Origin of the sequence: Williamsia sp. D3 (genome assembly GCF_000506245.1) — a bacterium.
In the GTDB taxonomy this organism is placed as follows: Bacteria; Actinomycetota; Actinomycetes; order Mycobacteriales; family Mycobacteriaceae; genus Williamsia; species Williamsia muralis.
In genome coordinates this window covers 57,672-115,116 of sequence record NZ_AYTE01000047.1, presented here as the reverse complement: position 1 = coordinate 115,116, position 57,445 = coordinate 57,672, and the positions used below count along the sequence as shown (strand labels likewise).

Here is a 57,445-nt window from a genome sequence, read left to right as displayed (position 1 = left end):
ATGCCGTACGGATGGGGCGCATGAGCCCGGGCCCCTCGGCCGACGAATTGACGTGAACCCACAGCACCGCGGCGACCGCGGCAACCGGCAAAATCAGCAGCGATTTCTCGAAGAACGCCAGCGCCACCACGAACACCACCAGCGATCGGATGATGACCCGGCGGCGATCGGCAACCTGCCCGCGACAGAGCTGCACCACGTCGGTCACCACCACCGCCATCGCGAATTGCAGTGGCAGTGTGTTGAGACCCGCCGCCCACCACGTGTAGGCCGGCACGGTCATCGGGGTGAACAGGAAGAACACCAGCGGCACCAACAGAATCGGGCGGACGCGACCTGCGATCACCACCACCATCCGCAGCACGGCCAGCGACACCGCGAGCTGACCGACCACCAGGGTGATCGCAGGCATCGCCCAGTTCAGCGGGCTCAGTTCGGTGATCACCCCGGCCACGAGGAATGCCCCGGGCATGAGATGCCCGTCGTGATCCTGCATCAGGTAGGACCATGACCAGATCGACTCGGTCGATGCGCGGCCGATCAGGATCAGGTCATCCCAGTAGAAGTATCCGCGCGCGACGAGCCATGTCCGGATCACGGTCTGGACGGCGATCAGAGCGAGGGCAACCCACACGACCGTCCGCGCAGAAGGCTTGACGGTCAGCACCTGGTGGGCCGTCCGATACCTGAGGTCCCCAGTCGTCGATTCACCGGACCACTCTTACCAGCGCCCCGATACTGCGTGGCACACTTGGCTGCGTGACTGCTGACCAGCCGATTGATTTGTCCGGCTTCGATTTGGGCTCTGACGTGGGCGACCTTCCGGAGAGCATCGACGACCTGCGCGCCGAGATCGATCGTGTCGACGCCATCATCCTGGCCGCGATCAAGCGGCGTACCGCGGTGTCCAAGCGTATCGGCCAGGCGCGGATGGCGTCCGGCGGCACCCGTCTGGTGCACAGCCGCGAGATGAAGGTGCTCGAACGCTTCAGCGAGCTGGGCCAAGAGGGTCACACGCTGGCGATGATGCTGCTCCGGCTGGGCCGGGGACCACTCGGCCGATAGCCCTACCCTGCCCGTCACCCGGGTGGCGGAGTTTTACCCACGCCGATCAAAAGTGTGGCCCGGCCTCCGGGTTGCTTGCAGGATTGGCGACTTGATCCAAACGCGCACGCACATGGTGGGATGAATATGCCTGAGAACGTTCTGTTGATCCATTGGCATGACCTCGGTCGCCATCTCGCCTGCTACGGAGCCGAGGGTGTCGAGAGCCCGACGATGGACGCGCTGGCAGAGGACGGCATCCGGTTCACCAACGCCCATTCCACCGCGCCGCTGTGCTCCCCTGCCCGGGGCTCGTTGTTCACCGGCCGGTACCCACATTCCAACGGCCTCGCCGGGTTGGCGCACCATGGCTTCGAGTATCACGACGACGTGCAGACCCTCCCACAGGTGCTGGGCGACAAAGGCTGGCGCACAGTGTTGTTCGGCATGCAGCACGAGTCGAGCGACCCCACCCGGCTCGGCTTCGACGAACTCGACGTCTCCGATTCCGAATGCGACTACGTGGTGGCGCAGTCTCAGGAGTGGTTACGTGACCTCGCCGGCGACCCCGAACGTGCGTCGGCTCCGTTCCTGCTGACGGCCGGTTTCTTCGAGACCCACCGGCCTTATCCGCCGGACGAGTACAAGCACGCCGACCCCAAGAGCATCGTGGTCCCCGATTTCCTGCCCGATGCGCGGCCGGTACGCGAAGATCTGGCAGGCCTGCACGGCTCGATCACCAAGGCGGATGCGGCGGTGGGCCGGCTTCTCGACACGGTGGCCGAATTGGGGCTCGACCGCACCACATGGATCGTGTTCATCACCGACCACGGACTGGCGTTCCCGCGGGCAAAATCCACCCTCTATTCCGAGGGCACCGGCGTTGCGCTGATCATCCGTCCGCCGTCGGCTCGGGGCATCGAGCCGTTCGTGTACGACGATCTCTTCAGCGGTGTCGATCTCACGCCGACCGTGCTCGAACTCGTCGGTGTCGACGTTCCCGAGGCCGTCGAGGGGTTCTCTCACGCCGCCCCGATCGCTGCGGGTGAGATCGCCTCGGTACGGACCGAGGTGTTCACCGAGAAGACCTACCACGACAATTTCGACCCGATCCGGGCCGTTCGCACCGACCGGTTCTCCTACATCGAGAACTATGCGAGTCGCCCTGCGCTGAGCCTCCCACTCGACATCCGCGACAGCCCGTCGGCACGGGCTCTCGACGGGTCGCAGGACCTGCCCCGCGCGCCGAGGGAACTGTACGACCTGACCACCGACCCTCTCGAGCTGAACAACCTGATCGACGATCCCGAATTGTCCGATGTTGTGGCCGACCTGTCCGGGCGGTTGACCAGGTGGCGCACCGAAACCGGTGACGATCTCCCGTCAGAGACCGACGGGAACTCGATCGCACACGACTTCATGACCCGCTACCAGCGCCAGCTCGACAAGGTCGACGTCGACCACGCCGACCGCTCGTTGCCGTCGCGTCGCACCCGGGCCGAAGAGCGCGAGCTCCGCAACGTCCCGACCCGGCACACCCAACACAGTCACTGACGAAGTTCCCGGCACCTGCCGGGAACAATCCACCACGGCCCCGTCTCTTATCTCCGAATGCAGCAAACGAGCTGCAGCACCGGAAGATTCACTCCCCCGAGAAAAGAGACCGCCATGGAAAGCCAGTACTTCGACACCGACTACAACGGCATCGTCGACACCATCGTCACCGACACGAACGGCGACGGTTACGTCGACGTCCAGGAGTGGGACACCAACGCCGACGGCTGGGCCGATGAGGCCGAGTACGACTACAACTACGACGGCTATGTCGACGAGTACGCCTCCGACACCGACTACGACGGTTTCTACGACGTGGTGATCGCGGCCTGACCGCCATCACGCAGGCCGGGTCACTTCAGCAGTGAGGTGACCCGGTTTCGTCGTTTGCACAGCTCAGACGTCCTGATCGTCAGGTTGCTCATCGTCGGTTCACAGCCGCTTACCAGGTTCGGCGCGCAAAATTGTCTTCACCAGCGCCACACCGACCAGAGCAGGTACGACGATGATTGCCTCCGCAACCCTCTTCGGTCTCGACACCGATATAGCGGTGTCGGTCACCGACCCCAACTGTCTCGACCGCGCCGTGCGGCACACCCGGTCGCTCGCTCGGCGACTCGACGAGACGATCAACCGCGGGTTCGCGAGCGCCGAGATCATCGCACTCGACCTGGCCGACGGAGAACCGGTGATGGTCTCGTCGCTGCTCGATCAGGTCATCATCGAAGCCCTGTTCTACGACGACCTCACCGACGGCGCCACGCAAGCGGTCCTGGGACCGGCGACGGGTTCACCCGTCCCGCCATGGCATCGGGTGAACATCGGCGGCGCGGCGACCACAATTCCTGCCGGCCTGAGACTGGACCTGATGGCGACCGGCCGGGCTTTCCTGGCTGATCATGCCGCCGAGGTGCTCGCCCGGGAGCTCGGCTGCGGTGTCCTCATCCGGGTCGGCGCTGTCGCCGCCACGGCCGGCGAGGCACCATCCGGCGGACGGGGCACCGACGAACCCTGGACCGTCGACATCGACGGCGTGCGCATCCCGCTCTGTGCCGGGCAGGCAACGGCAAGATTCGGTGACAGACGTGGCGCCGCCGGGCAGATGACGATCGTCGCCGGCAGTGCGGCCATGGCCCACGCCGCAGGGCTCTACGTTGTACAGGCACCCGCCGACCCTTCGCCATGGCTTCGTGATCATGCCGCAGCGATCATCGGCGATGAAGACGGAAACGCACACGCGCGCCCGTACGGCGGACTTCCGGTGGCCGCAGCGTGATCGGTGACGGCCCGCGTCCCTGAGGGACACCTGGCGGCGTCTGGCTGCCGCCAATCATCTGACGACAGTCATCTCCCCGACGGTGCGGAATCCGGCGTTGCCCATCGACGATTCCGGGGTGTTGTGCGACCGCGCCGAGTTCCGGTAGCGATTGCAGTACGAGTCGTGACAGAGGTAGGAACCCCCGCGCAGCACACGCGCGCGTCCCCGCTGGGGGCCGACGGGGTCGACCACATCGCCACTGCGGTAGTACCGGGGATCGAATCGGTCCTCGCACCACTCCCAGACATTGCCGGCCATCTGCCACAACCCGAAACCGTTGGGCGCGAATGCTGTCACCGGTGCAGTACCGACGAATCCGTCATCCCCGGTGTTGTTCGAGGGGAACTCGCCCTGCCAGATGTTGCATTGCCAGGTCCCATCGGCCGCCAGCAACTCGTCTCCCCACGGATAGCGGGCGCCCGCGATCCCACCTCGCGCTGCGTACTCCCACTGGGCCTCGGTGGGTAGCCTGCGCCCCGACCACTCGCAATATGCCTGTGCATCATGCCAACTGATGTGCACGACAGGATGGTCGCCGAGGTCGTCCAGATCGGACGAAGGGCCGAACGGGTGCGCCCAGTCCGCACCGGCGACCGCGAGCCACCACGGCGCGGTTGGAGACCGGCCCACCACATTGCTGCCCTCGGCCACCAGTGAATGGAAGACGGCCGAGGATCCCTGTTGCTCTGCCACCGTGGTGTAACCGGTGGTTGTCACGAACTCCGCGAAGTCGTTGTTGCTCACCGTGACGGCGTCGATGTCGAATGCGCTGACCGCGACGTCGTGCAGCGGCGACTCCCCGTCTGCGGCAAACCCGTCGCCCGTCGAATCACCCATGGTGAATGTCCCGGCCTGAATGCTCACCTGCGAAACCCGGTGCGTACCTCGACGCTCGACGGAGGTCGCCGCCAACTCCGGTATTCCTTCGGACCGTGGGGTGCAGCAGGACATGGGCCCATCGTATTCGGCGGCCGATACCACCGGAGTGTTCGCCGACGTATCGCGAACAGTTCGACCGCTCGCTGCGAGCCGAGCGCTCGATCTGGATAGGCTGACGGTCGAGGTCATCCTCAGTGCAGATGTGCAGTTCGTAACCGACGAAGGGGTCTGTCGAAAAATGAGTAGCGTCCCGAGCGAGTCCGCCCGCGAGTTCGACCTGACCGGGTCACATGCCTGGCAACAGCTGTCGGCCCACCAGTCGCACGTGTACGCGATGCACCTGCGGGAGGTCTTCGCGGTGGACCCCAAGCGCGGTGCCGAGCTGACCATCGACGTCGGCGACCTCCACATCGACTACTCCAAGCATCGCGTCCTGCGCGAGACCCTCGATCTGCTGCTCGACCTCGCCCGGGAGGTCGGGCTGGAAGAGAAGCGCGACGCCATGTTCTGGGGCGAGCACATCAACACCTCGGAAGACCGTGCGGTACTGCACACAGCACTGCGGTTGCCACGCGACGCCACGCTCAAGGTGGACGGCCAGGACGTGGTGCACGACGTCCACGAGGTGCTCGACGCCATGGGTGAGTTCACCGACAAGCTGCGTTCGGGTGAGTGGAAGGGACACACCGGTAAATCGATCGAGACCGTGGTGAACATCGGCATCGGTGGCTCCGATCTCGGGCCGGTTATGGTCTATCAGGCTTTGCGTCACTACGTCGACACCGCGATCCGCTGCCGGTTCGTCTCGAACGTCGATCCCGCCGACCTGGTTGCCACCCTCGCCGATCTCGATCCGGAGACCACCCTCTTCGTGATCGCATCCAAGACCTTCACCACGCTGGAAACGCTGACCAACGCGGCGGCGGCGCGTACCTGGCTGCTCGAGAAGCTGGGTGCCGGACCCGAGGCCGTCGCCAAACACTTTGTCGCCGTGAGCACCAACGCCGAGAAGGTGTCCGAGTTCGGCATCGACACGGCGAACATGTTCGGCTTCTGGGATTGGGTCGGTGGGCGCTACTCGGTGGACTCCGCGATCGGCCTGTCGGTGATGGCGGCGATCGGCAAGGAGGCCTTCGCCGATTTCCTCGCCGGTTTCAATCTGATCGATCGGCATTTCCGCACTGCGCCGCTGCACCAGAACGCGCCGGTCATCCTGGGCCTGATCGGCCTCTGGTATTCGAACTTCTGGGACGCCGGAGCCCGTGTGGTGCTGCCCTATTCGAACGATCTCTCCCGGTTCGCCGCGTACCTGCAGCAGCTCACGATGGAGTCGAACGGCAAATCTGTCGACGCGCACGGGCACCACGTCACCACGGACACCGGCGAGATCTTCTGGGGCGAGCCGGGAACCAACGGGCAGCACGCGTTCTACCAACTGCTCCATCAGGGCACCAGGATGGTGCCGGCAGACTTCATCGGTTTCGCCGAGCCCACCGACGATCTGCCGACGGCCGACGGCACGGGCAGCATGCACGACCTGTTGATGAGCAACTTCTTGGCTCAGACAAAGGTTCTCGCGTTCGGCAAGACCGCCGACGAGGTCGCCGCCGAAGGCGTCGACCCGCATGTGGTGGCGCACAAGGTCATGCCGGGCAATCGGCCCTCCACTTCCATCCTGGCCCCGAAGCTGACGCCGTCGGTGGTCGGTCAGTTGATCGCCCTGTACGAGCACCAGGTGTTCGTCGAAGGTGCGATCTGGGGTATCAACAGCTTCGATCAATGGGGCGTCGAACTCGGCAAGACGCAGGCAAAAGAACTGCTCAAGATCATCACCGATGACGATTCCCCTGCGCCGCAGGATGATTCGTCCACCGACTCACTGGCCCGCTGGTACCGGACCCACCGGGGCCGCACCGCGTGAGAGCACAGGGGCGCCGCATCGGCGTACCCCGGCGCATCGATCGGCTCGGGGTGACCGATGACATCTTCTGGCGAACCCACCACGGGATGGGTATCCCCACCTCGATGCAGGGACTGTGGCGCTTCGACGCCGTCCTGACCCCCGCGGATCTCGAGCCGATGTACCAGGCACTGGCCGCGGGCCCGCTGACGCGACGCGTGGTGCGCGGGCGGGTGTGGCCGGCGCGGAGCAGCTTTGTCCACGGCGCAGACCTTGCCCCGATCCATTCGGAGAGCGGGCCCTTGCCTCCCGGTGGGATCACGGAGTGGGCCGACTCTCGAGGCGACACCACCCTGAACATCGACACCGGTCCGGTGTGGGAACTCTCGGTCGCCAGACTTTCCGAGGGCGGCAGCGTGGTGTCGCTGCTCTGTTCACATGTGGTCGCCGATGCCCTGTCTCTGGTGCGTGCCGTGCAGATCGCCTCAGGTGCAGCGCCTCCCGTGGATCAGGTAAACGATCTGCCCACCGTGTCCGACGACATGCGTGATGCGGCCAGACAGCTGCGGACGGTCGTCGGGGGTGTCGCACGAAGTCTGTGGAAGGCGATGATCGACTCGCGTCGGCGAGCCGAATTGTTCGCGGCGGCAACTCGATCGGAGCCGATGCCCGCGAAAACCGAAGGTGCTCCCACCTGGCGTGAACCGACAGCCATCTTCTCGATCGATCTCCGCGCCTGGCGCGAGGTGGCAGATGCACACGGCGGTACCGCCAACACGTTGTTCACGGCGCTGATAGCCGAACTGGTGTTGGAGGTCCGGGGTTCGGGCCCTGTCGAGTTGATCATTCCGATCTCACTGGGTGGTGCTGCCGGGAACTCACTGACGGCGGCGACGGTGTCGGTGTCCACGATCGACGAGTGCCGAGACCTGGCCGGTCTGCGCACCCGCGCACGTCTCGCGTTTCGAGCCGCAGGGACGGGTGTGGGCATCGGTCCGCCGGCAGGAATGCCCGAAGAACTGGTGCAGGTGATCGGTCATCGGGCTGCCCACAGGCTGATGCCCGACCCAGGGTCACGAGATGGTCTGGCGTCGAATCTCGGGGCGCTCGACGGCATGTTGACGATGCTTGCCGGTCATCGCGGCCGTGCCATCGCCGCACGGTCGGTTCACGGCGGACTCACCGGGCGGCAATGCGGGCACACCCGGACATCAGTTGCCGGATGGGCCGCCACCACGGGCAACTGCCTCACGTTCTGTATCGGAACGCCCGACCCCGCAGTTGCGCGCAGCGAGGATCTGCGCCTTCTGATCGACCAGATCCTTGCTCGATGGGATCTGACACCGACGTACTGGTAGTCGAGGTCAGTTCGGCGCCCAGTCCGGGTTCCGGCCGATGAAACCGAGCAATCTGGTCTGCACATCGGCGTCGTCGGACACCGGCACGCGGGCACCGTATTGCCCCGATGACCGCATCATCTCTTCAGCCGGCTCCATTCCGGTCAGCAGTGCGGCACAGAAGGCCGGGTCCAACCGGTCCTCCTGGCCGGTGGCACGGGCGATGTCCCAGGTGTGCATGAACACGTCGGCGGTGTAGAACTGGTCGATCGCGCGGCCGAGCGGTACGTCGCCGATGTGCGGATTGCTCAGGACCAAGTCCTCGGTCGCCGGGTCGTCGAGCACCGCCTGCACGGCGTCACACTGGGTGAGCCACGCCCCGACCGGGTCGTCGTCGACCCTCGGCCCGGACGGCAACCGAACACCGCTGCCGCCGGCGAGGAACGGTGGGAACCACTCTGTCAGGTGGCGCACCACATCTCGGGCCGTCCAGTCGGCGACCGGTGACGGCACATCCCAGGACTGCGTGCCACGGACGCGATCGCTGAAGATCCGGCAGACCTCACGGTGCCGTTCGGCTGGTTGATCAGACAGCGTCACTGGTCAGCATCTCCTCGAGTTTGGCGTATCCCTCGTTGACCCCGACCTCCATACCGCTCCGAAGCCAGGCGTCCCGGCCCTCGAAACTGTCCACCAGCGATTGCGTGCGCAGCCGGGTACGTCCGTCGCCGAGGTCGTCGAACCACAGGGTTTCCAGGGCCACCCCATCGGGGTCACCTTCATACGTGAATGTCTGCACGATGCGGTCCGGCCGGATGTCGTGGAAGCAGCCGCGAAAAGCGTATTCCTCTCCATCGCGGGTGGATACGAACCGCCAGCTGCCGCCGGAGCGCGCGTCCCATTCGTCGATGCGTGTGTCCAGTGTGCTGGGTCCGATCCACTGCGCAAACAGCTCGGGATCGGTGTGCGCCCGCAACAGTTGCTCGGGCGTGCCCGCGAACTCACGGGTGATGCGAATGATCGGCACGTTCGGATCGGCCTCGATCTTCGCCTCGGTGGTGGTGCTCATGCCGTGTTTCCTTTCTGCTCATCGTTGCCTGACTCGGTGTCGTTCACACGTGCAAGAACCGCGTCCAGACGGCGGTATCGCTCCTCGGCGCGCCGCCGGTACCGCTCGATCCAGTGGTCCATCAGGTCAAAGACCTCCGCTTCGAGTCGAACGGGCCGGGGCTGGGGCCCCGGCGGCCGTGTCACCACTCCGGCGTTTTTCCAGGACCTTGAGATGCTTGTAGACCGCCTGAAGCGAAATCGGGTAAGGGTCGGCGAGCTCATTCACCGTCGAATCACCGGCCGAGAGCCTGGTCACCATGTCGCGCCTTGTCGGATCCGCAAGCGCGGCAAAGATCCGCGATAGCTCGTCCACCACGCGCCCCCTTCCTGGGCTTTCAACCTTTCGGTTTAAACTACGATAGATCGCCCCGGACGCGCGAGTCAACCACCAGGTTCAAAGAGTCGGACTCGGCGCTGCGGGTTGACCCACGACAACAAGCACGTACCGTCGGACCAATGAGTTTTTCCGCCTCCGAGGTCCACTCGGCGTTCGAATGGACTGATACCAACCGACTTTGGCTGATCGAGAACCCCATCCGGATTGTGATCTATGTCCTGGCGGGCCTGGCCGTCAGGTATGTCGCACACCGAGTGATCGACCGTGCCACCCGGCGGCCACGGGCCACCGGTGACGGTGATGCACACCAGAAGCCCGCGATCGTGCGCCATCTGCGCGAACGAACTCCCAAGGCGCTGCGTGATCCCCAGGTGATCGAACGGCGACAACAACGGGCCGAGACAATCGGTTCGGTTCTCAAATCCACAGCCTCGATCCTCATCCTGGTGTGGGTGGTGCTCACCTGCCTGAGCGTGGTGCAGGTGAACATCGCACCGTTTCTTGCCTCCGCCGGACTTGTGGGTCTGGCCATCGGTTTCGGTGCCCAGAATCTGGTCCGGGATTTCGTCTCGGGCGTCTTCATGCTGCTCGAAGATCAGTACGGAGTCGGCGACATCGTCGACCTCGGTGAAGCCATCGGCGAGGTGGAAACCGTGGGGCTGCGTGTCACCACCGTCCGGGACATCGATGGAACCCTCTGGTACGTCCGCAACGGCGAGATCATCCGGGTCGGCAACATGAGCCAGGACTACGCCGTGGCCCGGGTCGAGGTGCCCATCGCCCACAACGTCGATCTCGAACGCGCCGAACAGGTCACACTCGACGCCGCACACGAGGCAGTGGCTGACGAATCCACCGCCCGGGACGTCCTCGGCGCACCCGAAATGCTCGGTGTGCAGCAGATCTCGGCTGACATGGTGACCTTGCGAGTGCTCATCAAGACCCGACCGAACGCACAGTGGTCGCTGCAGCGTCGCGTCCGCAAGCAGATCTTGGAAGCCTACGAGGCGAACGGCATTCGTCTGCCGTACCCCAATGGCCGGGAGCTGGGCCCGTCGGCACTCGTCAGAGCCGGCGAGGCTCCGGGCTCCTAGCCGTCACTCCCAGCGAGCCTGATCGAACAGCTCGTCTGGAATGGGGTCGCCTGGTTGCACGTCGAGGGCTTCCAGGCGACCCATGATGACGGCGGCCAGCGCCACGTGGGTGACCACGTCACGGGGTTCGGTCACCCGTTCGTCGGCAGACCCGCCGATGAACTCGAGCTCTACTGTCGGCGCGCAGGTTCCCATCGGTATCTCTCGGTGTCCCGTCTCGGCGAGCCATGCCGAGAAAGCTTCGCCGTCAACAGCTTCGGTGATGTCGCCGCGGTCGATGGACGCCATCAGCTCGGGAAGCGTTGCGAGCTCGCCGCTGTCGCCGGTCGACGGGTCGAAGCCGAAGACCTGATCGGGGGCCACGTCCGGTTCTTCGTCGAGGGTGAAGTAGAGGATGCCCCGCCAATCGCCCGCGTAGCAGGTGATGTCGTCGCGACCGAAGACATCGCAGAGCAGATCACTCATGCGTACCTGGCGTTCGCTGCCGTAGAGCTGGAATGCGCCGCGCCCGTAGACCTCGCCCTTTCGTTTACCCATACCGCTCACCCTACGTCGCCCGTCATCTGCGTCCAGCACTTACGATCACCGCATGAGTGTGCGTTCCACTGTGGTCATTGCAGCCCTCAGCGCAGTCGCCATCGCCCTGGCCGGTTGTTCGAGCAGTGGTGACGACAAAGATCCGGCGCCCGCGAGTCCGCGCGTCACCGTGCCGGTCTCGGCCGATGTCACCCTGCCTGCCGGACCTCCGGAGCGGACCGAACCCGGCGACTCACTGCAGTGGTCGCAGACAGCAGTTCTACCGGCCGATGCGTTTCGCCCCGAGCAGCAGTTGGCCGGGTTCACGGTCACCGGCATCGAGCCCGGAGCCGACGGCGATCTGCCGGAGTCGTTCACTCATGGCGGCACACCCTTCTACGTGCGCCTCACCATCACCCAAGCCGTCGACCGTCAGCGCAACACGATGTCGACGGCGGGGTTCGCGGGCAGCGCCGACGGGGTGACGCCGGCACTCACCCTCACACCTCCGGACGGGTTCGCCAAATGTCAGGCGGCCGAACGGCCACAGACGTTGACCAAGGGGCAGTCGTTCGCCACGTGCCTTGTGGCGCTTGCCGATCCGGGCACACAGTTGAGCAGGGTGATCTATTGGGCCGACACCGGAGAGGGACCATTCGACTACAAGTCCGCACCCGTGGTGTGGTCGGACGGATCCCCGGCGCCCCCCTCGGGTTCGGCCGTTCCGACCAGCTGATCGACCGTCGCGACCGAGCTCCGGGGTATCTGCCGACGCGTGTGGGCTGTTCGCCTGAAGATCCGCTGAAAGCTCCCGCTGGCCTGCGATGAACGGCCCACCTACCATCGAGGCAGCCCTCAGCAAGGAGTTCGGTACAGGTGTCAGCCGACAGGACACGCGGTGTCCGTGCGATGTTCCGCCGCGATCAGGGAGTGCGCATGCGCTCCACCGTCGTCGCGACCATCATCGTCGCGCTTGCGCTGATGACCGGCGGCGCCCTGATGCTGTACATGCTGCACCGCCACCAGGACCGCACGATGTACGAGGCGACGGGTTCACGGTCGTACGAAATAGCCCGTCAGATCGACGAAGGTGGCATCGGCAACATCGCTCCCCGGTTGCTCGCCCCCACCACGGGCGTGGACATCATCCAGGTGGTGAACGCGAACGGCGTCGTGGTGTTCAGCTCGCCCGACTCCGACGAAGATCCCATCTACCCCGTCTCTCCTGGGTGGTGGAAGACCGAGCGTTTCGACGTCGAGGTTCCCGGTCGATCCGGGACGTACTGCGGACAGGTGACCGGTGCCCAGTGGCAGGGTGTTGATTACAACGTGATCACCGCGGTCTCGAAGCAGCCCTACCTGTCCGGGTTGCGCGGCACCGCAGTGATTCTCGCGATCGAGTTCCCGCTGATCATCCTGATCGCGGGTGCGGCGGTGTACTACTTCGTCGGCCGCGCGCTTCGGCCGGTCACCCGCATCACCGAGCAGGTCGAGGCCATCACGAGTTCGGATCTGAGCCGGCGGGTTCCGGTGCCCACCACCGACGACCAGGTGACCCGGCTGGCCTCCACCATGAACACGATGCTCCAACGGCTCGAGCAGAGCCGGGACAGTCAGCTGCAGTTCGTGGGCGACGCCTCACACGAATTGCGTTCGCCGCTGACCACATTGGTGGGCATCCTCGACCTCGCCGATGACACCGACTCAGCCGTGGACGTCGACACCGTTCGCACGATCCTGCTTCCCGAGGCCTTGCGAATGAAGACCATGGTCGCAGATCTGCTGCTCCTGGCACGTGCGGATGAGCGCGGTATCCCGTTGATCGTCGACGAGGTGGACCTCGACGACATCGTCGGCGCGGAGGCTCAACGGCTCCGCTCACTCGGGTTGGCAACAGTGGTCGCGGAGGTGACGCCCATTCGGGTGATCGGCGATTCGGAGAAATTGACCCGCGCGGTTCGCAACGTGACCGACAACGCTTCTCACCACGCGAACACCACGATCACGCTGTCGATGAGCGAGGACGTCGGGTCGGGCACCGCCACGATCGAGGTGGCCGACGACGGCCCCGGTGTACCGGCGGACGCTCGCGGGAAGATCTTCGATCGCTTCTACCGCCACGGCAATGATCGCGGCCGGCACTCCGGCGGATCGGGGCTCGGTCTGCCCATCGCCGCCGAGATCGCGCGGGCGCACGGCGGATTCATCGCCGTGTCGAACACGCCAGGCGGCGGGGCCACCTTCAGCATCACGATCCGGACCGAGACCACCATCGCGGCCGAGACCGGCAAGGCCGCCGCCGGCAGCCCCGAGCCGTCACTGGTCGTCGGACAAGCAGTATCCGGATCCGCGCACAGTGCGGATTGAATCCAGTCCGAAAGGGACGTCGATGCGCTTGCGGAGGTAACGCACGTACACCTCTACGATGTTCACGTCCCCGCCGTAGTTGTCGTCCCAGATCGCTTGCATGATCTGCGTTTTGGTGACAACACGACCCTTGTTGCGCATCAGGAACTCGAGCACCGAGTATTCGCGCGGTGTGAGTTTGATCGGCTCGCCGTCACGGGTCACCCCGTGGTCGGAGGGATCGAGCCGCAGGGTCCCGGCGGAGAGAACAGCCGGCCGCTCCTTGCCTCCGCGGCGCAGCAGAGCACGCAGACGCGCCTTGAGGACCACCACGGAAAAGGGCTTCACCAGGTAGTCGTCGGCGCCGTAATCCAACGCCTCTGCCTGGTCGTATTCACCATCCTTGGCGGACAGCATGAGCACCGGTGTCCAGATCTCCCGCGCACGCAGTGCTTTGATCACCTGGTAGCCGTTCATCTCCGGCAGCATGATGTCGAGCACCATGACGTCGAACTCGTTCTCGGTCGCCTGCCACAAGCCGTCGGCCCCGTCGCGGGCGATCACCACACTCCACCCGTCACTGACCAGCATGCGGCGAACTGTCTCTGCCGCGCGGACGTCGTCCTCGACCACCAGAACGCGCACCTAGCCGACCTCCGACCCCGATTGTGTCCCACAGGCCACTGCCTGCGGCGAGCATAAACGAGTCAGAGCAACCTGCGGGTGATCCCGGCCGGGAGATGACGCAGCGCCAGATCGATCCCGGTCCACGGCCACCGCGGCACCACGGCACGAGCGCGTTCTGACTCGATCGCGGCGACCAGAGCCTGCACGCCGCTGTCTCTGTCGGCCATCAGCTTGGTCTTCACCCCCGCATTGATGTCTGTGGAAATGTACCCGGGCAAGATCACACTGACCTTGATCGGCGAACCCGCGAGCTCGGCCTGTAAGCCCTCACCCAGAGCCGACAGACCCGCCTTCGATGCCGAGTACGCGGTTTGCGCCTTGGGCAGACCTCGAACCGCACTCATCGAACTGATCAGGACGAGGTGGCCCGCATTCTGCGCCCGGAAGATCTCCATCGCGGCCTCGATCTGTGCCAGCGCACCGATCAGGTTGGTCTGTACGGTCTCGATGTTGGCGTGTGCCTTGCCGGTGCCCAGTGGGGCGCCCTTGCCCAGGCCTGCGTTGACGATGACACGGTCGAGCCCGCCGAGGTCGTCGCGCAACCGCCGGAACGCGATGGGCACCGAAGCGGTGTCTGTCACGTCCAGCTGGGCCACCGCAACACGGCCACCCCGCCCGGAGAGCTCGGTCTGCAGGTCTTCGAGGCGGTCGATGCGGCGGGCGCACAACGCCAGGTCACGACCCTGCGCTGCATAGGCTTTGGCCATTCCCTCGCCCAATCCCGAACTGGCGCCCGTGATCAGGATCTTGTTGCGTGTCATGGCCGTGAACTTACCTGGCCCCGTCCTACGCCGGTGACGACGGACGGGTTGACCCGAACCGACACACCACCGGGAAGCTGCGCTCTGAACTCGCCGTCACCCCAGCGAAAAGCCAGACCGGGTTGCGGGAAGTCGGTGCTGATCATGTGCGCGCCCGAGTCCAGTGCGGCAGCCACCCGGTTGTGCTGGTTCGCCTTCGCAGTCGAGACCGGGTCGTCGGACCGGGTGCGCACCAGGTATCCGCGGCGCACGAGGTCGGTGATGTGAGCACCGTTCGCGCCTCGTGGATCGTTCACCATGATGAACGCCGAATCTGTCTCGGCAGGATGCGGAGTGGTGAATGCCACCCGCCCCTCCAGGTTGGGCCGGCCCGCTCGATAGTTGTCCCGGACGTAGGTGTTGTCGCCGTAGTCGAGGAAGAACATCACGTGCCCCCGGACATCGTCGAGTAGTGGCCAGCCGCTTGTGAGCACGGCATGTTCCAGTGTCTCGGCGTCACCGCGCACCCGGTCCGGAGTGATGATCCGGTGGTCGGCGAACACAGCCCGGATCTCCCGGTCGAGGTCATCGAGAACCGTTGTCGTCCATCGTGGTACCCGGGCGCCACCGGTCAGCCGTGCCCATGGCCACGACCCTTTCAGTTCGAGTTGAACAACGATGGGCACATGGCCGGGGTTCGACGTGGACCATGCACTGATGGTCTGCAGGGCGCCGGTCAGCGTCGGGCAACTGGTGCGGTAGTCGGCGTCGGGGCCGTGCATCACCTTGAAACCCGGCTCATTCCAGAGACTCTCGGGGCGTGGACCACGGCGGCGCCACCGTCTGGCCAGCGGGTGGCGGTACAAGCCGCCCTGTGGGTCGGGATACAGATCCAGCTCGAGGCCCCGTACCGCCTGCTCGCCGAGCTGACGGTCCAACGGCAGGTGTTCATATCGGTAGGAGTCGAGGTTCGATCCCATCAACCAGGTGAACCGTTCGTCCGGCGGCATCAGCTGATGACTCGAGTTGTGCGTCGCCATGAACTGGATCTCGTTGAGTCGCAGGCCGGATGGCAGTTGGTCCGTCCCGTTCTCACCGCGGTGGACACGGGCCGATCTGTCGGATGTGGTCACTTGAGCAGTCGTGACATCCGGCGATCGGCCAGCACCTTGCCGCCGGTCTGGCACGTGGGACAGTACTGGAAGGAACGGTCGGTGAAGGACACCTCTCGAACGGTGTCACCACACACCGGACACGGCAGACCTGTTCGCGCATGCACTCGCAACCCGGATCGCTTCTCGCCTTTGAGCCGCGCGACCTCTTGCCCCTCGAGACGGCCGATGGCGCCTTCGAGCACGTCGTGGATCACGGCGTAGAGCTCGTCGATCTGGGTAGCCGACAACCCCTTTGCGGTCGCGAACGGCGAGAGTTTGGCGGTGTGGAGAATCTCGTCGCTGTAGGCGTTGCCGATGCCGCTGATGGTGCGCTGGTCGGTGATCACCGTCTTGATGCGGGCACTCGTCTTGCCGAGCAGGGCGGCGAGTTCGTCACGGCTGAGAGCGAGCGCATCCGGACCGAGTGTCTTGATCCGTTCGACCTCGTCCAGGTCGCGTACCAACCAGACTGCGAGACGTTTCTGTGTGCCCGCCTCGGTGACGTCGAAGCCCTCACCGGGCAGACCGCAGTGCACCCGGAGTGCGATCGGCCCTTTTCCTCCGGGGCGCGGCGGGGCTGGTGAGAGGTTGTCCGACCATCGCAGCCATCCGGCGCGGGACAGGTGGATGATCAGGTGCAACCTGGGGTCCACATCGCCGGGGTCGGTCGCAGCGGTGGTGATGACCAGGTATTTTCCTACTCGTCCCACCGACTCCACGATGCGGCCCGTGAGCGCCGTGTACGGCGGGTCGGCCGTTTTGAGCACTGCCAGTGACGCCACGTCGACTCGTCGGATGGGCAATCCGGCGGCACGGCCATCAACGTAATCGGCGATGGCCTGCACCTCAGGTAACTCAGGCATGTAGACAGTGTGCTCTAGTAACCAGATGCGCTCTACTGGTTCGGCGTCGGACGCCGAGTTGGCCCGACTACTGGCCGAAGGCGCCGGGAAGATTCTCGTCGACATCCGTCACGAACACCTGCTGCAGGGGCGACTGCTCGGCGACGTCGGCGATGCGATGGCGCAGACCTGGATCGCCGCGGTGCTGGCCGAACACCGCCCCGCCGACGCGGTCCTGTCCGAGGAGGCACGCGACTCCGCCGGCCGTCTGCGCGCCGACCGGGTCTGGATCATCGACCCCCTCGACGGCACCCGCGAGTTTGCTTCCGGTCGCAACGACTGGGCGGTGCACATCGCTCTGACGATGGGTGGCCAGCCCACCGATTGCGCGGTGTCGCTGCCTGCGATCGGTCAGGTGTTCGCCACCGACACCGTGCCCGTGGTCGAGGGTGAACTCACCGGCCGGATGGTGGCCTCACGCGGGTGGTCGTCGTACGAGGCCGACCACGTCTCCCGGCGCATCGGTTTGCAGATGATGCCGATCGGGTCCGCGGGCGCCAAGGCGATGGCCGTGGTGCGCGGTGATGCCGACGCCTACGTCCACGCCGGTGGTCAATACGAGTGGGACAACTGCGCGCCGGTCGGAGTCGCCCGGGCTGCGGGTCTGCACTGCAGCCGTATCGACGGTTCGGAACTCGAATACAACCGGCCCAGCCCGTTCATGCCCGACTTCATCATCTGCCGTACCGAACTACGCGACCCGATCCTCGCTGCCCTCGACGAGATCCTCTGACATACCCGGCCCTCCCCCGATGATGTGCCCTTTTGGCGGCGCCGACCTGGGGTTGTTTTCGCCAGAAGGCGACATCATTGGGGAGAACGGGGTTTGCGGAGCAGATAGATGTCCATGATCCAGCCGTGCCGCTCACGCGCGGCAGTGCGGACGTCGCGGATCTGCTCCCCCACCTCGCCGACGGTTCCGTCGATCAAGATCTCGTTCTCGGTTCCGAGGTAGGCACCCCACCAGATGTGGTCGAGCGCATCTGCGGTGTCCAGGAAAGCGCAGTCGGCATCGAGCATCACCACCTGGTTGGCGGCCACATCCCCCGGGGTGTCGGCCAGCTTGCGTCCGGTGGTGATGTGGATGGGTTCGCCGATCCGGTTCAGCAGGATCCGATGGGCCGCGGTCAGAGCCGAGACACTGGAGATTCCTGGAATGACGCGATGGTCGAGGCCGATGTGCCCACGACCGATGATCGTGTCGACGATCCGCAGGGTGCTGTCGTACAGGGCCGGATCACCCCACACCAGGATCGCCCCCACCCCTCCCTCTGGCAGTTCGTCGATCAGGGCCCGCTCGATGAGGTCAGCCCGGGCGTCGTGCCATCTGCGGACCTCGGCGGCGTAGTCGGCGGGGTTGCGATCGCGCGGCGGGTCGGGCACCTCGACAAACCGGTACCCGCCCTCGAGATAGCGCTCGCAGATCTCCTGACGCAGTCCCACCAGCGACTGCTTCACCTCGACTCCCCGTTCGGGAGCCTTGTCCAAGACGAAGAACACCTCCACCGACTTCATCGCCTCGATGGCCTCGATGGTGACCTGCCGCGGATCGCCGGGGCCGATACCGATGACCAGAAGCGTCCGCTCGGTCACGGCCGCGCCTTGGGCAGGTTGTGGAATCTGCTCGTGATGTCGAGGATTGCCCGGCGCGGCAGCACACGACGAAGCGCGAACACGATCGGCGCCCGATTACCTTTGGCGTACAAAGGTTTTGGATCCGGACTCAGCGCCGCGTCGACGACGACCTCGGCCATCTCGACAACGCCGAGACCGGCCTCCTCATTGCGGCGGGTGGCCGCAGCGACGATGTCGTACTCGCGTCGGTAGGCGGAATCGTCGGCGATGAAGTAGCCCCGGCGGTCGCCGATGCCGGTGGCGATGGTGCCGGGCTCCACGGTGCAGATGGCGACGCCGAAGGGCGCGAGTTCGCGACGAGTCGCGTCGGCGAAACCTTTGATGGCGCATTTGGTGGCCACGTAGGTCGACCGGAAGGGCAGCGGGAAACTCGCCAGCATCGAACCCACCATCACCACGGTGCCGCGACCACGCTGACGCATCCCTGGCAGAACCGCCTTGGTCAAGGCGATCGGACCGAAGACGTTCGTGGCGAACAGCTTCTCGATCACCTCCATCGGGGTGTCCTCGAGCGGCCCCATCTGGCTCTCGCCTGCGTTGTTGATCAAGATGTCCACCGCCCCGGCCTGCTCGGCGCATCGGGCAATGCTGGCCGGATCGTTCTGGTCCAGCTCGAGATAGCGGACGCCGGGGATGGGATCGGTCACAGACTCGGGGTGACGGCTGGTACCCAGCACGGTCAGCCCACGAGACACCAATTGACGAGCTACTTCGGCACCGATGCCACTGGAAGCGCCGGTGATCAGCACAGTTCGGGTCATGCGAACACAGTAGGCGGTTGCCGACGGCTGACCGAAAGCCTCCGCCGACGATGAGTTTTCGGGTTGACCACGGTCAGTTCTCGCAGGGTGGTCATTTAAATCAGTGGCGAACCTGGGAATTACCTGAGCATCCTTTGTTGTTGGACCGGGTCGAGTGTGGGAAGTGGGTGTGGGCCTGTGATTGTCGGAATCACGTTGGCGTTGCTGGCCGCGGTCGGCTACGGACTGTCGTCGGTGATGCAGGCGCTCGGTGCGCGCCAGGCGGCACGCGAGAACGCCGATGACCACCGCATGTCCACCGCGGCGGGTTCGCCCACGTTGCAGTCGACCGTCGCCACCGCACTCACCGGCGTGTTCATCGTCGGCGCGTTGTTCGACGTCTTGGGTTTCATCGCCGGTGCCGGTGCCGCACGCGCATTGCCACTGTTCCTGTCCCAGACCATCGTCGCCGGAAACCTCGTGGTCACCGCCCTCTTGGGCACCCGGTTGCTGGGAATCAAACTCCATGGCCGCGACTGGGCAGCCATGGGCACCGTGATGGGTTCGCTGCTGCTGCTCGGGGCCGCGTCAGAACCGCACACCTCATACGAGACGTCGAGGTCGTTGCATTGGGCACTGTTGCTGGCCACCCTGCTAATTGTCGGCTTGTCACTGTTCGGTGTGCGGCGTATGGGACGCGGCGGATCGGTGGCGGCCGGGGCCGCAGCAGGTTTGCTGTTCGGTGCGGTCGCGATCGGCGTCAGAGTGCTCGACGGCGTGTCCCCGTTCTCGATGTCCACCATGCTCGCCGACCCGGCGGCCTGGGTCATCGCCATTGCCGGGGCCGCAGGTTTCTACTTGCACACGGTGGCGCTGCAGCTCGGTGCGGTCAACGGGTCGACCGCGGCGCTGGTTGTCGGTGAAACCGCGGCACCGGCCATCGTCGGAGTCATGTGGCTCGGCGACTCGACGGTGCCGGGGCTCGAATGGCTTGCCCTGGCAGGTTTCACGTTCGCCACACTCGGCGCGGTTGCCGTTGCGATCTTCGGAACGGCAGAAGCCGAACGTTCCGCTGAGGAGAATCTTCGGGGCGATCGTGCGGACTTCTCGTCCGGCGAGTTCACCGTACCGGCTGACTGCAGCTCGTTGGAGCATCCACCAGTGAGCAGAACTGGGCCGGCCGGGTGGGTCGATAATCTGACCGAACGCCTTCACCGGAGATGATGTCGCGGTAGGCGGCCACCGCATCGGTCGGCTGCCGGGTCAGTGACGGGTCGGACTTCACATCGACGCGGTAGAGGCCGAATCGTGATGCGTAACTGCCCCATTCGTAGTTGTCGGTGATGGACCAGTAGTTGTAGCCGACCACGTTCATACCGTCGGACTTGGCGCGGGAGATCCAGTATGCGGCGTCGCGGAGCTGGTCTTCACGCTTGTATCCGTCGGGCCTCGGTTCGCCGTCCTTGGTGGGCATACCGTTCTCCACGATGTAGAGCGGCGTGCCAGGGAACTTTCGCGCGTAATACCGCAGCGCGTAGTAGAGCCCATCCGCCGACGTGGATGCCTTCCAGTACTCCTCGGTCGCGGCGTTGTAGGTATTCAAATCCGTTGCGGCCACGGAGTAGTAGTAGTCGATGCCCACGAAGTCCTGCTTGTCGGCGATGCGGTCGAGGAAGAGTGCATCGAGGGCCGGCTGCACGGTCGGCAGATAGGCCGAGTTCGACGACACCCAGGCGCCTGGCTGACGGGCGTGGATGTAGTCGTAGATGGCGCGGTGCACGTGTACGAGTTGGTTCATCATCAGCGGAACGTTTTGGGGCGCAAGACCACCGAAGTTCACCTCACGAAGAAAGGTGTAGACCAACGGTTCGTTGATGGTGATCCAGATCGGATCGTATGCGGCGTAGCGGTCGACCACCGCGCGCGCGTTCGCGAGCCAGTCCGCAGCCATCGTCGGGTTGTTCCAGCCACCACGATCAGCAGCCCAGCCCGGGTACACCCAATGGTCGAGGGTGATCATCGGGCGCATCCCCGCACGCAGGATGTGATGGATCACGTCGTCGTAGTAGGCGAGTTCCTGTTGGTCCCATACCCCCGGTGAAGGCTGAATCCTCGCCCACTCGATGCTGATCCGGTACACCTCGACACCCATCGACCTCGCGTTCTCGATGTCTTCGGCGTAGCGGTGGCGGAAGTCGACGGAGGTACCGACGCGGTCGTGGACCCGTGTGCTGTTCGAGTAGCGCAGCCAGTTGCTGTCCGGGGAGCTGCCCTCGGACTGGAATCCTGCCGAACCGACGCCCCACAGGAAGTCGTCACCGAGCACCGCACCCTGCGCCGAAGCGGGCGCGGCCGGGACGGCCACGGCGACGAGAATCGGGAGAACAACCGCGAGAATCCGCCTGATCATGGTCATCTCCGAGTCAGATCGTAAATGCGAGGTTGCCGAGCACAGCATCTGCGAGGTCGGAATCGCCGGTCACCTCGACGGCCGACGGATCAGCACTTGTCCGTCCACCGATCAGACGGGCGAGATCTGCGATGCCGAGGCGCAGCACCAAGGTGGGTTCCTCGGCGAACTCAGGGACCATTGCCGCTCGGCCGTCGACGGCAATGTTCACTGTTCTGGGAGTCAGGCCGGTGATGTCGAAGCGCACCCGACTGCCTGTCGGTGCCCCCGCCTTCTCTCCGACGAGGTAGGGCAGAGATTGGGTGATCTCGTCGGCGGCGAACCGCGCACTGACTGCATCATCCGGCGCAGGCAGTCCGAGGGTGTCGCGCACGTCCAGTTCATGCATCCAGCAGTCGAAGACCCGGATCCGCATGAATCTGCCATAGGTGTCCGGCCCTGCCGGGGTGAATGAGTCGGCGTCGAAGTCGTCTTGGGTTGCCGCGTCGAGGGCGGCAGTGCGGCGCTTGATGGCGTCGCCGAAGTCAGCCATCGTGGTGGCCCTCCCCTGTGCGCGGTAGTGCACCAGCCACCGCTCGTTCATTGCCGCGATGTCGTTACGAACGTGCGGATAGGCGGTGACGTCGGCCTCGACCACGGGCTCCGGATCACCGAGAAGCATCAACTCCGTGGTGAACACGTGGGTCACGATGTCCCCCACCGACCACCCCGGCAGCGTCGAGGGGTGCTTCCACTGGTCGTCGGTCAACGAGTCGGCCAATCGGTGCACAGACGCCCAGACCGCGGTGAGCGCTTCGATCGCGGGTTCCCTGGGCACAATGGTTCGGCTCATGGTTGGTGACATTACGGATGCCACCGGTCCGAGTCGCCAGGATTCGGCCGATGGGCGGGGCCGAACTGTGCACGAACCCGCGCGCGCCTAGAATTCGTGAAATGACCAATGACAAGAATTTGCATACGCAGATCACCGACCTGATCGCGCAGGAGAAAGAACTGCGTGACCAGGTGTCCAACGGCGAGATCAGCCCCGACGACGAGCGTTCGCAGCTCAGCGACATCGAGGTTCAGCTCGACCAGTGCTGGGATCTGCTCCGCCAGCGCGACGCCCTCCGTCGGGCGGGCAAAGACCCTGACGACGCCGAAGTCCGTCCGCCGAATGTGGTCGAGGGTTATCTCAACTGAGTTGGTAAGTTTGTCGGGTCCGCCCTCGTAGCTCAGTGGATAGAGCACCGCTCTCCTAAAGCGGGTGTCGCAGGTTCGATTCCTGCCGGGGGCACTTCCTGTGCCCGACGTTCGAGATGTCAGACCCGCAGGGCCAGCGACACCACCAGCCGCGACGCCTGATCGCCGAGGTCGAGTCCGGTCACCTCCTGGGCTCGCCGAACCCGGTATCGCAGCGTGTTCGGATGCACGTGCATGGTGGCGGCAGCTGTGCGCACGTCGCCGAACGCATCCAGGTAGGCGCGGACGCTGGCCACCAGGTCGGAGCCGTGGGTGCGGTCGTAGTCCCTCAGTCGGCCCACTCTCGGGTCGACGAGATCCGGGTTGTCGGCGAGCAGTCCGACGATCTCGCCGAGCAAGACGCCGGTGCGCGACTCCGCGACGGTGGTCACCACGTCGATCAACGCGCCTTCCCGCGATGCCGCGTCCAGGACCCGGTCGATCTCGGTCCGCAGGCCCGGCACCGCCGCCAGACCAGCGGGCGAATCGGCAATGACTCCCCGGATCGGCATGGCGAACCGGCGGTCGGCCGCTGCCACCGTGCTCTGCACCCAGCGCACCGTCGATGCTCCGCCGTCCGTGTCCGGCAAGATGACGTACACCCTCTCACCGACCGCGGCAGTCACTGAATCCGGACGAAAAGCGCTGGCGTGCAGCGTGACTGCCGGCAGATAGGCGGCAACGGAATCCGTCGGCAACTGTGCGGGAAACCGACGTGCCAAACCGACGACGGTAGCGGGGCCTGAACGCGGAATGTTCAGGGCGTCGGCGAGATACGGGATGTCGACGGTGTCACCGCGCAGGCCCAGCAGCCGTTGCACCTGTTCGGCATGCACGGAAGGGACCGCTGCAGCGCGGGAGATGATGCGAGCGGCCACGGCTGCAGCGCCGGCGATCACGTCGCCGGAATCGGGCGACAGTTCGGCCTTTCCCTGCTGGAGCCACAAGGTCCCGAGATACTCACTGCCTCTTGGGGTTCTGATGCCCACGGCAATTCTTGGTCGCAGCCCGAGGTCGTCGCGAGCCGCCACCGACACCACGTCTGGCCCCGCTCTCAGAGCAGTGAACACGCCCCACTGACGAAGCCAGTCGAGCATCTCCGGTGGGCCCTCCCGGCCGAGGATCGACAACCGGCGAAGGGCATCGGCTTGTTCATCAGATGAGCTGTACGCCAACACATGTGAGCCCGCATCCTCGATGCTGACAAGTCCGCCGGTCCGATCTGCGACCGCCTGCGCGAGAGCAAACAAATCACCCGCCGTGCCGCTTGCCATCGATTCCGAGGACTCGGCACGAGCGTGGTCGAGGACCCGCCCGATCAAGTTGTAGATCCGTTCCCACCGCGCATGCGGATCCACCGCGACCACAGCGATACCAGCGGACACCGCGCGCCGGGTGACGTCCCCGTCCGGCGCCTTGAGCAGGATGGCCGTCGGAGCATGGCTGCCGAGACTCGCCAACCACGCCATCACCTGCGCTGGCGTGACACCGACGAGCAGGGCCAACTCGGCCGCTCTGGCCCCGCGTCCCACCCCGAGGTGCAGGTCATCCGCGTCGAGCAGGGAGGCTGCGGTCACCGGGCAGTCGAGTCCTTCGGGCGCCTCCACCAGCGTGACGAGCGTTCCGTCGAGTGCCAGAAGCAACCGCCCGAGTGTCACGGCCCCGCGACCATCGGTATCTGCCATCGGCACCCCTTGTTCGATCGGCCCAAGAACTCACTTCATCTTAGTCCGATCGGCCATATCGCCGGGCCGTTGATGGCGCTGTAGTTTAGGACATGGACGCCATCACCACACCCCCACCTGCCCACAACGAACCCGTGCACACCTATGCCCCCGGATCTCCGGAACGCTCCCGGATCGTGGCCACCCTGGCCGAGATGAGCGCCGCCGACCCGATCGAACTCCCCCACGTCATCGGCGGCACACATGCCAGCGGTTCAGGCGCCGCGATCGCGGTGGTCCAGCCACACGCGCACCACGAGGTGCTGGGCACACTGACAAACGCGACCACACACGATGCGCGCAGAGCGGTCGACGCTGCGCTCGCCGCCGCGCCGGACTGGGCGGCAACATCTTTCGACGAACGCGCAACCATTTTGCTCCGGGCTGCGGACCTCCTGTCGGGACCTTGGCGCGAGAAGATCGCCGCCGCAACGATGCTCGGGCAGTCGAAGAGCGTGCAGCAGGCCGAGATCGATGCGCCGTGCGAGCTCGTCGACTTCTGGCGGTTCAATGTCGGGTTCGCTCGCGAGATCCTGGCCGAGCAACCCGTCTCCAGCCCTGGGGTGTGGAACCGGCTCGATCATCGCCCACTCGAGGGCTTTGTCTACGCCATCACCCCGTTCAACTTCACCGCGATCGCCGCGAATCTACCGACCGCACCGATGCTCATGGGCAACACGGTGGTCTGGAAGCCGTCACCGACGCAGACCTACGCCGCGTATATGACCATGCAGCTACTCGAAGCCGCAGGCCTTCCCCCGGGTGTCATCAATATGGTCACCGGCGACGGCATCGCCGTGTCAGACGTCGCGTTGGCCGACGAGAACCTCGCAGGCATCCACTTCACAGGCTCAACCGCCACATTCCAGAATCTGTGGCGGGAAGTCGGAAGCAATATCCAGCGCTATCGCGCCTACCCCCGACTCGTCGGCGAGACGGGAGGCAAAGACTTTGTCGTGGCGCATGATTCGGCCGACCCCGACGTTCTGCGCACAGCGTTGATCCGCGGCGCGTTCGAATATCAGGGCCAGAAGTGCTCGGCAGCCTCGCGCGCGTACATCCCGAGGTCGGTGTGGGACAAGATGGGCGACGATTTCTTGCAAGAAGCCAATGCCCTCTCATACGGCGATGTCCGCGACCTCGCCAACTTCGGCGGCGCAGTCATCGACAGACGCGCTTTCGACAAGGCGGTCAACGCAATCGAACGGGCGAAGTCGGTTCCGTCGTTGACGATCGCGGCGGGCGGTGACTACAACGACGCAGAGGGATACTTCGTACGCCCGACGGTGCTGCTCAGTGACGACCCCGCCGACGAGGCTTTCCACAAGGAGTACTTCGCTCCCATCCTCGCGGTGCACGTCTATGACGACGGACAATTCGATTCTGTTGTACAGGAGATCAATTCATCGGCGAGCTACGCACTGACCGGGGCGGTGATCGCCGACGACCGGACTGCCGTCGAAGCCGCGATGACAGGGTTGCGCAACGCGGCGGGCAACTTCTACGTCAACGACAAACCCACCGGCGCCGTGGTCGGGCAACAGCCGTTCGGTGGAGGGCGCGCCTCGGGCACCAACGACAAGGCGGGGTCGAAGCAGAACCTGATGCGCTGGACGTCAACACGCACCATCAAGGAGACCTTCGTCCCGGCGACGTCGGCGGGGTACCCGCACATGGAGCGCGACGACGCCGGGCGCGGTGAGTGACATGACCGGGATGACCGCGGGTGCAGCACGCACCATCATCATGGCTGCCGCCTCCAGCGACCGGATCAAGCGAACCGCTGAACGAGTCCCGGTGACCCGGAACGTGGTGTCGCGCTTTGTTGCCGGCGAGTCCCATCGTGAGGTGATGGAGGCCGGGGTCGGGCTGTTGAACTCTGGTCGGATGATCTCTATCGACCACCTCGGTGAGGACACCACCGATGAAGCCCAAGCCGACGCGACTGTCCAGGCGTACCTGAGGTTGATCGGAATGTTGGGCGACCACACCGAGTCGGTCGCCGGCGCGCATCCGGTGGAGGTGTCACTCAAGCTGTCGGCGCTCGGCCGCGCCTTGCCTCGGCACGGGGAGAAGATCGCACTGGAGAACGCCCACCGGATCGCATCCGCAGCAGAGGACGCGGGAGTGTGGGTGACCGTCGACGCCGAGGACCACACCACCACTGACTCGACATTGCGGATTGTCCGTGAACTACGTGCCGACTTTCCGGCCCTGGGAACGGTCCTCCAGTCGTACCTGCACCGGACCGAGGACGATTGCCATGAGTTCTCGGCACCTGGCTCGCGGATCCGGCTCTGCAAGGGCGCCTACGCCGAACCTGCCGAGGTGGCGTTCCAACGCAAGACCGACGTCGATGCGGCGTATGAACGCTGCTTGCAGGTGCTGATGAATGGGCAGGGATACCCCATGGTGGCCAGTCATGATCCGGCCATCATCGCCGCCGCCGCGGCCATGGCCGCCGACGCCGGACGCGCCACCGACGACTGGGAACACCAGATGCTCTACGGGATCCGGAGCGCCGAACAACTCCGTCTCGTCGGCGACGGACGTCGAGTCCGTGTCTACGTTCCCTTCGGGTCGCAGTGGTACGGCTATTTCATGCGCCGCCTGGCCGAACGCCCGGCGAACGTGGCCTTCTTCCTCCGAGCGTTGGTGTCTCGGGGGTAGGTCGGTTCTATCGGCTGGAGTCGGAGGATGTGCGTCCCGTGGGTGCAAACCCTCCGACATCAGCCACATCCTCCGGTTGCAACCGGAGTAACTCACCACAATCGGAGGATCTGCGCCGCGAGCAACCAACCGCGACAAACGAACCCGCCGCCCGCAAGCCACAGCCGGAGGATGAGGCCCCGTCCCCGCAAACCCTCCGGCTCCAGCCACATCCTCCGGTTGCAACCGGAGTAACTCACCACAGTCGGAGGATGTGGCCCCTCAACCGGGGATTACGCCACCTCGGATGAGCGCGGATCGCAGTTTCGCGTGCAGGCGACCTGGATTGAGGAGGTCATCCCACGACCACCGGACCACCACGATTCCGATGGCGCGCAGCCGATCCTCGCGTAACTTCTCGCGGTACACCGCGTCCTCGGGCCGCTCATTTTCCGCAAGGGTCCCGAGATACTTGATTCGACCGTCGAACTCGCCGACGACCTTTCCATCCCAGTCGAAATCCGTTCGGCCGATCAGTCCGTCGGCATCGAAGAACTCCGTCTGCAACGTCGGCGTCGGGATGTCTTTCCAACCGGCCATCAAGGCTCGACTGACCGATTCACCAACGGATTCCGCGTCCCCGTCAGCCGTCAGTAATGCGCGACGAAACATCCCGATACCGGCGGCGTGTGGGGTTCGCGCCGCGATGGTGTGTAGCTCGGCCAGCGTCACGCCCGACCTCAGGGCATCGTCCAATGCGGCAACGGCCTGTTCAAACGTTCCCGCCCGCGCCACATCACATGCCGTCACTGCTCGGCTGGTCACTCGAATACCGTCGATGAGCACGATGTCGGTGTCGGCAAGGAGGGCATGGTGGACGTGAACGTCGCCCTCCCGCTTGCCCTTGGTCCGCGCAATCAAGTGGACGTATCGCTGGTCCGGTCGAAAGAGCTGCATCCGATGACACACCGCTGCCGACTGATGGCTCACGACACGAACTCTCGAACGCCCGGCAACCGCGATCACGCGCCGGCGGTACTCGTCGTCCTGCGACAGCGCCACGCCCCCAGGCGCCGACACACCGCGGACAACCGGCTGGATGATCCCGGCCCGCCGTGCCGCTCTCAGCTGCGAGTCGCTGCCGAACCCACCTTCGACCACTGTCTTTCGCCGGATGAGCCCGAATTCCGATGACTGCATCTACCCATCGTCGTTGCCCCCCGCCGACCAGGTACCGTCGAAAAAGGGCCTTCTGTGGATAGTTTCGAGTGTGTGCACAGGTCCACACCCTCCGACATCAGCCACATCCTCCGACTGCAGCCGGAGGAACTCACCAAAGTCGGAGGAAGTGCAGACACACCTCTGCACACCACCCCAACCACCACACCCTCCGACATCAGCCACACCCTCCGACTGCAACCGGAGGAACTCACCAAAGTCGGAGGGAGTGCTAAACCACCCCCGACAACTCAGTACCCGATGAACCGGTCGGTGTGCAGACGCCACGGCTGCCAGCGTAAGGCGGGTTCGGCGCGAATCAGCATGGGCTTGAGCGCAGAGAGCATCATCGGCGGGCCAGAGAGGTAATAGTGCGCGCCGGGGCGCGCGACAGCAGCGACGTCATCAACACTCACCAATCCCCCGACCACGGTGATCACCTGGGCTCCACGTGCGCGCGCCGCATCCAGCACATCGCCGTACACGAGCCGGTCCTCAGAGTTTGCGGCGTAGATCAGCGAGACCTGGGTGAGGTCGGTGTCGCCGCGCGCCGTGAGGTCGGCGAGCATCGACCGAAACGGCGTGATACCGATACCGCCGGCGATGAACACCATGGGAGAGCGCAGGTTTCGTGGCAGCGTGAAGTCGCCGCCGACCTCGTCGACGTACAGTCGGCGCCCCGCACCGTCTTCGATGAGACGCCGCTTGAACTCCGAGGGACGGCCGCTGACGGTGAATCCGAAGCGGGTGGTGCCCTCCCCCGGCGCTCCTGCCAGGGACAGAACCCTACGCGTGCCCTGTTTTTCGGGTGCAGGACTCCATGTCGGATCAGAGATCTGGGCCCATTGCCCGGGCCGGAACCGCAACCCTGGTGAGGCCAGCACCTCGTATGTGTCGGTGCCGATCGGCTGCACGGACTCGACCTCGAGTATGTGCCGTCGCCACTGCCGCCCGACGACAAATGTGAACAGGCTACCGGCCAGCAGCGCGATCTCCGGTACGAACTCCAACGTGTACTCGGACGTGATCTCGAGGGACTGATTCCAGTACATCAACACGGCAACGAGAGCCGCATAGACGAGCGTGGGGATGCGACTGGTCGGCGACGTCAAGGGTTCGGTCAGCATGATGGCCGCCACGAAGAGAAGTGGCGTGGACTGGAATCCGAGCTGCAGCGCGTCGCCCACGGGTGTGCCGTTGTCGGCCGCGACCACGATCATCGTCAAGACGGCCACCACCAGGAACACCCCGACGAGCCACCACTCGCGCAGCTTCCACACCACCGCTACACCGACGACGATCATTGCGACCATCAACGGTTCGGCTGCAATCCACCAGACCGGGTACAGGAACGGCCCGACCGAGAAGTACGCGAACAGATAGCTCACCACCGCGCCGGCCACTGCCGGGTTCACGATATGTCGACGACGCACGGCGACAACATATTTGGAGGCGCTGGCGATCGCGGCCGCGAGAACGAGTCCCCATGCACTGTCGGTGTCGGTGAGCCCGGGAAAGATGAAGAACAGGATCATGGCGGTGATCATCCACGACTCGCTACCCGGCGGCACCCGCACGATGGCGGCGCAGAGGTATGTCACGGCGGCACAGACGGCCACGAGAATGGCCAGTGATCCGAGCAGTTCGGTTGCTGTGTAGGCGAAGTTGGCGCCGGACGCGGCGACGATGATTGCGTAGGCCGCCAGGATCGCCAACGCGATCAACACGAACCGGTACATCGACAATCGGTCCACGGCGCGGACGATCTTCATAGGAAAAGCTCCAGTTCTCTGGCGTGCGAATGTTCGACCGTGCCGTTGGCGCGCACCACAACGTACTCGAACTCAAAGTGGCTCAACAGCTTCTGGGCGGGAGTGAAGAACAGCGCCGTGGACAGTCCGTCGGCGATCATGGTGTCGTCGGCGATCACCCAGGTCGCCAGCACCTCACGGGTCGGCGCTGACGTGACGGGATCGACGATGTGATGCCAATCGGCCCACGCGCGGCGGTTGCCCGCGGAGCCACAGATCGCGTTGTTCTCGATGACCACCGTGCCGATGGCCTTGGTCGGGTCGGTGGGGTGTTCCAGCGCGATGCGATGAGGTGCGGCACCGGCCCTGATGTCACCGCTCCCGTTGACCAGGTACTCCTCGAAGCCCGCCGCTTTCACCAGTGCGCTGACGCGGTCCACCGCGAATCCCTTACCGGTGGCCCCGACATCCAGCAGGCACGGAGACCGTACCTCCAGCTGACCCTGCCACCCGCCCAGTACGTCGTCCCAGGCTGGCACGGTCGCAATCGTCTCGCCCGGCTGCAAGGTGTACTCGGCGTCGTATCCGGCGTCTGCCAGGGTTTGTCCGACCATGGGCGTCACCATCGCGCCGGTCAGTTCGTACAGCGTGCGGTGCAGGTCGAGCAATGGCTGGTCAGACGGCTCCACCGGGTAGGTGCCGGGCGCGCGGGCAATCGAGGCGACCATCGAGTCGGGCCGGAACCGAGACCAGGTGCGGTCGATGCGGTCGAGTTCACCGAGGACCGAGGCCTGCAACACTTCGGGCATGGCCTGCGACAGGGTGATGTCCCAAGCCGTGCCTAGTGCGGTGAACACCCACTCATTCGAATCGGTCACGACAAGGCGGGTGTCGATCAGGCCGCGGCGTCGGTCTTGATCTGGTCGATGGCGTCGTTGAAGCCCCCCGACGTCAGAGAGGATCCGGACACCTTGCTGACGTCGAGTTCGTCGATGCTCTTGCCGACAACCAGCGCGTCGATGCCGCTCTTGAACTTGCCCTGGAAGTCGGCCGAGGTGCCCTTGGTCTGGCTGGTGTCCACCGACAGCGCGGTGATCACCGAGTTGGACAGGGTGACGGTGACGCCGAGTTGCTGTTCGCCGCCGGGTGATTGGTAGGAGCCGACGGCGGTGTATTCGCCGTTCTTGTAAGCCGAGGTGGCTGCTTCGTTCTGTACTGCGCTGGTGTCGGCAGCGGTGCTGTTGGCCGCCGCGGTCGTGGAGCTTGCCGCGGTGCTGCTTCCGTCGTCGCCACAGGCGGCGATGGCCGCTCCCGCTGCTGCAATGACTGCAGCGACCTTGCCCGCGTTGACGATTCGGCTGTTGTGGAATGAAGTCGATGTCGAGGTCATGGCTCCATACTGCCGCCTCAGGGTCGACCGTGGTCCGTTTCAGGGGCCTTTGACAGCAGACTCTCAGATCTCAGCCGGCTTTAAGCGGACTCGTTGTAGAACTGAATTTTTTACCGTCCAGCTGCGGCGATCCGCGCCGCGACCGCGTCGATGAACACGTTCGAGATGTCGGCGGGCGTCTCTGCAACGTAGCTGCTTCCGCCGGTGGCGTCCGCAATCTGTTTGAGTGATTCGGCGTCGGCATCCTCGGTGATGCCGATGGTGAGGATGAGCACCGGTCGGGCCGGATCCTCGAGCCGTTTCAGCTCGGCCAGCAAACCCTGGAGGCTGATCGAGTTGTCGTCCTCGTTCTGGCCGTCGGTCAGGAGGATGACGCTGTTCGAATAGTTGGGGTCATAACTGTCCTGGACCTCCTTGAACGCCGCCAGCGTCGTGTCGTAGAGCCCGGTGGCGCCGCCCACCCGACCCGGAAGCGTCACGATCTGCGACTCCAGATATTTGCGATGGGTCTGACCATCGGCATCAACGGTGTCGAGGCGTTCGATGGGAGCGATCGGCAGCCAGTCCTGAGCCGGCCCACCCATGTCGATGGAGAACAGCCACGCACCCAGTGCCGAATTGTTCGGGAAGATCTTCAGGCCGTTCTGGCTGGCCTCCACGAGCATCTCGGCCCGGGTTGACGTGCCCGCCGGTTCACGCATCGAACCGGACGCGTCTTCCACCACCAGCGTGCGAATCGGCACTCCGAGAACTGCCCACTGCCTGAGCGCTTTCTCTTCCTGCGCAGGGTCTTTGAGCGTCAGCACCTTCACCGCACCCACGCCCCCTTCCGGCGACGGCGCGTCGATGGCCGTTCGGAATCCGGCGGTGGTCAGCGCTTTCGCGCCGTCCTCGGACGTGATGTGTTCGGCCAGTTGTTCACCCGCTGCGGCCACGATCTCTTTCCGCGCTGCCGACGCGGTGTTGAGCATCGGATAGTCGAGAATCATGGTCCCGTCGGCGGGGATCGCGGCTCGCAGACCACTGTTTCCGCTGGTGTTCTGGAACTCGATGAAGTGCTGCTCGCTGACCACTGTCGGCGACTCGCTGCCTGCGGCAACCTGCAGCCGGTCGACATCGGAGTCGCCCCCGATGCGGGCGTTGCCCTGCTGCAGAGCCAGCAGGGTCATTCCATCGGTGAACTGCTTGCGGTCGATGGCGCCGGCCTGTTCGGCCGCAAGCGCTCCGACGATCGGCGCGTCGCCGGTGCTGGAGTCGATGGGGTTGCCGAGGCGCAGGCCGGGCAGCTTCATGACGTCGACCCAATTCGTCAGGGCCGCAACATCTTTACCTGCCACCACCACCGGACTGGCCGCAACGGATTCGGCGATCACGTCGCGCTGCACGCGGGCCTGGTCGGTGATCTTACGGGCGCGAGCCTGCGAATCGGCGATCCACAGGTCGGGCGCCTGATCACCCTTGGTGAGCTGGCCGGCAACGTTGGCACCGCTGACCGCAGCCACATTGAAGTCGTAACACGAGTCGGCCGATGCCTCGGCCGCCAGGGGCTTGAGGGTCGCAGCCATCGACGGATCGGCGATCACCGACACCGCTTCACGCGAGTCACAGTCGCTGCCGGACGACGCCCAGACCGTCCGCCAGAGAATCAGCCCGGCCACCAACACCGCGACGACAACCAGCGCAAGAAGCGCCCAGCGGGCGCCGCCGCCCCGACCGCCGTTTCGGCCCTCGCTGAATCCGAAGTCGTCATCGGCCCTGCTATCGACCCCATGTCGACCCATGCGTCACCCACCCTGTTGTTTCGAGGTTCGCCGGATTCTATCCACAGCGAATCAGGAACCAACACCCCAGATGGTGGCGGGCAGACGCCAGACCCGGCTCGCCTTCAGGTCTGGCGAACGGCTCTACGGTCGGGAGTAAAGATCGCGAAAGTTCTTGAGTGATTGGTTGATCTCGCCTTTGAGGATCTTCGCGGTACTGCGAATGATCAACGACATCATCGGCGATCCGGTCAGGTTCACCTCGAGTCCAACCTTTGACCCACTCTTGGCGGGCTCCACGGTCAGTGTCAGGGTGACCGTGACGCCCCCCTTGCCGTCGCCCTTCAGGTCCACCCGGCGGGCCGGATCGAACTCATCCACCACCCAGTCGAAACGAAGCTTGGCATTCTTGGCCGCGATGACCGAAGACACCTTCGTGCCCTTCTGGATCTCGTCGGGGCTGGGCAACTCGCTACGCCAGCCATCGTGCAGAGTGAGCCACTCGCCATACCGCGACAGATCGAGCACATGCGCCCACGCGTCTTCCGGGGACTGGTTCACGTCGATCGAATCTTTGACCTTTGCCATAGGTGCGACGTTAGCGCTCCGACACCGGCAACCGGTGGACCGTAGCCATCGGTGTCATGCCGGGCAGGTGTCCGGGGCGGGTTCACCAGCGAAGCGATCGCCGATCCAGTCGACCGTCGGGCCTGTCACACCGAGATTGGTGTGCCCGCCGTCGGGCTTGCGAACCACCTCGATGACGTCGCCGCCGGCACACGCACGCAGCACTGCTGCAGCGGTCCATGCGGGCAAGATGATCGAGTCCTGGTCGCCGAATGCGACGAAGAGCGGTCCGGCTGCCCGGCCCGCAGGCAACGCGTCTTGCTTCAGGATCGTGCGGATGCGGTCCACTGCCTCCTGATCGGCGACGGCCGCGTCTCCAGGGGCCACGCTCATCGCCGCGCTGAATCGGTCCACCAAGAATGTGGGACCGCAGGATGTGAAGACGTCGGCGTTGTCGGCCAGCCCTCCGCGTATGTAGTCGTCCGCGTCGAAATCGGGGTACACCTCCCTCAACCCCGCGATGAGGTTGGGGATGAAGATTTTCTGAGCGTCGGTGTACGCCATCTCGGTTCCGGCGTCGGTGATCGGCGAGAGGTCGGCAGCAGGTGCCAATGCGGCCGCCCCGACAAACTCGAGACCCTGGCCGTAGTCGTCTGCGTAGTCGGCCGACGCCCACGCGGCCTGGCCGCCCTGTGAGGCACCCATCGCCGCCCACCGATCGGAGGTGTCCGGAACGAGATTCCGAGCGGCACGCACGGCATCGATCATGTTGTAGGCGATCGTCTTCGGTTCGAGATACGGGTGGCCAGGCGCATCCTTCACCCACGTACCCAGCCCCTGATAGTCACTGGCCGCCACCACGTATCCGCGCCCGACCAGTCGAGTGATGGCACCGTCTTCGCCGAGAAGGTCGGGATAGTCCGACGGACCGCAACTCTCGTCGGTACCTGTTGTTCCGTGACCGAAGGCGACGATCGGCCAGCCACCCGCAGGCGGCTCTCCGTTCGGGACGGCGACCACTCCGGACACCTCGGTGCCGAACCCGCCCTGATATCCGGCGGTCGAGCGATAGATGACACGGGTCACCTCTGCCACATCGCTCAGAGAGGAACTCGCCTGGAAAGGCATCTGCTCGACGATGTCGCCGCGCTCGCCGGGCGCCGGAGCCGGCGGACGATCCGAATCCGGGGCCGGAACAGACGACGACTGGACAGACGCCAGCGGCGAGGACGCGGCCGTTCGACCGTCGTCCTCGCCGCTGGCGCACGCGCTCACCGACAGCAGCACAATCACTGCTGCCGGGATCGCCTTACCGAGGAGGCTGATGACCTGGGTTCTGGTGGCCGGGGTTGTTCCCGTCCTGCGCGAACTTCCGGGCAGCATCTGCACCCTTTCGGATCTGGTTCGAGTACTTGCCCTTGGTGGCCTTGTTGACCGCGCTGGCGCCCTGGTCGATGAGTTTGGTGTTCTTGCTCAGCGTGGACTTGCCCTTGTTGACCAAATTCTTGAAATCCATGCCACTCCTATCTCCGGATCGCCGATGCTCTCACGCCGGCGATCTTTGCTCTTGCGGATTCGATTTAACTTTACTAAACCACGCCGCAATTGTCGGGTTCAGTCGCCACAGCACTTCCACAGCAACGATACCGATCGCCGATGCAATGACTGCAATTCCGGTTTTGCTCCAGTCAGTCGGGTCGAGTTTGAACAGCTCTTGCGTGAACGGCAACGAGAAGATCAGCACATACGCCAGCGCCGAGCTGACCAGCAGCACAACCTTCCACCAGTGTACGGTCGCGCGACCACCGCGAGCACCCACAACGCGATCGCGATGAGCGTGATCAGGGCCGTCGTGGCCGCCTGCGTCTGCTCCGGGGTCATCTCGACCGAGTCCTTGCTACCGAGCGCAACTCCCTCCCCGCCGGGATAGACCAGTGCGTACGCCACGAACGTGCACACGGCGATCACGATGCCGGACGGAATGGCCAGACGCAGCACCCTGCCGACAAAGCCGCCGCGAGCACGTTCGTTGTTGGGTGCCAGCGAGAGGACAAACGCCGGCACACCGATGGTGAACCACGCGGAGATCGTGACGTGGATGGGCTGGAACGGGTAGGAGATGGGCGTGAAGCCGAACAGTTCCCCGGCCACCCCGGCGATCCCGATCATCAACGCCAGCAGCACCGCGTACACAGTCTTGGTCAGGAACAGGTTGGAGACGCGTTCGATGTTGCCGATGACCCGCCTGCCCTCGCCGACCACGTAGGGCAGCGTGGCGAACTTGTTGTCGAGCAAGACGATCTGGGCCACCGACCGGCTGGCCGAACTACCCGAGCCCATCGCCACACCGATGTCGGCGTCTTTGAGGGCCAGGACGTCGTTGACGCCGTCGCCGGTCATCGCGACGGTGTTGCCACGGCCCTGCAACGCACCCACCATCGCGCGTTTCTGGTCGGGTCGTACGCGACCGAAGGTGGTGTGGCCGTCGAGGACGTCGGCGAGCTCGTCCTGGTCGGTCGGCAGACTCCGCGCATCGACGGCGTCGTCAACGGTTCCCAGGCCCAGCGAACCCGCCACCGCGCCCACCGACACGGCGTTGTCACCAGAGATCACCTTCACCGCGACGTGCTGGGATGCGAAGTAGTCCAATGTCTCGCGGGCGTCGGGACGAACGCGTTGCTCCAGTGCGATGAGTGCCCGTGGCACAACGTGTCCCGGAGCGGACAGGCCGTCGTCGGTGGGAGTGTCTACCGGCTGATCGGTGGAGGCGAGTAGCAGGACCCGCAATCCTTCCGAGCCCAATTCCGTTGCGCGGGCCGCGGTCTCGCTCGCCGGATCGAGCAACATGTCGGGGGCGCCGAGCAACCAGTTGCCCTGGCCCTGGGCGGTCGTGGTGTCCTGGAACGAGATCCCGCTCCACTTCTTCGCCGACGTGAACGGCGCGATGTGGGTCACCGACCACTCCGGCGCGACGGGGTAGGCCTCGGCCATCGCCTGCACACTGGCGTTGGGGCGTGGGTCGTGCGCCGCGAGGGCGGCCAGGGCCTCTTCGAGCTGGGCGCGATCGTCGCCGAGCGGAACCAGTTGCGCCAGCCGCATACCGTTCTCGGTGAGCGTGCCGGTCTTGTCCGCACACACCACGTTGACCCGGGCGAGGCCCTCGATGGCCGGCAACTCGTTTACCAGACATTGTCGACGACCCAACCGCACGACCCCGACGGCGAAGGCGATCGACGTCATCAGCACCAGGCCCTCGGGAACCATCGGCACCAGCGCGGCGACCATGCCCAAAAGGGCTGCCTTGATGCCGTTTTCACTGATGAACAGCTGGTTGACGATTGTCAGCAGCCCAGCCGGGATCAGAAGCCAGGTGATGATCCGGAGAATCTTGTCGATCCCGTTGCGGAGTTCTGAGTTGACGAGGGTGAACTTGCTGGCTTCCTCGGCGAGCTGCGCCGCGTACGCGTCGCGGCCGACCTTGGTCGCCCGATAGGCACCCGACCCCGACACCACGAAGCTGCCGGACAGGATCGGATCACCCACCGACTTGAAGACGGCGTCGGCCTCACCGGTCAGCAACGATTCGTCGACGTCGAGTGCTCCCGCCTCCACGGTCTCTCCGTCGACGACGATCTGGTCTCCGGGCCCCAATTCGATGATGTCGCCGAGCACCACCTCGCTCGGCGCGATCTCGGCGGCCACCCCATCCCGGCGCACCATGGGCCGGGTCTGCCCGACGATCGCGAGCGCATCGAGTGTTCGCTTGGCCCGGATCTCCTGGATGATGCCGATGCCGCTGTTGGCGATGATCAGTAAACCGAAGGCGCCGTTGATGATCGAGCCGGTGGTCATCACGATGATGAACAGCACACCCAAGATGGCGTTGATGCGGGTGAGGACATTGGCGCGAACGATGTCGAGGACACTGCGACCCGAGCGGTCCGGCAAGACGTTGACCTGGCCGGCGGCGACGCGTTCGGCCACCTGCGCGGCGGTCAGGCCTGGGGTGGCGTGTGTTTCGCCGAGCGTGGTCACGCTGCGCCTTCCCACCAGGACTGGGTGTCGAATCCGTGGCCGGACCGCGACGGTACGTCGAAACGCGCACCGGGCATCGGCGTGATCACGGGGATGTGTTCGCTCTGAGCGGCGGGCAGCAGACGTTGGACCGGGTCAGCCCATTCATGCAGAGCCAGATTGAAGGTGCCCCAATGAATCGGCAGCAGCAACGACTCGGACAGATTGGCGCGATTGAGCATTCGGTGCACTCTCACCGCCTCTTCCGGATTGAGGTGGATGTCGGGCCACAGCCGGTCGTAGGCGCCGATCGCGATCAGGGACAGCCCGAACGGACCGTGGTCGGTGCCGACTTGCTCGAACGCATCGGTGATTCCGGTGTCGCCGGAGAAGAAGAAGTTGTGTCGAGGTCCGGCGACCGCCCAACTGGCCCACTGGGTGGTGTTGCGCTGCAGCCCGCGTCCCGAGAAGTGGCGTGCGGGAGTGCAATTGAAGGTCAGCTCGCCGATCGTGATCGAGTCACCCCAGTCAGCCTCGTGAATACGTTCGGGGCTGATGCCCCAGTACTCGAGGTGCGCCCCGACGCCGATGGGAGCGACAAACGCGGCCTCGGGATGGGTGGCCGCGAGTTTGCGAACAGTGGCCGTATCGAGATGGTCGTAGTGGTCATGACTGATGAGCACCACATCCAGCGCGGGCAGATCCGCCAGCGCGTGGGGTACCGGGTGCATACGCGCCGGTCCCACCAGACTCGACGGTGAGCACCGTTTGCTCCAGACGGGGTCGGTGAGGATGCGGTATCCGTCCAGTTCCACGAGCACCGACGCGTGCCCCATCCAGGTCGCCGCCAGCTCGGCTGCGACATCAGGCAGAGGCGTCACATCGAACTCCAGCGGTCGCCGCGGCTTGCCGATGTCGCCGCGACGGAGCATTGCCAGCGCGGCTGCCCGATCCCCTTGCACGGGTGTCGGCGGCTCCACGTTTCCGAAGTTGCCGCCGGTTTGATGCGGCGAATGGCTGATGTGGGATAGCACAAGGTCTTTGGGTGCACCCATCGCTCGGAACACCTCGGACCCGGCGCCGACGCCGGCCGCGGTGAGCGCTACGCCAGCTGTTGCCGCACTGGTCAGAAGCCTTGGACCGGTCATGAGATTGGGAAGACGCACCACGGAAGCACACACTACCGGCCATGTTGGGTGGTTGACCGGGACCGACCTTGCCTCTCCCCGCCCCACTCCCCTCGACCGGCTGTAACAGGGGCACCGTCGGAGGGTTTACAACCCGGAATATCCAGGGGTATACCTGACTTATATAGACCATAGTCAGACAACAGGAGGCCGCAATGAGTTCGATCGTCGACGCTGTCATCGTCGGGGCAGTCAGGACCCCGATCGGTAAGGGCAAATCAAACGGTGCGCTCCACGGCGTGCATCCGGTGGACATGTTGGCCCACAGCCTCACGTCCCTGGTGGAACAGACCGGCATCGATCCGGCCCTGATCGACGACGTGATCACCGGAAACGTCACACAGGCCGACGAGCAGGGCCAGAACATCAGCCGCAATGCGGTGCTCGCCGCGGGCTTCCCCGAGACCGTTCCGGCCACCACCGTGAACCGCCAATGCGGGTCGAGCCAGCAGGCCATCTCCTTCGCAGCACAGGCCGTGATGTCTGGTGTGCAGGACATCGTGGTCGCCGCGGGCGTGGAGTCGATGAGCCGCGTACCGATGTTGTCCGATGTCCGAGACGGGGCAAACCCATTCGGTGAAGCGCTCTTGCGCCGCTACCCAGAAGGGTTCATCCCCCAGGGGTACAGCGCAGAACTGATCGCGGCGGACTGGGGTTTCTCGCGCACCGAGCTCGACGAGTTCTCGATCGCCAGCCACGAGAAGGCCGCCGAGGCCACCAAGGCCGGCCGATTCGAGCGAGAGATCGCTCCCCTCGCGGGCGTGTCGACCGACGAGATGATCCGACCCGGCGGCACCGTTGAGCAATTGGCCGGACTCAAGGCCGCGTTCTACAACCCGGCCATGAAAGAACGGTTCCCGCAGATCGACTGGCGGATCACGGCGGCGAACTCGAGCCCACTCTCCGATGGCAGCGCCGCGGTACTGATCATGAGCAGCGCCAAGGCCAAGGAACTGGGCCTGCGGCCGCTGGCCCGATTGCACAGCTTCTCCGTGGTGGGCTCCGACCCGATCTACATGCTCACGGGTGTCATACCAGCGACGCAGAAGGTCCTCAAGAGAGCGGGTCTGCAGATCTCGGACATCGATCTGTTCGAGGTCAACGAAGCCTTCGCACCCGTGGTGCTGGCCTGGGCCAAGGACACGGGGGCCGATCTCGGCAAGACCAACGTCAACGGCGGCGCGATCGCACTCGGCCATCCCCTCGGGGCCAGCGGAGCACGCATCATGACAACCCTGGTCAACGCACTCGAGCAGACCGGCGGCCGCTACGGACTGCAGACGATGTGTGAGGCCGGTGGGCTCGCCAACGCGACGATCATCGAACGGCTCTGAACTCGGTTGTCGACCATCAACGCATGACGCGCCACCCCCACCTGGGTGGCGCGTCTTTGCGCAACTGGACCGTGCGGGTGACCCGCACACTAGGCTGGGACGGGTGTCCGATGATGTTGTCCTCGCCGTCGACTTCGGTGGAACCAAGGTCGAAGCCGCGTGGGTCGATTCCTCCGGGCAGGTGTTCGAGGCGGGACGCAATCGCGCACCCACCGGGCCCGATGCCACCAGCTCCGAACTCGAAGAAAGCGTTGTGCGCGTCGTCGACACTGCACTCGCGCAGATTCCGGCCGGTACACGGGTGGTCGGCGTGGGCATTGCCGCCGCAGGGCCCGTCGACGAGGACAACGGGACCGTCTCCCCCATCAACCTGCCCCGGTGGCGTCGTCATCCACTTCGACAACTGATCAGCGATCGTCTCCCGGATCCGCTGCGCGACATCCCCGTTCACCTGCATCGCGACGGCGTGGCGATCGTGTTGGCTGCGCAGTGGCTCGGCAACGCGATCGGTGCCCGCAATCTGATGGGCATGGTGCTCTCCACCGGTATCGGCGGGGGTTTCATCGTCGACGGTCGTGTGCTCGCCGGCAACAGCGGCCATATCGGACAGATTCAGGTGTCAGGGTTCACGGGCGAGGTCAGCATCGGCAGCCGGACAACCCTCGAGTCGGTGGCATCCGGACCCCATGCGGTGGCGTGGGCCCGCGCTCAGGGGTGGACCGGCGAGTCGGGAGAAGACCTGGCCGCGTCATATCGCGACGGCGACGACATCGCCTACAGCGCGGTGCTCCGGGTATCAGAGGCTGTGGGCCAGGCGATCTGCAGTGCCGCGGCGCTGGTCGAGCTCGATACCGTGGCCATCGGCGGCGGATTCTCGCGAGTGACTCCCGATCTGCTGCCGCTGATCCAATCGGTGGTCAATCGCCATCCGCTGCAATACATCTCGCGGGTCAAGATCCTGGACGCCGGACTGCCGGAAGACGCGCCGCTCGCCGGGGCAGCGGCGCTGATCTACCGGCGCGACATGGTCGGACTTCCGTGAACCCGGCGGATCAACCTGCCAGCGACCGACTGATCACCAGCCGCTGAATCTGGTTGGTGCCCTCGAAGATCTGTGTGATCTTGGCCTCGCGCATCAACCGTTCGACCCGGAAGTCCTTGGTATAGCCGTAGCCGCCGAACACCTGAACGGCATCGGTGGTCACCTTCATCGCCGCATCGGTGGCGACCAGCTTGGCCACCGATGCGTTGCGCGAGTACGGCAACCCGGCATCGCGGCGCCGCGCTGCATCCAGGTATGTCGCCCGGGCCGAGTCGACCGCTGCAGCCATGTCTGCCAGGAGGAACCCGAGCCCTTGGTGGTCGATGATCTTCTTGCCGAATGTCTTTCGTTCTTTCGCGTACGCCACCGCCTCATCAAGCGCCGCCTGGGCGATTCCGACTGCCACCGCAGCGATACCCAACCGTCCGGAATCGAGTGCACTGAAGGCGATCTGCAGCCCCTGGCCCTCCGCGCCGATGCGCCGCTCCTCCGGGATGAAGGCGGAATCGTAGTGCGCCGACGTGGTCGGAACGGCCGAGAGGCCCATCTTCTCTTCGGGTTTGCCGAAGGTCAGTCCGTCGGTGCCGTCCGGGACGAGGAAGCAGGAGATTCCTTTGGAACCCTCGCCGGTACGCGCGAAGAGGTTGTAGAAGTCGGCGATCCCGCCGTGTGTGATCCACGCCTTCGCGCCGGTGATCCGGTAGCCCCCGTCAGCGACCACCGCCTTGCAGTTGAGCGCTGCCGCATCTGATCCGGCCTGCGGCTCCGACAGGCTGTACGCCCCGATCTGATCGCCGCTGAGCATTCCTGGCAGCCATCGCTTCTTCTGCTCGTCGGTTCCGAACGCCATCAAGGGATGACAGGCCAGCGAGTGCACGCTCACCGCGACGGCAACTGCCGCCCATCTGGCGGCGATCTCCTCGAGCACCTGCAGGTAGACCTCGTACGGCTGGCCGCCACCACCCCACTCCTCGGGGTACGGAAGGCTCAGCAGCCCGGTCTGTCCCAGCACCGTGAATGCCTCAGCCGGGTACTTCTCGGCCTTCTCGTACTCATCGGCGATCGGCTTGAGGGTCTTGTCGGCGACATCGCCTGCCAATTGCACCAGGTCGCGGGCTTCGTCGGTGGGCAGCAGCCGGTCCACGGGCATGGGTGTCTCCTCGGTCGGACGGGCGCGACAGTACTGGAAGCCGCGCTTGAGTACTGCCGACAGTACTAGATTCACTTCGCCAGTACTATCGACGCATGGCCACACCCGCTGCGCCGACCCACGCCACCGCCCGCCGCGCCGAGTTGTTCCACGAACTGGCGGCACTGTTCCTCGCCGACGGTTTCGCGCATCTCACGCTGGACCAGATCGCCGCGCAACTACGCTGCTCCAAATCCACCCTCTACACACTCGCGGGCAGCAAGGACGATCTGGTGCGAGCGGTCACCGTCGACTTCTTCCGGTCGGCCACGGCCGAGGTGGAACAAGCACTGGTCGGCATCACCGGCACCAAGGCGCGGTTGACCGCGTACCTCACCGCCGTGGGAGCGGCGCTCAGCCGCGCGAGTGAGACCTTCATGGAAGATCTCGCCGCCTTCGCGCCGGCTCGAGAACTGTACGAGCAGAACACGCGTGCCGCCGCGGGCCGAGTCCGCGAACTCATCAACGAAGGGGTTGCCACCGGGGACGTACGTGATGTGCACGCCGACTTCGTCGCCGATGTCGCCACCTCGGCGATGGTTCGAATCCAGCAGCGGGGCGTGAAAGCTGCTGTCGGGCTTGATGATTCTCAGGCGTACCTCGAACTCGCCCACCTCCTGACCGAGGGAATCGGGCGTTGATCTGCGCTGGCGCTGATCAGACGGTGGCGTCGTGGTGGGCGATGGTGAACGCAGCCAGCACAACCGCGATCACCACTCCGACCGCAGTGTCCAGCACCCGGTCGACGGCGACCTCGGGCGCAAGTCCGGCGCCGAGAGCGGTCAGCATCAGCGCCATCGGCGTGACCAGTAGCGAACACAGTGCGTAATTGACGGTGACCAGTGTCTCGGCGAGCACTTGCAGAACGGCGATGAGAACAACCGCGCCCCAGTAGCCGATCGGCAGTGCCAGCAATCCAGCGGCGATCGCAGCGCCCCCGACGTTCCCGAGCAGTCGCTGGACTCCCCTGGTGACGGTCAGGTGGTAGTTGACGCCCTGCAGCGTGGCAACGGCACCCATGGCCGCCCACATCGGATGCTGCAGACCGGCCGCCGCGACGATGCCGGCCGCGACACCGCCGGCCACGACGATCCGAAGCGACCGCGACAGCAGCTCCGTGTCCCCGATCCGATTCAACTCCTGAACCAGGGAGGCGCGAGCGGGTGACGGGTGGGGCTGTGGACGTTCACGCCGAACCCACATCACAAGCCACGGCGCAAGCGAGGCGACCACGCCCACCACCGCGCCGATCACCGCGGCGGTCGACGCTTTCCAGACGTCGTCGGCGCTGTCGGCAAAATCTGCGGCGCCAGCCGCAGCGAAGACCATCACGACCGGGCCGGGGCCGACCACCCGTAACGCTCCCAGTATCAGCGCGGCGAAACCTGCGGCGAGTGCGATGGCCACCACCTCTCCGGCGAGAGATACCCCCGCTGCCCCCAGCGCCGCACCGAATGCGACGTACCCGGTGACCATCACCCCCGTCACCACCAGTCGGGGCAGACGAAGCCGAAAAGGATCGGGGCGACAGAAGGCCGAGGTGAGGGCACCCAGCGCGGCGAATCCCGCGACGTCTCGGTGGCCCGTGAGCCCACCGACAACCAGCACCAAGGCCACCGCCAGTCCCACCCGGACTGCCGAAGCAATCGCAGTGTTGCCGGTCTCGACGGTGACCACGGCGGACCGCCAGGTCTGCGGATCAACCGAGTGCAGCAGCGCCGACCTGCTCCGGTGGACACGGTCGATGACGGGAACGGTAAGAGGCACCAAAGTAATTTATCACTATTTTACTAGTGAACTAAATACCTGGGGCCGATAAGCTGTGCCGGTGGTCGAAGAGAATGAGCCGTCGGACGTCGTCGAGCGGGTTCGGCAGGAATGGGCCAGGACATATCCCGATCTCGACACCGAACCCGTGGAAGTGATCGGACGGATCAACCGGATCTCGTCGGTCCTCGCCCACCAACTCGACCGCGATCTGGACGCCCATGCCATCACCCGGTCGGAGTTCGACATCCTGGGCGCACTGGCCCGCGCCGACCGCCCGCTGCGTGCCAGCGAGGTGGTGTCGACGACAAAGCTCAGCGGCGCATCCATCACCAAACTCACCGAGCGCCTCGCCGAACTCGGCCTACTGGCGCGCAGGAAATCCGACCGTGACGGCCGGGTGGTGTTGCTGGAGCTGACCGACACCGGCCGAGAATTGGTCCACGCCCAGTTCCCGAGGCGACTGGCCCGAGACACCGCGGTGCTCGCCGGACTCAACGCGAAAGAGCGCGCCACTCTTGTTCAGCTGCTGCGCAAGGTGTCGCGCGCCATGCCGGACTGAATTCCGCCGCAATTCGCATTCTCAGAGCAGATCGAGCAGCCGATCGAGGAACGGGCGTTGCCCCTTGAGCAATTTCACGCGCGCGGTCTCCACGTCGAACCAGGCAACCCGGTCGACTTCGGGAAACGACTTCATCGTCCCCGACCGCGGCGGCCATTCCATCTCGAACTCATTGCTCACCGCGCCGGTGATGTCGAGGTCGGCCCCGATCGCGAACGCGGTGACGATCTTTCCACCCGACTGTTTGATCACCCCGAGTTCTGCGACCTCACCGCCGGGTACGTCCAGACCGAGCTCTTCGCGGAACTCCCGGCGAGCGGCGTCCAGGGGCTCTTCCTCCTCGGTGTACTCCCCTTTCGGGATGGACCACGCCGCTTCGTCTTTGCGGGCCCAGAACGGACCACCAGGGTGCGCGATCAGCACCTCGATGCGTCCATCACGACTGCGGTACAGCATGATCCCGGCACTGAGCTTCGGCACTCGGATCCCTTCACGGTGTTCGTTCGGACGTCAGAGCACCAGGCTAGCCCGCGACACCCCGGGCGCCATGAACCCCAGAAGCGCCCCGCGCCGATCGGGTCTACCGTGAAATGACCCGTTCAATCCAGTCTTCGATCTCCAATCGGGAGTGCCTCTATGACCAGCAACACCACAGCCGCACAGCAATCCGGACAATTCGCCATCGGCGGATCCTTGAATGTCAACAGACTCGGCTACGGAACGATGCAGTTGACCGGGCCCGGCGTGTGGGGACCGCCCGCGAACCCCGAAGAAGCCGTGAAGGTGTTGCGTCGAGCCGTGGATCTCGGGGTCAACCTCATCGACACCGCCGACTCCTACGGCCCGGCGATCGCGGAACCGCTGATCAGGCAAGCCCTCCACCCCTATGCCGATGACCTCGTCATCGCGACCAAGGCGGGCCTGACGCGCAGCGGCCCGGGTGACTGGCGGCCGGTCGGCAGGCCCGAATACCTACGCCAGCAGGCCGAGATGAGTCTGCGCATCCTCGACATCGAGCGGATCCCTCTGTTCCAGCTGCACCGCATCGATCCGAAAGTCGATCTCGCCGACCAGATCGGCGAACTGAAGCTGCTGCAGGAGGAGGGCAAGATCAATCAGATCGGCCTCTCCGAGATCAACGTCGACCAGTTGATCGAGGCACAGAAGATCGCCGAGATCGCGACCGTTCAGAACCTGTACAACCTGGCCAACCGGAGTGCGGAAGCGCTGCTGGACCACTGCACGGCCGAGAACATCGGCTTCATCCCCTGGTTCCCGCTCGCCACCGGCGAACTCGCCGGCCCCGGCAGCAAGCTCGCCGCCATCGCCGAACAGAAGCAAGCCACCCCCTCGCAGCTCGCGCTCGCCTGGTTGCTCGCGAAATCGCCTGTGATACTGCCCATCCCGGGGACGTCCAGCGTCGACCACCTGGAAGACAACATGGCCGCGGCCGGTATCGAGTTGTCCGAGGACGACATCAATGCACTCACCGCCGCTGTCGAGGAGTAAGCGGACCGCGTAACGACGCCGGACAGCACACCAGCCGATTTTGACCGGCCGCTCGCCGTCAGCCGACCAGCGCGTCGGCGACGGTGAGCGCGGCGTCGAGGATCTCCAGGCCTTCGACGACCTCGGTCGGGCTCACCGTGCACGGGGGAACCATGTGCAGGCGGTTGAAGTTGGCGAACGGCAACAGTCCACCCTTCTTGCACGCACTTATGACGTCGTTCATGGCTGCGCTGGTGGAACCGTACGGCGCCAACGGTTCTCGGGTGCCCTGGTCTTTGACCAGCTCCACCGCCCAGAAAACGCCGATCCCACGCACCTCGCCGACGCTGCGGTGTCGTGCCGCCAGCTCGGCCAGCCCGGGCCCGAGGACGTCGCGTCCGATGGCCGCTGCATTCTCGACGATGCCCTCCTCGGTCATCGCGTTGATGGTCGCGACCGCTGCGGCTGTCGCCAACGGATGGCCGGAATAGGTCAACCCGCCCGGGTACACCCGGTCGGCGAACGTCTCGGCGATCGCACCGCTGATCGCGACACCGCCGAGCGGCACGTACCCCGAGTTCACACCTTTGGCGAACGTGATGAGGTCGGGCACCACTCCGGAGTGGTTGATGGAGAACCACTCCCCCGTCCGGCCGAACCCCGCCATCACCTCGTCGGCGATCATCACGATGCCGAACCGGTCGCAGAGTTCACGCACACCGGCCAAGTACCCAGGCGGTGGGACCATGATCCCCGCGGTTCCGGGCACCGGTTCGAGGACGATCGCGGCGATGGTCTGAGGACCCTCCATGGAGATGACGGCCTCGAGGTGTTCGAGCGCGCGCTCACACTCCTGCTGCTCGTCGACCGAGTGGAACTGCGTGCGGTACAGGAACGGGCCGAAGAAGTGGACCACTCCCGCGGCGCCGTAGTCGTTCGGCCAGCGACGTGGGTCGCCGGTCATGTTGATCGCGGTGTCGGTGCCGCCGTGATAGGACCGGAAGCGGGTCAGCACCTTGCGCCGTCCGGTGTGCAGTCGCGCCATCCGCACCGCATGTTCGACGGCATCCGCGCCGCCGTTGGTGAAGAAGATGCGGTCGAGGTCACCGGGGGTGCGTTCGGCGATCAGGCGTGCAGCTTCGGACCGTGCCACGTTGACGTGCTGGGGTGCGATGGTGCAGAGCGTCCGCGCTTGTTCGGCGATGGCCTCGACCACTCTCGGATGCTGGTGTCCCACATTGGTGTTCACCATCTGCGAGGAGAAGTCCAGCAGCCGGTTGCCATCGCCGTCCCAGATGTGTGAACCCGACGCCGCGAGGATCGTCATCGGTGAGATCTGGGCCTGCGCCGACCATGAATGGAAGACGTGGGCGCGGTCGAGTTCGTGGGCACGGCGGCCGGCCTCGCGTGCCTCGTCGAATGCGTCCTGGCCCCCGAACGGTGTGTTCTCGAACGTATCGGTCACAGTTTGCCTTCCACCATCCGCGCCACGGTCTCGGTCAGCACGTCGACCCCCGCGGTGAGATCGCCGTCGTGCGTGAATTCGTTCTCGGCGTGGGATACCCCGTCGACGCTCGGGATGAACAACATCACGGTGGGAACAACGTCCTTCATGTTGGTCGAGTCGTGGCCTGCACGGGTGCGCACCTGCATGTGGCTGTGCCCCAGGGCATCGATCACCTCTTCGGCCAAACTGACACCTTCGGGCTGATAGGTATGGCCTTTCCAGGTGTGTGCAAATCGTCGCTCGATCTTGACGTCGGCGGCCACCTCGATCTCGGCGAACGCCCGGGTCAACTTGGCGTCGGCCTCCTCGAGCAACTCATCGGACGGCGACCGCAGGTCGAGATGCATGTCCACCTCGCGGGCGACCACCACCGGCGAGTTGGGGTACACGGTCAGCTGACCACAGGACGTGTGCAGGTCATCACCATATTCATCGGCGAGTTCGCGCAGTGCCACAACCACTTTCGCTGCTCCGTACAGGGCATCCTGACGGTCGGCGATGGCGGTGGCCCCGGTATGGGATTGAGCGCCCAGCACCGAGATCTCGTATTTGTTGGCTCCCCAGGTGGAGGGCACCACACCCATCAGCACACCGGCCTTGTCCAGCTCGCGGCCCTGCTCGATGTGGATCTCGGCGTACGACGCGACAGCGCGGCCGCCGGCGGTGTGGTGGTCACCGACGGTGAAGACGTCGCTGTCGCCGAGCATGTCCCACGCGCCCAACGCCTGCGCCACGGTGGTCCCGTCGGCGTCGGTGGTGTCGAGGGCCGTCTGAAGGGCGATCTTCCCGGTGAAGACGCCACTGCCCTGCATCGACGGCTTGAAACGGGAGCCCTCCTCGTTGAACCAGTTGATCACCGCCAGGTTGTACAAGGCTCGCTCCGGATGGTCGGTGTAGTGACGGCGCAGCCTGTCCATCGCGTGGGCGGCGGCCAGCACACCGTACGCACCGTCGAAGCGTCCGCCGCGTGGCTGACTGTCCAGATGCGAACCCGCGAGCACGTAGGCGCCCCCGGTACGAGTTCGTAGAGGCCGAACATGTTGCCGACTCGGTCATAGAGAACGGTGAACCCACGATCGGTGAGCCACCGGCCCAGCCAGCGCCGGTTGTCGGCGTCGGCGGCTGTCGCGGCCTGTCGTTCGACGCCGCCCGCCGTGGTGGCACCGAAGGTCGACATGGTGGCGAAGTCGTCGAGGAAGGCGGTGTCGGACGCCGGCGTCGGTTCGACCCGAACGGACCCGGAGGCGTGCGATTCGGAAGATGTCATGACGGTCCTTTCTGGTGCGCGCCGGTCATGACCGCGCAGCGACTGTGGGCGCGAGGGCGGGAATGATCGTCTCGCCATACGAGTCGAGTGTGGAGTCCTTACCGTCGTGCTGAAGGTAGACGGCGAACTGGTCGACACCAAGGGCGTGCAGTTCCTCCAGTCGCTCGACGTGACGCTCCGGTGGACCGAGGATGCAGAACCGATCGATGATCTCGTCGGGCACAAATGCGGTGTGGCTGTTGCCCACTCGGCCGTGTTCGTTGTAGTCGTAACCCTGCCGGTTCTTGATGTAGTCGGTGAGGGCCGACGGTACCTGCGCACCGTCACCACCGTATTTGTCGACGAGGTCTGCGACGTGGTTTCCCACCATTCCGCCGAACCAGCGGCATTGATCGCGTTGGTGGTCCAGATCGTCTCCGACGTAGGCCGGGGCGGCAACCACGATCGATACCGCCGCGGGATCACGCCCCGCCGCCTCGGCTGCTTGCTTCACCCGTTCCACCGTCCATCGGACGATGGCGGGATCGGCGAGTTGCAGGATGAACCCGTCGGCGACCTGACCGATCATCTCGAGCGCCTTCGGTCCGTACCCGGCGCCGTACACGTCGAGACGCGATTTGCCCGCCCAAGGGAAGCGCACAGACGTGCCGTTGATCGTGGCACTACGCCCGTTGCCGAGTTCCTTGATGACATCGATGCTTTCGCGCAAAGTCGCCAGTGTGGATGGCTTGCCTGAGAGCACGCGCACGGCCGAGTCGCCCCGGCCGATACCGCACACTGTGCGATTTCCGAACATCGAGTTGAGCGTGGCGAACGTCGAGGCGGTCACCGTTGCGTCCCGCGTGAGCGGATTGGTGACCATCGGACCGACGATCACATTGCGGGTGGCCGCGAGGATCTGGCTGTAGATCACGTTCGGCTCCTGCCACAACACGTGGGAGTCGAAGGTCCACACGTGGCTGAAACCACGGTTCTCGGCCGAGACGGCCAGTTCGACCACCCGCGATGCCGGCGGATTGCATTGCATGACAACACCGAAATCCATGCGGTGTCTCCAATCGTTGAGTGCGGTGGTTGACCATTACCCGGACCGCTGTCGGAAGAATTGCCGGCGAGCCGCTTTCTCAGAGCAGGTTCTGTGACAGCTCGCGGCGCACGAACCGCCCGTCTGACCTGGCACCGAGGTAGTTACCGTGATCGACGATGACCTTGCCCCGGGAGAGCACCGTCTGCACGGCGCCGTCGATCTCGAAACCCTCCCAGGCCGAGTAGTCCATGTTCATGTGGTGCGTTTTGCCCAGACCGATGCTCGTGTGGCCCGCCGGGTCATAGATCACCACGTCCGCGTCGGCGCCCGGGGAGATCACTCCCTTGCGGGGGTACATCCCGAACATCCGGGCCGGCGTGGTGGCACACACCTCCACCCACCGCTCCAGGCTGATGCGTCCGTCGACCACACCCTGGTACATGAGGTCGAGCCGGTGTTCGACACCGCCGATTCCGTTGGGGATCTTGGAGAAGTCGGAGATTCCGAGCTCCTTCTGGTCCACCATGCAGAACGGGCAGTGGTCGGTCGCGACACCGGACACATCGCCGGTCCGGATGAACTTCCACAGCTCGTCCTGATGACCCTCGGCACGTGAGCGCAACGGCGTCGAACACACCCACTTCGCACCCTCGAAGCCCGCGGCGCCGAGTTGTTCCTCCAGCGAGAGGTACAGGTATTGCGGGCATGTCTCGGCGAACACGTTGGCGCCCTTGCCACGTGCGGTCGCGATCTGCTCGAGTGCTTGCCGGGCGGACACGTGCACCACGTAGAGCGGCGCTCCGGTGACATCGGCGAGCATGATGGCCCGGTGCGTGGCCTCTTCCTCGAGCTGCCACGGGCGTGAGACACCGTGGAAGTACGGGGAGGTCTCTCCACGCTTGAGGTGCTGGGCCACCAATTCGTCGATGGCGATGCCGTTCTCGGCGTGCATCATCATCAGTGCGCCGGTGTCGGCGGACTTCTGCATCGCCCGCAAGATCTGGCCGTCATCGGAGTAGTAGACGCCCGGGTACGCCATGAACAATTTGAAGCTGGTAACCCCTTCTGCCACCAGTTCGCTCATCGCCGAGAGGGATTCGTCGTTGACATCGCCGATGATCTGATGGAACCCGTAATCGATCGCGCAGTTGCCCGCCGCTTTGTCATGCCACGCGCCGAGGGTGTCCTGCAATCGCTCCCCGGGTGTCTGGATGGCGAAGTCGACGATGGTGGTGGTGCCACCGAAAGCCGCTGCACGGGTACCCGTTTCGAAGGTGTCCGACGCGGTGGTGCCACCGAATGGCATCTGCATATGGGTGTGCGCGTCCACACCGCCGGGGATGACGTACTTGCCGGTTGCGTCGATGACGGTGTCAGCGGTGGCGGAGAGATCGGCGCCCAGCGCAGTGGCGCCCGGTTCGACGAGCGCGACGATCGACTCGCCGTCGATCAACACGTCGATGAGTTGTCTGCCGGTCGAGGACACCACCGTGCCGCCGCGGATGAGTGTGATCGCCATCAGATCTCCTGCTTCTCCGCGCTGTGCGGACGTTCGGGATCGGTGGGCCCGGTTGTGGCAGGCACTCGTTCGTCCACCACCACGGTGCCGCGCCACTGACCGACCAGACGCATCACATGGTAGATCACCACCGCTGAAATAGCGCCCAAAGCGATACCACCGAAACTCAGATCGCCGATCTTCCACGAGAAGTCGGCGATGCCGATGACTAGCGCGATTGCTGCGGTGAACTGATTGATGGGCTTGGAGAAGTCCACCTTGTTGGTGACCCAGATGTGGACGCCGAGGATACCGACGAGGCCGTACAGCGCGGTGGTCACACCGCCGAGAACACCCGGCGGAATGGACGCGATGACCGCACCCACCTTCGGCGAGAGGCCGAGCAGGATGGCCGCGGCTCCTGCCACCCAGTAGGCCGCGGTGGAATACACCTTGGTTGCGGCCATGACGCCGATGTTCTCGGCGTACGTCGTGGTGGCAGAACCACCACCGCTACCGGCCAGCACGGTCGCGAGGCCATCGGCCGCCAGCGCCCGCCCGATCCGGTGGTCGTTGTTGATGCCGGTCATGGTGTTGATGGATTTGACGTGCCCGATGTTCTCGACGACCAGAACGAGCACCACCGGGATGAACATCGGCAGTACCGAAAGGTGGAAGGTGGGTGCGGTGAAGTCGGGCAGACCGAACCAATCCGCCTGACCGATGGGATCGGTGTCGACCTTGTCGCGCGCCAGGGCGATGAAGTAACCGATCACCACGCTGGTGAAGATCGCCAGTCGACCGAGCAATCCCCGAAAGAGCACCAACGACAACAGCAGCAGCACAAGCACGATGAAGGCGGTGATGGCGTCTTCTTCGAAGTTGGTCTTGGCTGTGGGAGCCAGGTTGAAACCGACCAGTGCCACGATCGCGCCAGTCACCACCGGGGGCATCAACGCTTCGATCCAGCCGATGCCGACGAAGTGGACCACCACACCGATGATCATCAGCAACGCACCGACCACAACGATTCCGCCGAGTGCACCGGACGGGCCGTGTGAGGCGCCGGCCGCGATCGTGGGGGCGATGATCGCGAAGCTCGAACCCAGGTAGCTGGGTAGCCGGTTACGCGTGATGATGAGGAAGAGGATGGTCCCGATACCGGAGAACAGCAGCGTGGTGGCCGGCGGGAAACCGGTGAGGACCGGGACCAGGAATGTCGCGCCGAACATCGCGACCACGTGCTGTAGTCCGATGCCGACGGTGCGCGGCCAGCTGAGGCGTTCGTGGGGCGCCACGACGGCGTCACCGGTTTTGAGTTGCCAGTCGAATATGGACATGCGGGCTTCCTTTCGGCGCAGAGAAGTCCTGCGCCCGTGCGGATCTGATGATTCGACGGCACTGTCGAGGTGGGGCGGGATGGAACGTCAGGAAGGCTGTTCGAGCGCCAGGTGGTTGAGCCGAAAGGCGTTGCCGTCGGGGTCGAGCAGTACCGATTGCCACGCCCCGTAGTACGTCCGGCCGGGTTGTTTCACGCAGGTTGCCCCGGCCGCCGTCGCGGCCGCGGTGACGGCGTCGACCTCGGCATCGGTGGGCAGTTCGAACGTCAGAAAGCTGCTCACCCCGTCCTGATCATGTCTCGGGGCAACGAGATTGAGCATCGAATAGGCAGTCGGGGCACTGAAACCCAGGATGGTGTCTCCGATGCGCAGTCCCCGGAAGTGCTCCGAGCGCAGCTCGAGTACCTCGTCGAGTCCGAGCAGCTTGCGGTAGAAGGTGCTGAGCTTCTCGATGTCCGCGCTGAACACACTGGCGAACGACAGGCTGGTTGTCGTCATTGTCGGGGCCTTTCGATCAGAGGTCGATCACCAGTCGATCCGAGAGGGATCGGCTGACGCAGAGGATGATTCGCTTGCCTGCGGCCTTTGCCCGCTCGGACAGAACGGTGTCGCGGTGGTCAGGGGCGCCTTCGAGCACCGTGGCCACGCAAGCACCGCACTCGCCTTGGAGACAGTTGAACTCGGCGGTGGGCACCACGTCGCGGACCGCGGCCAACGCGGAACGGTCGGCCGGTACCGTCACCACCCGCCCGGTGCGCCGCAGCTCGATCTCGAAGCTCGAGCCCGACATCAGCGAGGCGTGAGGGCGATCGTCTTGGCAAACTTTTCGGTGAGGTGGTCACCGGAGCTGATCGGCCGGTACTTCGGCTCCTCCCCCGGCGCGAGGCAGGTGGGCAGGCATTCGATCATCGCGTCGTAGTTCGGCTGGTGGAAGAACACCAGGGACATCCGGCGGGTGTCGCCGGTCGCGTCGGGCCGCGGCGTGCGCACGCGGTGCCGGGTGGACGTCCACTGGTCGTTGGTCCACTGCGCCATCAGGTCTCCGATGTTGACCACCAGTGCGCCCGGGACAACCGGCACCGGGATCCAGTCCCCGTCCATGGTGAACACCTCGAGTCCACCGGGCGCCTCTTCTTGCCTGACGATGGTCAGACTGCCGTAGTCGGTGTGGGCGCCTGCGCGCATCTGACCCGGCTGGGGCGGTGTGGTCATGTGCGGGTAGTTGATGGCCCGGAGCATGCTGATGTCCTTGTCGATGGTGTCGACGAAGTAGTCGGGGTCGAGTCCGAGTCCGCGGGCGAAGGCACTCATCAGGTTGCGGGAGAGGTCGTTCATCGCGCGAAAGTACGTGCTCCAGGCTTGTTCCATCTCCGCCGGACGCTGCGGCCACTGGTTGGGCAGGAAGTGCGGACCTGCGTTCTCCACCGAGAAGTAGGGGTTGTCGCGATCGAAGTCGACTGGGCCCACGTCGAACTTCTCGTGCAGGTCACGCGGCTGGTGGACATCCTCGCTGTAGGAGAACGCCTGCTCCCCGATGGACGAGTAACCGCGCACGGTGTCCGGGCTCGGCTGCGCGACATGCCGCTTCTCGGCTTCGGGCAGCGAGAAGAACTCGTCGGACGTGCGGTACATGTCGGCGATCACCTGGGCGTCGATTCCGTGATTGGTGATCTGGAAGAACCCGATCTCCCGGCATGCATGGTCGAGTTCGGCCGCCACCGCGGCCTTGGCGTTGTCGTCGTCTCCGTGCAGTGCGGAAATGTCGATCACCGGTACTACAGACATCTGCAGGCTCCTCACTTGTCGTCTGCTTCAAGTCTGTTTGCGATGCATGCAGCCAACAAGAGCACCGATCACCGATAGTTCGCGCCGCCACCTGTCACATCACCACATCGGAAACACATGCGTAACAGTGGATTACGTGGACGTTTCCTGCCGCACTCGAGACGTAACACCGCGATCGGTGTCAATCGGCGGTGCGCCGGCCGAATGTGGTCTGCCGTACGTACTTCTCGGCAAGGTGGTCGCCGGCACGCAGTGGGTCCGGTACGGCCGTCGGATCGGATGCCGCAAAGGGAGGTAAGGCCGCAACCGACACATCAAAATTGGGGTGTTGGTAGAAGGCGAAACTCAGGCGCGAGCTGTCGAACGCCACCGACCGCGGCGGATTGGCCGTGCGGTGCAAGGTGGCCGGCCAATGATCACCGGTCCATTCCGCGAGCAGGTCACCGGTGAGCACCACCAGCGTGGCCGGAGTAGTGGTGACCTCCAGCCATTCGCCGTCGGGGTCGAGCACCTGAAGGCCTCCCGGCGACGACTCCGCGGAGACCACCGTGAACGCGCCGTAGTCCGTGTGGATGCCGGCGCGTGCCTGGTGGGCCAGCGGCGGTTCGGGTTGGGGTGGAAAGTACAGCCCGCGGAGCATGCTCATCTCGGTGTCGAACATCGGCGCGAAATGATCCGGCGGCAGACCAAACCCCTCTGCCGCCAGCGACAGCAGTTCGGCGCCGACCCGCTGCATGTGGCGGTAGTAGTCCTCCCACACCGCTCGGAACCGCTCGGGAAATCGCGGCCACAGATTCGGATAGGCCATCGGGCTGGCGCCGGGCTGCCCCACCGTCGGGCCCGACACCGGGCCGATGTCCATCTTCTCCTTGAGGTCGCCGTGCGATTCCTCGTCGAGCGAGTAGGCCATCCCCTCGGATCCGAGTCCCGTCCAGCCGCGAACCTGCTCAGGCGCCGGCTGCCTCACGGCTGCCTTCTCATCGTCGGACAAGAGGAAGAACTGCCTGCTCACGCTGTACAGCTCGGTGAGCAACGAGGTCGGGATGCGGTGACCGGTGAGCAAGGCGTAGCCGGTGCGGGAGCAAGCGGTGTCGAGCAGCTCGATCTGGCGCGCCCTCGACTCGGGGTCGCGGGAGGCTTCGAGCAGGTCGACCGGCGGGATGGCGAGCACGCGACTACTCTGCCTGACGAACCTGCAGTGTGGTTCCCAGAGGAGGATCGACGTGCCGAACGGGAGAGCCACACCGGCCGGGCTCGCCGGGGTCACCGGCGTCCAGATGGCCACCTCGCCCGCCGGAATCAACACCTCGATCACATCGGTGATCGACCTGGCCGATACACGGGACCACCTCACGCTCGACCAGGCCGTTGTGACGGTGGAATGGAAGCCCACCCGGCCCAGCGGCCCGCTTCCAGATCTGTTGCCGATCCTGGACCCGGTGCTGGTGAAGAAACCTGTGGCAGTACTCGTCAGCCCCATCCGCCCGGTCAATCCGCCGCGGCAGCTGGTGGCTCGCGCCGAGCGGGCGGGTGTGTGCCTGCTGTGGAACAGCGCACTGGTGCCGCATGCCGATCTCGTCGTGTCGTTCGAACGGCAGCTGCAGCAATCGGGCGAGGTTCGTTCCGAGACCGGGCCACGCGCTGCGTCCGTTCCCGACGACATCCTTGCCGCGGCCGACGACCTCGACGAACTGCTCGACCGTCTCGGCCGGTTCCTCGGCGCCGACCTACACCTCTCCGATGTCGCGGGCACGGCCGATCCAGACGTCACCTCGGTGCGATTGTCTGCGGCGTCGGTGGGCGGACCCGTACTGGAAGTCCGCCGCGACCACGCCCTCACGCCGGACGAACTCCTGATCCTGTCGACGCTCGCGCCCGTCTTTCGCCTGCACGCCAGGCTCGCCGACACAGCCACCGACGAAGCCGCCGCGGAAATCGCCCGCAACCTCAAACACATCCTGGGCGACGACCTCGTGCAGCGCGAGATGAGCTTGCGCAAGAGCCGGCGGTTGTCGCTGTTCCCGCGCCATCGCGTCGTCTGTCTGGGCATCGAACCGTTCGGCATCTCGGTGGACTTGAACGGGCTGCAGCAGCTCAGAACGGCGATGACCCCCGTGGCCCTGCGCTTCGATCCCGACTCGATCACCATCGTCAACTCTGGCACCGTGGTCGTGATGATCCGTGCGACAATCGATTTCGATGCCCTGGCCCGTGCGTTGTACCGGTCGGTGCAGGTTCCACTGGCGGTCGGCGCCAGCGACGAGGTCGACGATCCACGCAGCTATCCGAGTTCGTTCCGGCAGGCCGGCCGTGCCGTGGCGGTCGGCAGACGCGTCGGCGCGATCAACCGGGTGACCAGATACCGCGACCTGGGTGTGCTCGGCCTGCTGTACCAACTGCCCGAACACGCACGCCGCAGTTTTGTCGCCGAGACACTGGGCTCGGTTGCCGGTCC

54 protein-coding genes, 1 tRNA gene and 3 pseudogenes (2 of these 58 only partly in view) are annotated in these 57,445 nt (G+C 65.1%); 21 read left to right on the top strand and 37 right to left on the bottom strand.

Annotation, left to right across the window (positions count from 1 at the left end):
* Positions 1-667, bottom strand: partial view of a hypothetical protein gene (locus W823_RS53830; protein ID WP_023962672.1) — the beginning only. 1,166 nt of this gene lie to the left of the window's left edge; the window shows 667 of its 1,833 coding nt (coding positions 1-667); it begins with the start codon at positions 665-667; its stop codon lies beyond the left edge, outside the window.
* Positions 668-759: 92 nt separating this feature from the next.
* On the opposite strand from W823_RS53830, the gene W823_RS53825 reads away from it, so the two are divergent.
* The 4 genes from W823_RS53825 (at position 760) to W823_RS56945 (ending at position 3,874) form a co-directional block, all read left to right on the top strand.
* Positions 760-1,065, top strand: coding sequence for a chorismate mutase (locus W823_RS53825; RefSeq protein WP_023962670.1), 306 nt, complete (start codon positions 760-762; stop codon positions 1,063-1,065).
* Between the two features lie 126 nt (positions 1,066-1,191).
* Positions 1,192-2,598 carry a sulfatase gene (locus W823_RS53820; RefSeq protein ID WP_023962668.1) on the top strand — a complete coding sequence of 469 codons (1,407 nt, stop codon included), beginning with the start codon at positions 1,192-1,194 and terminating at the stop codon, positions 2,596-2,598.
* Positions 2,599-2,712: 114 nt separating this feature from the next.
* Positions 2,713-2,931, top strand: coding sequence for a hypothetical protein (locus W823_RS53815; protein ID WP_023962665.1), 219 nt, complete (start codon positions 2,713-2,715; stop codon positions 2,929-2,931).
* A gap of 172 nt (positions 2,932-3,103) precedes the next feature.
* Positions 3,104-3,874, top strand: coding sequence for an FAD:protein FMN transferase (locus W823_RS56945; protein ID WP_023962663.1), 771 nt, complete (start codon positions 3,104-3,106; stop codon positions 3,872-3,874).
* A 54-nt stretch (positions 3,875-3,928) separates the two neighbouring features.
* On the opposite strand, the gene W823_RS53810 is transcribed toward W823_RS56945, so the two are convergent.
* On the bottom strand, positions 3,929-4,867 hold the full coding sequence (locus tag W823_RS53810; RefSeq protein WP_031333472.1) for a formylglycine-generating enzyme family protein: 939 nt from the start codon (positions 4,865-4,867) through the stop codon (positions 3,929-3,931).
* 166 nt (positions 4,868-5,033) lie between these two features.
* Here W823_RS53810 and pgi point away from each other — a divergent pair, with 166 nt between their 5' ends.
* Together pgi and W823_RS53800 are read left to right on the top strand one after the other, a co-directional pair.
* Complete coding sequence (gene pgi, locus W823_RS53805) at positions 5,034-6,716, top strand: glucose-6-phosphate isomerase (RefSeq protein ID WP_031333470.1); 1,683 nt, start codon at positions 5,034-5,036, stop codon at positions 6,714-6,716.
* A complete protein-coding gene (locus W823_RS53800) occupies positions 6,713-8,053 on the top strand; it encodes a hypothetical protein (protein WP_152538190.1) in 1,341 nt (446 codons plus the stop codon). The genes pgi and W823_RS53800 overlap by 4 nt, the downstream gene beginning before the upstream one ends.
* A gap of 6 nt (positions 8,054-8,059) precedes the next feature.
* On the opposite strand, the gene W823_RS53795 is transcribed toward W823_RS53800, so the two are convergent.
* The 3 genes and pseudogenes from W823_RS53795 to W823_RS53785 all read right to left on the bottom strand — a co-directional run bounded on the left by W823_RS53795 (position 8,060) and on the right by W823_RS53785 (position 9,458).
* Positions 8,060-8,632 (bottom strand): TIGR03086 family metal-binding protein, encoded by a 573-nt coding sequence (locus tag W823_RS53795; protein WP_023962655.1) that lies wholly within the window; start codon positions 8,630-8,632, stop codon positions 8,060-8,062.
* Positions 8,619-9,101 carry an SRPBCC family protein gene (locus W823_RS53790; protein WP_023962653.1) on the bottom strand — a complete coding sequence of 161 codons (483 nt, stop codon included), beginning with the start codon at positions 9,099-9,101 and terminating at the stop codon, positions 8,619-8,621. Before W823_RS53790 ends, W823_RS53795 begins: the two co-directional genes overlap by 14 nt.
* Positions 9,098-9,458, bottom strand: a pseudogene (locus tag W823_RS53785) (ArsR/SmtB family transcription factor). The gene W823_RS53790 and the pseudogene W823_RS53785 overlap by 4 nt, the downstream one beginning before the upstream one ends.
* A 140-nt stretch (positions 9,459-9,598) precedes the next feature.
* Between W823_RS53785 and W823_RS53780 the strand changes: the two are divergent.
* A complete protein-coding gene (locus tag W823_RS53780) occupies positions 9,599-10,573 on the top strand; it encodes a mechanosensitive ion channel family protein (protein ID WP_023962649.1) in 975 nt (324 codons plus the stop codon).
* Positions 10,574-10,576: 3 nt separating this feature from the next.
* On the opposite strand, the gene W823_RS53775 is transcribed toward W823_RS53780, so the two are convergent.
* Positions 10,577-11,110 (bottom strand): hypothetical protein, encoded by a 534-nt coding sequence (locus tag W823_RS53775; RefSeq protein ID WP_023962647.1) that lies wholly within the window; start codon positions 11,108-11,110, stop codon positions 10,577-10,579.
* Between the two features lie 52 nt (positions 11,111-11,162).
* Between W823_RS53775 and W823_RS0130875 the strand changes: the two genes are divergently transcribed.
* On the top strand, positions 11,163-11,825 hold the full coding sequence (locus W823_RS0130875; RefSeq protein WP_031333467.1) for a hypothetical protein: 663 nt from the start codon (positions 11,163-11,165) through the stop codon (positions 11,823-11,825).
* Positions 11,826-12,025: 200 nt separating this feature from the next.
* Entirely contained in the window at positions 12,026-13,456 is a 1,431-nt protein-coding gene (locus tag W823_RS53770) for a HAMP domain-containing sensor histidine kinase (protein ID WP_235189677.1), read from the top strand.
* Here W823_RS53770 and W823_RS53765 read toward each other — a convergent pair.
* From W823_RS53765 to W823_RS53750, 4 genes are all read right to left on the bottom strand, one after another.
* Positions 13,406-14,080 carry a response regulator transcription factor gene (locus W823_RS53765; protein WP_023962643.1) on the bottom strand — a complete coding sequence of 225 codons (675 nt, stop codon included), beginning with the start codon at positions 14,078-14,080 and terminating at the stop codon, positions 13,406-13,408. The genes W823_RS53770 and W823_RS53765 overlap by 51 nt on opposite strands.
* 62 nt (positions 14,081-14,142) lie before the next feature.
* Positions 14,143-14,883, bottom strand: coding sequence for an SDR family oxidoreductase (locus W823_RS53760; RefSeq protein WP_023962641.1), 741 nt, complete (start codon positions 14,881-14,883; stop codon positions 14,143-14,145).
* A complete protein-coding gene (locus W823_RS53755; protein WP_023962639.1) occupies positions 14,880-15,995 on the bottom strand; it encodes a Ca2+-dependent phosphoinositide-specific phospholipase C in 1,116 nt (371 codons plus the stop codon). Before W823_RS53755 ends, W823_RS53760 begins: the two co-directional genes overlap by 4 nt.
* Positions 15,992-16,879 carry a DNA-formamidopyrimidine glycosylase family protein gene (locus tag W823_RS53750; RefSeq protein ID WP_023962637.1) on the bottom strand — a complete coding sequence of 296 codons (888 nt, stop codon included), beginning with the start codon at positions 16,877-16,879 and terminating at the stop codon, positions 15,992-15,994. Before W823_RS53750 ends, W823_RS53755 begins: the two co-directional genes overlap by 4 nt.
* A 25-nt stretch (positions 16,880-16,904) precedes the next feature.
* Here W823_RS53750 and W823_RS53745 point away from each other — a divergent pair, with 25 nt between their 5' ends.
* A complete protein-coding gene (locus W823_RS53745; RefSeq protein ID WP_023962635.1) occupies positions 16,905-17,651 on the top strand; it encodes a 3'(2'),5'-bisphosphate nucleotidase CysQ in 747 nt (248 codons plus the stop codon).
* Between the two features lie 74 nt (positions 17,652-17,725).
* On the opposite strand, the gene cobF is transcribed toward W823_RS53745, so the two are convergent.
* Positions 17,726-18,511 (bottom strand): precorrin-6A synthase (deacetylating), encoded by a 786-nt coding sequence (gene cobF, locus W823_RS53740; protein ID WP_023962634.1) that lies wholly within the window; start codon positions 18,509-18,511, stop codon positions 17,726-17,728.
* Positions 18,508-19,314 (bottom strand): SDR family oxidoreductase, encoded by an 807-nt coding sequence (locus W823_RS53735; RefSeq protein WP_023962632.1) that lies wholly within the window; start codon positions 19,312-19,314, stop codon positions 18,508-18,510. The genes cobF and W823_RS53735 overlap by 4 nt, the downstream gene beginning before the upstream one ends.
* A gap of 177 nt (positions 19,315-19,491) precedes the next feature.
* On the opposite strand from W823_RS53735, the gene W823_RS53730 reads away from it, so the two are divergent.
* Positions 19,492-20,517 carry a hypothetical protein gene (locus W823_RS53730; protein WP_023962629.1) on the top strand — a complete coding sequence of 342 codons (1,026 nt, stop codon included), beginning with the start codon at positions 19,492-19,494 and terminating at the stop codon, positions 20,515-20,517.
* On the opposite strand, the gene W823_RS53725 is transcribed toward W823_RS53730, so the two are convergent.
* Positions 20,414-21,709, bottom strand: coding sequence for a family 1 glycosylhydrolase (locus tag W823_RS53725; RefSeq protein ID WP_023962627.1), 1,296 nt, complete (start codon positions 21,707-21,709; stop codon positions 20,414-20,416). The genes W823_RS53730 and W823_RS53725 overlap by 104 nt on opposite strands.
* A 7-nt stretch (positions 21,710-21,716) precedes the next feature.
* Positions 21,717-22,535, bottom strand: coding sequence for a maleylpyruvate isomerase family mycothiol-dependent enzyme (locus W823_RS53720; RefSeq protein ID WP_031333459.1), 819 nt, complete (start codon positions 22,533-22,535; stop codon positions 21,717-21,719).
* A 101-nt stretch (positions 22,536-22,636) separates the two neighbouring features.
* Here W823_RS53720 and W823_RS53715 point away from each other — a divergent pair, with 101 nt between their 5' ends.
* Both W823_RS53715 and W823_RS53710 read left to right on the top strand, forming a co-directional pair.
* Entirely contained in the window at positions 22,637-22,885 is a 249-nt protein-coding gene (locus W823_RS53715) for a DUF2630 family protein (protein ID WP_023962624.1), read from the top strand.
* 21 nt (positions 22,886-22,906) lie between these two features.
* Positions 22,907-22,979 (top strand) — tRNA-Arg (locus tag W823_RS53710).
* 25 nt (positions 22,980-23,004) lie between these two features.
* On the opposite strand, the gene W823_RS53705 is transcribed toward W823_RS53710, so the two are convergent.
* On the bottom strand, positions 23,005-24,609 hold the full coding sequence (locus W823_RS53705) for a CdaR family transcriptional regulator (RefSeq protein ID WP_023962622.1): 1,605 nt from the start codon (positions 24,607-24,609) through the stop codon (positions 23,005-23,007).
* A 92-nt stretch (positions 24,610-24,701) separates the two neighbouring features.
* Between W823_RS53705 and pruA the strand changes: the two genes are divergently transcribed.
* Both pruA and W823_RS53695 read left to right on the top strand, forming a co-directional pair.
* Positions 24,702-26,354: an L-glutamate gamma-semialdehyde dehydrogenase gene (pruA, locus tag W823_RS53700; protein ID WP_023962619.1), complete on the top strand. Its 1,653-nt coding sequence runs from the start codon at positions 24,702-24,704 to the stop codon at positions 26,352-26,354.
* Between the two features lies 1 nt (position 26,355).
* A complete protein-coding gene (locus W823_RS53695; RefSeq protein ID WP_023962617.1) occupies positions 26,356-27,318 on the top strand; it encodes a proline dehydrogenase family protein in 963 nt (320 codons plus the stop codon).
* 261 nt (positions 27,319-27,579) lie between these two features.
* On the opposite strand, the gene W823_RS53690 is transcribed toward W823_RS53695, so the two are convergent.
* From W823_RS53690 to W823_RS53645, 10 genes and pseudogenes are all read right to left on the bottom strand, one after another.
* Entirely contained in the window at positions 27,580-28,497 is a 918-nt protein-coding gene (locus W823_RS53690) for a hypothetical protein (protein WP_023962614.1), read from the bottom strand.
* 269 nt (positions 28,498-28,766) lie between these two features.
* Complete coding sequence (locus W823_RS53685; protein ID WP_023962612.1) at positions 28,767-30,287, bottom strand: oxidoreductase; 1,521 nt, start codon at positions 30,285-30,287, stop codon at positions 28,767-28,769.
* Complete coding sequence (locus W823_RS53680; protein WP_023962610.1) at positions 30,284-31,144, bottom strand: FAD:protein FMN transferase; 861 nt, start codon at positions 31,142-31,144, stop codon at positions 30,284-30,286. The genes W823_RS53685 and W823_RS53680 overlap by 4 nt, the downstream gene beginning before the upstream one ends.
* A 17-nt stretch (positions 31,145-31,161) precedes the next feature.
* Complete coding sequence (locus W823_RS53675; protein ID WP_023962608.1) at positions 31,162-31,656, bottom strand: FMN-binding protein; 495 nt, start codon at positions 31,654-31,656, stop codon at positions 31,162-31,164.
* A gap of 110 nt (positions 31,657-31,766) precedes the next feature.
* Complete coding sequence (locus tag W823_RS53670) at positions 31,767-33,437, bottom strand: substrate-binding domain-containing protein (RefSeq protein WP_023962606.1); 1,671 nt, start codon at positions 33,435-33,437, stop codon at positions 31,767-31,769.
* 123 nt (positions 33,438-33,560) lie between these two features.
* On the bottom strand, positions 33,561-34,004 hold the full coding sequence (locus W823_RS53665) for an SRPBCC family protein (protein ID WP_023962603.1): 444 nt from the start codon (positions 34,002-34,004) through the stop codon (positions 33,561-33,563).
* 54 nt (positions 34,005-34,058) lie between these two features.
* Positions 34,059-35,276: a lipase gene (locus W823_RS53660; protein WP_023962601.1), complete on the bottom strand. Its 1,218-nt coding sequence runs from the start codon at positions 35,274-35,276 to the stop codon at positions 34,059-34,061.
* A 16-nt stretch (positions 35,277-35,292) separates the two neighbouring features.
* The gene (locus W823_RS53655; RefSeq protein ID WP_023962599.1) at positions 35,293-35,499 is read right to left on the bottom strand and encodes an antitoxin; all 207 of its coding nucleotides are present in this window, start codon (positions 35,497-35,499) and stop codon (positions 35,293-35,295) included.
* A 30-nt stretch (positions 35,500-35,529) separates the two neighbouring features.
* Positions 35,530-38,018 (bottom strand): annotated as a pseudogene (locus W823_RS53650) (HAD-IC family P-type ATPase).
* A complete protein-coding gene (locus W823_RS53645) occupies positions 38,015-39,145 on the bottom strand; it encodes an MBL fold metallo-hydrolase (RefSeq protein WP_031333453.1) in 1,131 nt (376 codons plus the stop codon). Before W823_RS53645 ends, W823_RS53650 begins: the two are co-directional and overlap by 4 nt.
* A 194-nt stretch (positions 39,146-39,339) precedes the next feature.
* Here W823_RS53645 and W823_RS53640 point away from each other — a divergent pair, with 194 nt between their 5' ends.
* A complete protein-coding gene (locus W823_RS53640; RefSeq protein ID WP_023962595.1) occupies positions 39,340-40,518 on the top strand; it encodes a thiolase family protein in 1,179 nt (392 codons plus the stop codon).
* 103 nt (positions 40,519-40,621) lie between these two features.
* Positions 40,622-41,560 (top strand): ROK family protein, encoded by a 939-nt coding sequence (locus tag W823_RS53635; protein WP_023962593.1) that lies wholly within the window; start codon positions 40,622-40,624, stop codon positions 41,558-41,560.
* 10 nt (positions 41,561-41,570) lie between these two features.
* Here the strand turns inward: W823_RS53635 and W823_RS53630 are convergent, their stop codons facing one another.
* Positions 41,571-42,710, bottom strand: a complete 1,140-nt coding sequence (locus tag W823_RS53630) for an acyl-CoA dehydrogenase family protein (protein ID WP_023962591.1) — start codon at positions 42,708-42,710, stop codon at positions 41,571-41,573.
* 95 nt (positions 42,711-42,805) lie between these two features.
* Here W823_RS53630 and W823_RS53625 point away from each other — a divergent pair, with 95 nt between their 5' ends.
* Positions 42,806-43,390 carry a TetR/AcrR family transcriptional regulator gene (locus W823_RS53625; RefSeq protein ID WP_023962589.1) on the top strand — a complete coding sequence of 195 codons (585 nt, stop codon included), beginning with the start codon at positions 42,806-42,808 and terminating at the stop codon, positions 43,388-43,390.
* Between the two features lie 16 nt (positions 43,391-43,406).
* Here the strand turns inward: W823_RS53625 and W823_RS53620 are convergent, their stop codons facing one another.
* A complete protein-coding gene (locus W823_RS53620) occupies positions 43,407-44,516 on the bottom strand; it encodes an FUSC family protein (protein ID WP_023962587.1) in 1,110 nt (369 codons plus the stop codon).
* A gap of 61 nt (positions 44,517-44,577) precedes the next feature.
* Here W823_RS53620 and W823_RS53615 point away from each other — a divergent pair, with 61 nt between their 5' ends.
* Positions 44,578-45,078, top strand: a complete 501-nt coding sequence (locus W823_RS53615; RefSeq protein ID WP_235189676.1) for a MarR family winged helix-turn-helix transcriptional regulator — start codon at positions 44,578-44,580, stop codon at positions 45,076-45,078.
* A gap of 21 nt (positions 45,079-45,099) precedes the next feature.
* On the opposite strand, the gene W823_RS53610 is transcribed toward W823_RS53615, so the two are convergent.
* Positions 45,100-45,558 carry an NUDIX domain-containing protein gene (locus tag W823_RS53610; protein WP_023962584.1) on the bottom strand — a complete coding sequence of 153 codons (459 nt, stop codon included), beginning with the start codon at positions 45,556-45,558 and terminating at the stop codon, positions 45,100-45,102.
* Between the two features lie 156 nt (positions 45,559-45,714).
* Between W823_RS53610 and W823_RS53605 the strand changes: the two genes are divergently transcribed.
* Positions 45,715-46,587: an aldo/keto reductase gene (locus W823_RS53605; protein ID WP_023962582.1), complete on the top strand. Its 873-nt coding sequence runs from the start codon at positions 45,715-45,717 to the stop codon at positions 46,585-46,587.
* 58 nt (positions 46,588-46,645) lie between these two features.
* Here W823_RS53605 and W823_RS53600 read toward each other — a convergent pair whose 3' ends face one another.
* From W823_RS53600 to W823_RS53560, 9 genes and pseudogenes are all read right to left on the bottom strand, one after another.
* The gene (locus W823_RS53600) at positions 46,646-48,031 is read right to left on the bottom strand and encodes an aspartate aminotransferase family protein (RefSeq protein ID WP_023962579.1); all 1,386 of its coding nucleotides are present in this window, start codon (positions 48,029-48,031) and stop codon (positions 46,646-46,648) included.
* Positions 48,028-49,340 (bottom strand): annotated as a pseudogene (locus W823_RS53595) (M20 family metallo-hydrolase). The gene W823_RS53600 and the pseudogene W823_RS53595 overlap by 4 nt, the downstream one beginning before the upstream one ends.
* A 25-nt stretch (positions 49,341-49,365) precedes the next feature.
* The gene (locus tag W823_RS53590) at positions 49,366-50,385 is read right to left on the bottom strand and encodes a TIGR03842 family LLM class F420-dependent oxidoreductase (RefSeq protein ID WP_023962578.1); all 1,020 of its coding nucleotides are present in this window, start codon (positions 50,383-50,385) and stop codon (positions 49,366-49,368) included.
* Between the two features lie 79 nt (positions 50,386-50,464).
* Entirely contained in the window at positions 50,465-51,886 is a 1,422-nt protein-coding gene (gene hydA / locus W823_RS53585; RefSeq protein ID WP_023962576.1) for a dihydropyrimidinase, read from the bottom strand.
* Complete coding sequence (locus tag W823_RS53580) at positions 51,886-53,205, bottom strand: uracil-xanthine permease family protein (protein ID WP_023962574.1); 1,320 nt, start codon at positions 53,203-53,205, stop codon at positions 51,886-51,888. Before W823_RS53580 ends, hydA begins: the two co-directional genes overlap by 1 nt.
* 87 nt (positions 53,206-53,292) lie before the next feature.
* Positions 53,293-53,703 carry a VOC family protein gene (locus W823_RS53575; RefSeq protein WP_023962572.1) on the bottom strand — a complete coding sequence of 137 codons (411 nt, stop codon included), beginning with the start codon at positions 53,701-53,703 and terminating at the stop codon, positions 53,293-53,295.
* A 16-nt stretch (positions 53,704-53,719) separates the two neighbouring features.
* The gene (locus tag W823_RS53570) at positions 53,720-53,995 is read right to left on the bottom strand and encodes a 2Fe-2S iron-sulfur cluster binding domain-containing protein (RefSeq protein ID WP_023962569.1); all 276 of its coding nucleotides are present in this window, start codon (positions 53,993-53,995) and stop codon (positions 53,720-53,722) included.
* A complete protein-coding gene (locus W823_RS53565; RefSeq protein ID WP_038254560.1) occupies positions 53,995-54,990 on the bottom strand; it encodes an isopenicillin N synthase family oxygenase in 996 nt (331 codons plus the stop codon). Before W823_RS53565 ends, W823_RS53570 begins: the two co-directional genes overlap by 1 nt.
* 181 nt (positions 54,991-55,171) lie before the next feature.
* Positions 55,172-56,161, bottom strand: a complete 990-nt coding sequence (locus W823_RS53560; RefSeq protein ID WP_031333445.1) for an isopenicillin N synthase family oxygenase — start codon at positions 56,159-56,161, stop codon at positions 55,172-55,174.
* A gap of 52 nt (positions 56,162-56,213) precedes the next feature.
* Here W823_RS53560 and W823_RS53555 point away from each other — a divergent pair, with 52 nt between their 5' ends.
* Positions 56,214-57,445, top strand: the 5' portion of a protein-coding gene (locus W823_RS53555; RefSeq protein ID WP_235189675.1) for a CdaR family transcriptional regulator. 229 nt of this gene lie beyond the right edge of the window; only the first 1,232 of its 1,461 coding nucleotides appear in the window; its start codon is at positions 56,214-56,216; its stop codon lies beyond the right edge, outside the window.

Excerpts from the sequence above, each read along its gene's own strand:
- W823_RS56945 (WP_023962663.1), top strand. The coding sequence starts at position 3,104 with ATGATTGCCTCCGCAACCCTCTTCGGTCTCGACACCGATATAGCGGTG.
- W823_RS53725 (WP_023962627.1), bottom strand. The coding sequence starts at position 21,709 with ATGACCATGATCAGGCGGATTCTCGCGGTTGTTCTCCCGATTCTCGTC.
- W823_RS53570 (WP_023962569.1), bottom strand. The coding sequence starts at position 53,995 with ATGTCGGGCTCGAGCTTCGAGATCGAGCTGCGGCGCACCGGGCGGGTG.
- W823_RS53580 (WP_023962574.1), bottom strand. The coding sequence starts at position 53,205 with ATGTCCATATTCGACTGGCAACTCAAAACCGGTGACGCCGTCGTGGCG.
- W823_RS53645 (WP_031333453.1), bottom strand. The coding sequence starts at position 39,145 with ATGACCGGTCCAAGGCTTCTGACCAGTGCGGCAACAGCTGGCGTAGCG.
- W823_RS53575 (WP_023962572.1), bottom strand. The coding sequence starts at position 53,703 with ATGACGACAACCAGCCTGTCGTTCGCCAGTGTGTTCAGCGCGGACATC.
- W823_RS53820 (WP_023962668.1), top strand. The coding sequence starts at position 1,192 with ATGCCTGAGAACGTTCTGTTGATCCATTGGCATGACCTCGGTCGCCAT.
- W823_RS53695 (WP_023962617.1), top strand. The coding sequence starts at position 26,356 with ATGACCGGGATGACCGCGGGTGCAGCACGCACCATCATCATGGCTGCC.
- W823_RS53630 (WP_023962591.1), bottom strand. The coding sequence starts at position 42,710 with ATGCCCGTGGACCGGCTGCTGCCCACCGACGAAGCCCGCGACCTGGTG.
- W823_RS53720 (WP_031333459.1), bottom strand. The coding sequence starts at position 22,535 with ATGAGCCGAACCATTGTGCCCAGGGAACCCGCGATCGAAGCGCTCACC.
- W823_RS53670 (WP_023962606.1), bottom strand. The coding sequence starts at position 33,437 with ATGGGTCGACATGGGGTCGATAGCAGGGCCGATGACGACTTCGGATTC.
- W823_RS53810 (WP_031333472.1), bottom strand. The coding sequence starts at position 4,867 with ATGTCCTGCTGCACCCCACGGTCCGAAGGAATACCGGAGTTGGCGGCG.
- W823_RS53780 (WP_023962649.1), top strand. The coding sequence starts at position 9,599 with ATGAGTTTTTCCGCCTCCGAGGTCCACTCGGCGTTCGAATGGACTGAT.
- W823_RS53655 (WP_023962599.1), bottom strand. The coding sequence starts at position 35,499 with ATGGATTTCAAGAATTTGGTCAACAAGGGCAAGTCCACGCTGAGCAAG.
- W823_RS53770 (WP_235189677.1), top strand. The coding sequence starts at position 12,026 with ATGCGCTCCACCGTCGTCGCGACCATCATCGTCGCGCTTGCGCTGATG.
- pgi (WP_031333470.1), top strand. The coding sequence starts at position 5,034 with ATGAGTAGCGTCCCGAGCGAGTCCGCCCGCGAGTTCGACCTGACCGGG.
- W823_RS53815 (WP_023962665.1), top strand. The coding sequence starts at position 2,713 with ATGGAAAGCCAGTACTTCGACACCGACTACAACGGCATCGTCGACACC.
- W823_RS53640 (WP_023962595.1), top strand. The coding sequence starts at position 39,340 with ATGAGTTCGATCGTCGACGCTGTCATCGTCGGGGCAGTCAGGACCCCG.
- W823_RS53685 (WP_023962612.1), bottom strand. The coding sequence starts at position 30,287 with ATGAAGATCGTCCGCGCCGTGGACCGATTGTCGATGTACCGGTTCGTG.
- W823_RS53665 (WP_023962603.1), bottom strand. The coding sequence starts at position 34,004 with ATGGCAAAGGTCAAAGATTCGATCGACGTGAACCAGTCCCCGGAAGAC.
- W823_RS53775 (WP_023962647.1), bottom strand. The coding sequence starts at position 11,110 with ATGGGTAAACGAAAGGGCGAGGTCTACGGGCGCGGCGCATTCCAGCTC.
- pruA (WP_023962619.1), top strand. The coding sequence starts at position 24,702 with ATGGACGCCATCACCACACCCCCACCTGCCCACAACGAACCCGTGCAC.
- W823_RS53750 (WP_023962637.1), bottom strand. The coding sequence starts at position 16,879 with ATGCCTGAGTTACCTGAGGTGCAGGCCATCGCCGATTACGTTGATGGC.
- W823_RS0130875 (WP_031333467.1), top strand. The coding sequence starts at position 11,163 with ATGAGTGTGCGTTCCACTGTGGTCATTGCAGCCCTCAGCGCAGTCGCC.
- W823_RS53605 (WP_023962582.1), top strand. The coding sequence starts at position 45,715 with ATGACCAGCAACACCACAGCCGCACAGCAATCCGGACAATTCGCCATC.
- W823_RS53790 (WP_023962653.1), bottom strand. The coding sequence starts at position 9,101 with ATGAGCACCACCACCGAGGCGAAGATCGAGGCCGATCCGAACGTGCCG.
- W823_RS53625 (WP_023962589.1), top strand. The coding sequence starts at position 42,806 with ATGGCCACACCCGCTGCGCCGACCCACGCCACCGCCCGCCGCGCCGAG.
- W823_RS53675 (WP_023962608.1), bottom strand. The coding sequence starts at position 31,656 with ATGACCTCGACATCGACTTCATTCCACAACAGCCGAATCGTCAACGCG.
- W823_RS53745 (WP_023962635.1), top strand. The coding sequence starts at position 16,905 with ATGCGCTCTACTGGTTCGGCGTCGGACGCCGAGTTGGCCCGACTACTG.
- W823_RS53690 (WP_023962614.1), bottom strand. The coding sequence starts at position 28,497 with ATGCAGTCATCGGAATTCGGGCTCATCCGGCGAAAGACAGTGGTCGAA.
- W823_RS53760 (WP_023962641.1), bottom strand. The coding sequence starts at position 14,883 with ATGACACGCAACAAGATCCTGATCACGGGCGCCAGTTCGGGATTGGGC.
- W823_RS53565 (WP_038254560.1), bottom strand. The coding sequence starts at position 54,990 with ATGTCTGTAGTACCGGTGATCGACATTTCCGCACTGCACGGAGACGAC.
- W823_RS53735 (WP_023962632.1), bottom strand. The coding sequence starts at position 19,314 with ATGACCCGAACTGTGCTGATCACCGGCGCTTCCAGTGGCATCGGTGCC.
- W823_RS53705 (WP_023962622.1), bottom strand. The coding sequence starts at position 24,609 with ATGGCAGATACCGATGGTCGCGGGGCCGTGACACTCGGGCGGTTGCTT.
- W823_RS53715 (WP_023962624.1), top strand. The coding sequence starts at position 22,637 with ATGACCAATGACAAGAATTTGCATACGCAGATCACCGACCTGATCGCG.
- W823_RS53590 (WP_023962578.1), bottom strand. The coding sequence starts at position 50,385 with ATGGATTTCGGTGTTGTCATGCAATGCAATCCGCCGGCATCGCGGGTG.
- hydA (WP_023962576.1), bottom strand. The coding sequence starts at position 51,886 with ATGGCGATCACACTCATCCGCGGCGGCACGGTGGTGTCCTCGACCGGC.